Below are 57671 nucleotides of genomic sequence, written 5' to 3'. Positions count from 1 at the left end.
TTTCATTATTGACCCTTAAATACCTCTATAAACCTGTGCTTATCATCATCACCATGACATCGGCCATGGCCCTGTATGCGACGCTTAAATACAAGGTGATGTTCGATAGCGCCATGATAGAGAACATTTTTGAGACCAATAGCGCCGAAGCCCATTCTTACTTAAGCCTACCCTCCTTAGCTTATGTGGTGTTTTTCGGTATTTTGCCTTCACTGCTCATTGCTAAGGTGAGACTTAAGCCGGCTAAGTTTTGGTGGCATGCTATCTTAGGCCGTGGCCTACTTTTTTTGACGGGACTGATAATAGTGGGGTTAGTGGCGAGCTTTTTTTATAAAGATTATGCCTCTGTGGGCCGCAACAACAAATACCTGACTAAGATGATAATCCCTGCTCATATCGTGAGTTCAGTGAAATATGTAAAGCAGAAATATTTAACTGCGCCAATAAGCTATACCGCCTTAGGCGCAGATGCCGTGCTTGCAGCGTCACAATCAAGCAAGCCAAAATTAGTGGTATTGGTGGTGGGCGAAACCGCTAGGGCGCAGAACATGGCCTATAACGGTTATGGCCGTAACACTAACCCTTACACCCAAGCGTTAGGTTTGATTTCTTTCCAGGATGTGTCCTCTTGTGGCACCGCCACGGCGCATTCTTTGCCTTGTATGTTTTCAAATTTTAACAAAGACAGTTACCAAAGGGATCGCGCCGATGCCCAAGATAATGTCTTAGACATTATTGCTAAGACGGGCACTGAAACACTGTGGCTAGAAAACGATGGCGGTGATAAAGACGTGGCCAAGCGCCTGCCACAAATCACTGTAGACCCAAGTCAGCAAAACCCACTGTGCAATGGCGATACTTGTTACGACATGGCATTAGTGGAATTATTAAAGCAACAGCTGGTTGCTGATGGCAAAAATAAGCTCATCGCTATGCACACCATAGGCAGCCATGGCCCCACCTATTGGCAGCGCTACCCAGATGATATGGAGCGCTTTACTCCCGCTTGCCGCCAAAGTGATATCGAGAATTGCAGCGATGAAGCCATCACCAATGTGTATGACAACACCTTGGCCTACACAGATTTTGTGCTCGCCAATACCATAGCCGAGCTGAAAAAATACACTAAAGACTATGATGTGGCGCTGATGTATATCTCAGATCATGGCGAGTCCTTAGGTGAAAATGGCTTATACCTTCATGGCACGCCCTACAGTTTCGCCCCCAATGAGCAAACCAAGGTGCCTTGGTTCCTGTGGCTAGGTGAAGGCTATGCACAATCAAATGATATCGATGTGAGTTGTCTGAAAAATAAAGCCAATCGTGACAGCTTATCCCATGACAACCTGTTCCATAGCTTATTGGGTTTGGTTGGGGTGGATACTCAAGTAAAAAATCCCAGCTTAGATATATTTGCCAGCTGCAAAGCCGTTAACTAAGGTCACGAATTAGCGCCGTTAATCACTGCACTTAAACAATGCACTTAAACAATGCACTTAAGCAATTCACTTAAGCAATTCACTTAACAAAATTCATTTAATAAAGGAAAGCCCCATGGCGCCATCAGAAACTGTATTAGCAAAACGCACCGGCATTACTCGCATACTCTACACCTGTGTTCATAGTTTTAATGGCCTAAAATGGATGTTCAAAAATGAAGCGGCCTTCCAGCAGGAATTGGCCCTGTTTATCCCCTTGTCAATGCTGGCTTTCTATCTGGATATCAGCCTGAGCCATTCACTCATTTTGGTGGCCAGTTTGTTGTTTGTGTTATTTGCCGAGTTGGTGAATACTGCCATAGAAGTGGTGATAGACAGGATAAGCCTAGCGCGCCATCCCTTGTCTGGGCTTGCCAAAGACATAGGCTCGAGCCTGGTATTGATCAGCATGTTAATCGCGACCGCCATTTGGCTTGCCCTATTGGTTTAATTGGCTTCACCACGTGATGATTTCAGGGAATAAAAATGAAAGTATTGTTGATTGAAGATTCAGAACCCCTGCGCCGTGGACTCAAGGTCGGCCTAGATCACTTAGGTTACACCATAGATGAAACCGGCGATGGTGCCCATGGCCTGAGCATGGCGCTGACTAATCAGTATGATGTGATCATACTCGATTTGATGCTGCCCAGTGTCGATGGCATTAGCATTCTTAAAAGCATTCGTCAGCTGGGCAATCAAGCTAAGGTGATTATCCTCTCGGCCAAATCACAACCCGAAGACAGGGTGAATGGCCTACTGTCGGGTGCCGATGATTACCTAGGTAAACCCTTTTCATTCGACGAATTACACGCAAGATTAGTGGCGCTCACTCGCCGTGGCCAACTCAACCAGATAAACGCTAATCTCACCGTGGCTGAGTTTGAGCTAGATTCGAATAAAAAATCTGTGTTCTATCAAGGCCAAGCCATAGAGCTCACCAAGAACGAATACAAAATTTTAGAGTATTTGTTTAGCAATCAAGAACAAGTATTAAACCCAGAGCAAATCAGTGAGGCCGTGGTTGGCAGTTTCGATAGCCTGTCAAAAAACACCATAGAAGCGCATTTATCCTCCATACGTAAGAAGGCAAAATTACTGGGCGGCACATTACCCGTGAAAAACAAACGTGGTTTCGGTTACTATGTCGGCGATTGCTAATTTTCAGCCACATCAGAGCCGAGCCTAAACCCGATGACGATAAAATCCATTAAGCACACCTTAGTCAATACCATGACCTACGCCATCTCGGCCATAGTGGTTATCGTTTTCTTGGCCATAGACATCAATATCGATAACTGGATCGATAAAGAATTTGATGCTGCCCTAACTAACAAGGCCAACTACCTAAAAACTTTAGTTAAAGTCACTGACCCTCAGCTGTCGTTGGTGGAGTTTGATTTCGCCGATGAGTTTATGCCCGAGTTCTCACTGCCCTCTGATGGTGAGTATTTCCAGCTCTGGCAGGGAGAGAAAGAATTTGAACGCTCGGATTCTTTGCTCAAGTTTGAAAAGGCTAATCTTATCAAGCCACAACAAGCCTTAAACAGCAGCGAATTCTATGATGTCACCCTACCCGATGGCCGCAGCGGCCGCGCCATAGTGTCCACATTCACCCCCCAAATCCCCCTAGATGAAGATAGGCAGGCGCAACAGCTCATCACGCCCATGCAGCTGACCTTGGCCATCTCCAACGAAGAGCTGTCTAATATTTTGATCATTATCGATACCAGCATGGCACTTGGACTGGTGGCCATGATAGTGCTAATACGCTTATTAATGATGAAAGTGATTGATACCGGTCTCAGGCCATTGAACCAGCTTAACCAACAACTAAAATCGGCCAACATAAAGGATGACTTAAGCCCCTTTACTGTGGCTGACGATGAGTTTATTGAAATAGAGCCGATTAAAAATGAACTCAACCGCTTCACCCGGCTTAACCAACAGCATTTACTCAATGAGAAACGCATTACGGCGGATATCGCCCATGAACTCAAGACCCCAATATCGGAGCTGATAAACCTCACCGAAATGCATATTCGCTACCCAGACGATGTCCGCATCAGCGCCACCTATGGTCAAGATGTGCTCAGCATTAGCTTAAAGATGAAACATATCGTCAGTAACTTGTTGCTACTGCAGCAAGCCGCTGCGGGCAGCATACATATGGAGCGGGTTGAGATAAATCTGCCTGAAGCCATAGCGCAAATCATGAAAGAGCTGATAAATAAGCATCCCAAGGTGCACAGCCGTCTCAAGATAGACGATAAGCTCATGGGCATGAGCTGCTATCTGGACGCCTTCTCCATACATTGCATCTTGAGTAACTTGATTGATAACGCCTTGTTCTATAGCCCAGCCAACTCTGAGGTGGCTATTAGGCTCAAACCAGTGCAGCAACAAGGGCCTCTTCAAGGCGTATGCATAGAAATTGAAAACCAATTAGCCGCGAGCTTAAACGATGACGAACTCGAAAAACTCACCATGCCCTTGTATCAGGTTGAGACCTCACGTACTAACCCAGACAGGCACGGATTAGGGCTTAGCATAGTGGACAAGATAGCCAAGGCCAATGGCATGGACTTTAGCTTTCATAAAACCGCTGAAACCAGGCTAATGTTTAGCTTAATAATCCCAAACATTGCAGAAGCGGCTTCAACCCCCAGCCACTAGAAACTAGACGCAAGCCACTGGCTGAACAAAAAAATAGCCGTAAGCATCTACTTACGGCTACCTGCTAAGGTGAACGCTTAAGGGCTAAGCCCTAGGGCAAGAAAGGTTCACGGGTAAACTCATTATTGTCACAGGTAGGACAATCACTGATGATACTTGGAAATTCAATTTGCATCTCGTGTTGGCACTCAGTGCACACCATGCGTCCTTGACTGATAATTTCACCACTTTGATAACAACCATGATGCTTAAAATCTTGGCTTAACTCGTGCCACTCCACCTGACTTTTATCGGTAATTTCATTGAGCCAGTGCCACAAGGTGTTCTCTATGGCTATCATAGTTGGGCTATGACTTAGGCTCTCGGCGTTCTGTTCCTTCAAGTAATTGCCTATGTCACGTTTTAAAAATTCCTCCACTAAAGCAAGCTCAGACTCATCCGCTTGTGACTTAAGTTGCAAATACTGCTTACTTTTCAATATTGACTGGTACAAACTTTTGATTGTTAAGGTATTATTATCTTCAAAGCTATGTTTAACTTGTTCGATAAGTGTTTGATATAGTGCGAGTAACGCTAAACTTCTTCCACTCATAGTCAATACTCCTTAATAGGAACCTTTTTAATGCATCACTTCTAGTTTATTCTATGTGGATCTTAATCGCGCTTTTTAAGCGTTAAATTAAACTTAGACCAAACATAGATCTCATTCAGATCAAAAAATGGGCGGCATGGCCGGAAATAGATTAATGCAAGAGCTATATAATCCCTCAGAAATTGAAGCCTTAGTGCAAAAGCACTGGCAAGAACACAAAACATTTGAAGTCACTGAAGATGAAAGCAAAGAGAAGTTTTATTGTCTCTCTATGTTTCCTTATCCATCAGGTCGCCTTCACATGGGCCATGTCCGTAATTACACCATAGGCGATGTGGTTGCTCGTTACCAGCGTCTACAAGGTAAAAATGTGTTGCAACCCATAGGTTGGGACTCATTTGGTCTGCCTGCAGAAAACGCAGCAATCAATAACAAGACCTCGCCAGCCCCCTGGACTTACGAAAACATCGACTACATGAAGAACCAGCTTAAGCTGTTAGGCTTTGGTTATGATTGGAGCCGTGAAATCGCCACTTGTACTCCTGAATACTACCGTTGGGAGCAATGGTTCTTCACCAAGCTGTATGAAAAAGGCATGGTTTACAAGAAGACCTCATCGGTAAACTGGTGTCCAAATGATGAAACTGTACTGGCCAACGAGCAAGTACAAGACGGCTGCTGCTGGCGTTGTGACACCCCAGTAATCCAAAAAGAAATTCCGCAATGGTTCATTAAGATCACCGACTACGCCGAAGAATTGCTTAACGATATCGACACCTTAGACGGCTGGCCTGAGCAAGTTAAGGCCATGCAGCGTAACTGGATTGGTCGCAGCGAAGGCATAGAAATGACCTTTAAGGTCAAAGATAGCGAGCAAAGCTTCGACATCTACACCACGCGCCCCGATACTTTAATGGGCGTGACGTATGTGGCGATTGCTGCAGGTCACCCATTAGCCGAGCAAGCCGCTAGCACTAACCCTGCGTTAGCCGCCTTTATCGAAGAGTGTAAAAATGCCGATACCACGGAAGCCGCCATGGCCTCTATGGAGAAAAAAGGCGTGGCCACGGGTCTTGAAGCTGTGCACCCTATTTCTGGCAAATTAGTGCCAATTTGGGTCGCAAACTTTGTGCTGATGAATTATGGCACTGGCGCTGTAATGTCAGTCCCTGCGCACGATCAACGTGACTATGAATTTGCTAAGGCTTATGGCCTTGAAATGCAAGCCGTCATCAAGCCCGCTGATAGCGAAGTGGACATAAGCAAAGAAGCTTACACAGAAAAAGGCGTGCTATTTAACTCAGGCACCGCTTTCCCTGAGCTTGATGGCCTTGAGTTCCAAGCCGCTTTCGATGCCATTGACGCCCGCTTAACCGCCGAAGGCAAAGGCAAACGTCAAGTGAATTATCGTCTACGTGACTGGGGCGTTTCTCGTCAACGTTACTGGGGCGCGCCCATTCCTATGGTGACCCTGGCCGATGGCACTGTGATGCCCACTCCTGAAGATCAACTGCCAGTCATACTGCCAGAAGATGTCGTCATGGATGGCATTCAAAGCCCAATCAAGGCCGATAAAGCCTGGGCCGAGACCACGGTTGACGGCAAGCCAGCGTTTCGTGAAACCGATACCTTCGACACCTTCATGGAGTCATCTTGGTATTACGCCCGTTACTGTAGCCCCCATGCGGATGAGATGTTAGATCCCGCCAAGGCTAACTACTGGTTACCGGTAGATCAGTACATTGGCGGCATAGAACACGCTTGCATGCATTTGCTCTATTTCCGTTTCTTCCACAAGTTACTCCGTGATGCGGGACTTGTGAACTCAAACGAGCCAGCCAAGCGTCTATTGACCCAAGGCATGGTGCTTGCGGATGCGTATTACTACACCAATGACAAAGGTGCCCGCGTATGGGTATCACCATTGGAAGCCGAAGTTGTTGAAAAAGACGATAAAGGCCGCGTAGTCAAAGCGGTAGACAGCCAAGGCAATGAACTGGTTTATACAGGTATGAGCAAGATGTCTAAGTCGAAAAACAACGGCATAGACCCGCAAACCATGGTGGAGAAATACGGCGCCGATACCGTGCGTCTATTTATGATGTTCGCATCACCGCCTGAGCTTACCCTCGAATGGCAAGAGTCTGGCGTTGAAGGCGCTCACAGATTCATTAAGCGTCTGTGGAAACTTGCCAGTGACCATGTTGCCGCTGGTCCAACTGAAGCCTTGGATGTGAGCAAGTTAAGCTCATCGCAAAAAGCCCTGCGCCGTGAGCTGCATAAGACTATCGCTAAAGTCAGCGATGACATTGGCCGTCGTCAGATGTTCAACACCGCCGTTGCTGCTGTGATGGAGCTGATGAATCATTTATCAAAAGCACCGCAAGACAGCGCCCAAGACCGTGCTTTACTGGCTGAAGCCTTAAGCGCTGTGACCCGTTTGCTATACCCTATCATCCCGCACATGAGCTTTACCCTGTGGCATGAACTAGGCAATAGCAACAACATCGAAGACAGCCGCTGGCCAGACGTCGATGAAGCGGCGCTAGTGGAAGACAGCAAGCTGATTGTGGTGCAAGTGAACGGTAAAGTTCGCGCTAAAATCACAGTGGCTGCCGATGCGACGAAAGAAGCCGTTGAGCAGCTTGGCTTAGATGATGAACACGTGCAAAAACACCTTGAAGGCTTAACGGTTCGCAAAGTGATTTATGTACCTGGCAAACTGCTTAGCCTAGTCGCTAACTAGTCTGCAGGCCCTTGGTGAGCCAAGCTCATCAAGGGCCTCTCTTTTATCGCTAACACTCTATTTTAGAGATAAACACTCTATTTTAGAGATAAACATTTAGCGAGAAAAAGTTAGCCTTATAATTTACTATCACCACAGTTATCAATCACAAGGAGGCTAATTTCGTGATCCCTTTGAAATCCACAGGCCTAGCATTAATCGCAGCAGTGTTGCTGATGACCAGTGGCTGCGGCTTTAAATTGCAGCGCAGTTACTCCATTCCAGCATCCCTTGAACAGCTGCACCTTAGTAGTACCGATAAATACAGTGAGTTATCTCGTCTGGTTGCCGACCGCCTGCGGGTAAACCGCATCAGTTTAATTGATGCTGATGAAAAACAGCCGACCTTACGCTTGATATCAGACACCTTAGAGCGCAGCACTTTGTCACTTTACCCGACAGGTAATGTGGCCGAATATGAGCTGATTTATCATGTGCATTTCTCCGTTGCCTTCTACCAACAAGATCCCCAGGAATTTGATGTGGAGATCCGCCGCGACTACCAAGACGATCCTCGCACAGCGTTAGCTAAAAGCCGTGAAATGGAGTTATTAGTCAAAGAGATGCGCATCCAAGCGGCTGACAATATTATTCAAACTCTATCCTCCATCGAGGCGAACTAATACTGTGCGCCTGTTAACCAAAGTCCTTGCCCGCTGATGCGCGTCTATCCAGATAAACTCAGCCAATACTTAACCAAGCTTCCCGCGTGTTTTCTGCTGTTTGGTGACGACCCTTGGCTTGTGGATAATGCCAAGAGGCAAATCCTCAAAGCCGCTAAAAAACAAGGCTTTGAAGAGCGAGTGCAACTGGCTCAAGAGAACAACTTCAATTGGGATGAACTCCAGCAAGAGTGGCAATCCATGAGTTTGTTTGCCAGTCGGCGCATTATCGAGCTGCAGCTACCCAATGCCAAGCCCGGCACCGATGGCTCAGCCGCGCTGCAAAGCCTGATGCAATTTCCTAATCCTGATGTACTACTGATCCTTCACGGCCCTAAGCTTGCGAGCGAGCAGACCAATAATAAATGGTTTAAAAGTTTAGATGCCCATGGGGTTTATGTGCCTTGCATTACCCCCGAGGGTAAGCAGTTTTCTCGCTGGCTCGACGAGCGCATCAACTTGTATAAACTGCAGCTAGATCATGATGCCAAGGCCATGTTATTTAACTTGTTTGAAGGCAATTTGTTGGCCGCAGAGCAAGCCTTACAGCTGCTGCAATTACTCAGCCCTAACACCCTCATCCACAGCGATAAGCTCAGCGACTACTTTGAAGATCAGTCACATTTCAGTGTGTTCCAATTAATGGATGCACTGCTTAGCAATCATCAAAAACAAGCCCAGCACATGCTAGCCCAGCTCGCCAGCGAAGACACAGCGCTGCCCATCCTGCTGTGGGCACTGTTTAAAGAGCTCTCCACCTTACTGGCGCTTAAACAAGCGCAAGCACAAGGGGAGCAACTGAATGCGTTATGGTCAAAGCACCGCATTTGGGATAAGCGTAAACCCTTGTATCAACATGCTTTAAGTCACTTGTCTTTGGCTCAGATTGAACACATGCTGGCATTTGCTTCTAAGCTTGAAGTTAATCTCAAGCAACACGGCGATGACAACTGGGTTGGACTGAGCCACTTGTGTTTATTGTTTGATCCCGCCGCCCACAGCAAACTTGCCCATATTGAATTAGGCTAAGCCATGCGAATCGGTATTTTAGGTGGCACCTTCGACCCTATCCATTACGGCCATATTCGCCCCGCACTGGAAGTGAAAAACGCACTTAATCTAGACAGCATTTGGCTGATGCCCAATCACATTCCGCCCCATAAAGCCGGCCCTAAAACCGGCACCGCCCACAGGCTGGCTATGGTGCAGTTGGTGTGCAGCCAACACAATGAATTTGAACTTTGCGACATTGAAATAAACCGCGATACGCCGTCTTTCACCGTCACTAGCTTACAGCAGTTGACGCAGGCTTATCCCGAGCATGAGTTTTACTTCATCATGGGCATGGACTCATTTATCCAGCTGGACCGCTGGTATCAATGGCAAACCCTGTTTGAGCTGTGCCATATCGTCGTCTGTCAGCGCCCTGGTTGGCAACTCGAATACACCTCGCCCATGGCGACGCTAATGCAAATCAAGGTGCAACAGCAGGCAATTAAAGGTAACTCGATAAAGGAAACGAAGGTCGGTAGTATTTTCCCCGTCAACATCACAGCGCAAGATATTTCATCCACTGAGATAAGGGCTCAGATAAGCGCCCAGAGCATGAATAATCAGGCATTAAGCCCGCTGCTACCTGCCAACATTATCGATTACATCAAACAACATCAGCTGTACCGCTAAATCTGAGTAGTGAATGGTTAATGGTTAATGGTTAATGGTTAGTGGTTAATGGTTAATGGTTAGTGGTTAGTCAGGAAAAACCCGTTAGCCCATGGCGTTAACTTCAGCCTCTGTTAGTGCGCGCCACTGCCCTTGGGGCACATCCAAACTGATAGCGCCAATTTTCTCTCTATGCAGCGACACCACCTTATTCCCCACGGCGGCAAACATACGTTTTACTTGATGAAACTTTCCCTGAGTCAGAGTCAATAACACTTGGTTAGGCGAAATAACTTCAAGTTTGGCGGGCAAGGTAAGCTCGTGTTCCCCTTGCAATAAGATCCCCGCTAAAAACTTATCGGCAACCTCTGGCCCTAGGGGTTTAGCAAGCCCAACCCGGTACACTTTGCTGCAATCAGAGTTGGGACTTGTGATAGTAAATGACCAGCGACCATCATCGGTGGCGAGTAATAGCCCTGTGGTATCCGCATCCAATCGACCAACTAAATGCAGCTCACTGCTGTTATCTATGTTCAATACATCGAACACCGAGGGGTACTTTGTCGACTTGCTAGGTTCAGAGATATTGGCGCTTAAGCAATTGGCAGGTTTATGCAGTAAGAGGTAGCGAAAAGGCCTGGGGACAAGATGCTTACCATCGAGAATAATGTGATTATTTTCATGCACCTGCGCCGCTTCATCGACTATCGCCACCCCGTTGACCAGCACTCTTTCATGATGAATAACCTGAACCGCCTCTGTTCGAGACAAAGGGGTACTTTTGCAGACAAATTTATCTAAGCGCATAACAACAAATATCACTCATAAAAGGCATTAACTGCATTATCCGTTATCAAAAGCAATAAACAAGGCCAGTATATTATTACTATCGCTGTGTAGCAGTAATTTGTAGATAGCGCTGTTGAGATAACATTGTTGAGATAGCTTTGTTGAGAGATTTACATCGAGGCATAATGAAGGAGTGGATTGAAGATGACTGCCCAACGCTTTGTTCGGGCAGTGCTGTTCAGGCGGCTCTCTTCAGGCAGTGTGAAGACTTATATCTTTCTGGTTGTCTGCTTAAGCGTTTTGACTCACGCCGTGCTGGCCTGCACGCTGCCAACTTAAATCCATCAACTCTGCACCCGTTAAGCTAAACGCCTGACCAAAGCCTTTCACGTACAAGCCTTTATGAGGCACTAAGCGATATAAATTAAAATCAGCCAGCGCCGCTAAGTTTTCACTCATTTCACCAAAACGGGCCACCAGTGATGCAACCCCTTGGGTGAAATCTGCAGTGTCTCTACTGATAAGTTGCGCCTTAGCATCAAAAGTTAAGCGTTTACGGGCAAACACAGTTTTTGCGCTAGCTTCATCTTCGACTAACATCACGCTGACATCATCCTTGGCTTTTAAATTCATCCCATGGCGTGCCATATCACTGACCAAAATGTAAAAACCACGTTCATCAACAGCAAAAGGCGCATAACTCACGTTTGGCTTGCCGTCTGCATCATTAGTTGCAAGCTCTAACGTCAGCTTTTGTTGCTTAAACGCTTCAATTTCTGGCAATAATTTATCTGCTAATCTTCCATCTTTATTGGTTGTCATAGGGTAAACCTTGTACTGAATTAATCTTAAATGCTGGTGTTCAATGCTTGAGCTAAATGCTTGAGCTAGATGCCAATGCTTTCAACACCAGCGCCTTAAACTGTTCGACCTGGGAAGCAATAAGCACCCGCTGTTTATCTCGGCCTAAATACACTTTAAAGACCATCTCACCTTCTGCACCAAAGAAGTTAATTGAATAGCTTTCTTGGCCTCTAAAAGGTCGGCTGATTAAAGCGATATGGCCGATATTGTCCATCAAAAGATGACCGTGCAAGCCCTCGCCTTTGGTGTAAATATTATAATATCCATGGGCATACTTACCTTCTGGGAAGCTACCTTTAAATTCAAAAATACTGCCAGACACAGCAATTATGGTGGTCATATTGCCCCAGCTTGGCAGGCTGGCTAACAACTCGTCTTTATCGGTCAAGGCTAAAAAGCAGGCCTCTTCGCTGCTCATGGCTTTGACTACCGCAAGCTCACTCACCCCATGCTCTTTCGCCACTTGGGCTGGCATCATTTGTGGCGAATTGATTAAGGTATGCTGCAACTGTGTCAAGGTTAACGCATCTATGCTATCAAGATCCTTTGCCATTAATTCGCTCATATTTATTATCCTAAAAATGCCTCACACAGAATGTGAGGCAGGGTGATTACTCATTTAACTAATACCAGAGTAGGCGCTTAAAACTGGTAGCGGGCGGATAACTTCATGTTTCGCCCTTGTTCGAACAAGGTTTGCCACGCTTGCTTGTATTGCTCGTCACCGATGTTTTCAATAGCAAAATCAACACGAAGGCCGGCTAAATCACCCATTGATGGCTCCCATGCCACATAGACGTCCCACAATTTGTAGTCATCATATTGGGCCACGTTGTTATCAAGAGGCACATCCGTTTGGCTTGCGACATAGCTTAAGCGAGTCCCTAACTTAACATCGCCCTCCATGATGCCTTGAGATAAATCTAGGCTCAGCTTGTTGGCCGGAATATTCGCAATATATTCATTGGTATCAGCGTCTTTACCTTGAGTTTGACCGTAGTTGACGCTTAAACGCGTCTGGTTATAACGGTAGCGGCTGGAAATCTCAAAACCCGTTAATTCAGCTGAACTCACGTTATTCCACGAGGTAGTTTGCTCAAAACCTGGAATACCCATCAATGGATTGCTGACGCTCTGAACAATAAAGTCATCCACATCGTTACGGAACACACTTAAGGTCAGGTTTAGCTCGTCATCGGCGCCAGTAGCACTAAGCTCACTGAAGCTAAAATCGGCTTTAAGCTCCTTGTTTTTCGCTTTTTCCGCTTTCAAATCGGGATTAATAGCGAAGGTATTGCACATGCCGTTTGGCAAGAAGCGCGGAATAGGCGGGATACAGTAATGGCTGCCACTTGAGTACATTTCTTCTATGCTTGGGGCGCGAAATGCTTGATCGTAACGGGCACTCAAATTTAACCAAGGGGTACTCTGCCACACCAATGCCAATGATGGCGACACGGCGCTATCGTCAGTTTCTAACCCTAGGTTATTGCTCTGGTTGCTAAAGCTGTCATAACGTAGCGCAGGCTCTACCGATACTGTATCGCTTAGGCTAACTTTACCGACAACAAACACCCCTAAGGTACTGACTTCGCCATCAATATTGCCCGGACGCTGACCCGTTTGACCTTTATCGTCACGTACAGTTTCAATGGTGTCTTTATAACCATCTACGCCATAGACTAATTCGGTGCGGCCAAGGCCTGCGCCAAAAATTGACTTATTACTTAGACTTAATCCTAAGGTATTAAATTCTGTGGCATCTATCTGCCCCTTAGTGACCCTATTTTCATCATAATCTGTTTGGTTAACGTAAATTAATGCCTTAGCATCTAAATAAGCGTTATCACTTGGGTTAAGCTCGTAAACCAAGCTTAGGTTGTTGTCCGTGGTTTCGCGGCGCACTAATGGCACAGAGCGGCTGACTTCGGCACTTGGGTTACTTGGCACTAACTCATTGCTATTGTTACTTCTTAAAGACAGCTCCAAACGCTGAGCATCATCCAATTGCCAGCCTAACTTACCTAACGCGCTGTGACCTTGTGATGCGCTGTTATTTAAGCTCTCATCCTTGCCAATTTTGATATTATTGCTGTCAAGGTAGCTGCCATTGACAAGCCAATCAATGCTGTCCTGCACACCGTAAATGCTGCCACTGGTTTTAGTGCGCGAGCCATTGGTTTCATAGCCTTGCTTTAGATAGCCACCAAAATGCTCACCGTCCTCAAGAAAGTCTTGCGCCGACTTAGTGTATTGCGCCACCACACCGCCAATCGCACCACTGCCCCACAAGCTGCTTGAAGGCCCCTTTAGCACTTCAATGGACTTAAGCATTTCAGGATCGATGAAATAAGTCCCTCTGTGACCTGAACCCGCATTCTGGCGCGCATCATCCACAGTTTGCAACACGCGGTTACCGCTTAACCCACGAATTTCAACCCCTTGGGCCGATGGACGTGGACCATTAGTGACTGTGATATTGGCCTCATGCTTTAGCGCTTGGGCAGCCGATGATGGTTGTGACTCTTCAAGCTGGGCTGCTGAGATTTTAACAATGGCGCGGCTCGACTTAGCTAGGCTCTCATCGATACGAGTGGCATTGACCAGCACTTCTTCTAGCTCAGTGACAGCTTGATTGTTAGCGGCATAAGCGCCAACACTAGTAGCGTTGAAGATAGCAAAGGTCACGGCTATCACTAATGGTTTCTTGTTCATGATTTTCCCTTAAGATGCATTAATACCCAGCTTGGCTAACTATAGGCATTGGCGATAAATGCCTGTTAACGCGTATTTTGGCGGTACTCTATCTGAGAAAAACAAATAGATCAAATGAAAATCATTATCATTTGCGATCTTGTTTAGATTAATGTAATTTAGTCACTGCTGAGATCAAATGTGGATCTTAAGACTCTCTGAATTGCGACCGATAGAGGATAAATCTGTGACCCCTAAACGCTACATGCTGACTGCTGGCATCATTATTTCAGTGCAAATGGGTTTGCTTGCTGGTGTTTATGCCTATTCAGGCTCCCAAGCAAGCGATGCACTGCCAAGTAGCGCCAATCACAATAACCGTTCTGCACCCACTAAAAATAACGTCAGCCTAGCCTTAAGCTTTAGATCTCAAGCCACTGAGCCTGAAATCACAGCCAATAACAGCATCAAGACTGCGCACGATACCGTCACGACACCCGCGCTGGTAAGCAAACCTAAACCAATAAACAAGCCTAAGCCTGTCGCTAATTCAGAGCCAATAGCTAAAGTTAAGCCAGAAGTTAAGCCAGAGCCAAGCCAGACTGCCAGTAAAACTGACACATCAACAGAGATGCTCGCTCAAACAGCGTCTAATAGCAGTGCCCAACCACAGGCATTAGAAGCCGTAGAGCAAGTATCTGCGCCGGTAAATCATGCGGCAATGCAAAGTCAATTAAGCCTTGGAAAACCAAAATTTTCTGCGCCGCCAACTAAACCTAACTACCCGCGCCTTGCACGCAAACGCGGCTTGCAAGGCACCGCATTGGTGGAGGTGTTATTCGATAATCTAGGTAAGCAGATCGAGTTAAACCTAGTCGATAGCTCAGGTGCGGCCATCTTAGATAAAGCGGCATTAGATGCGGTAAAACTGTGGCAATTTTCACCTCCTAGCCCTCAAAGCGCCCTCGCTTATCGGGTGCAAGTGCCTGTGACTTTTACGCTGAATTAATTTAATTAACCTTTTGGACACCCTAAGATGTCGCTACATTTACTCCCTCAGCTTGAACAAGACTTAGGTCTGCTCACCTGGCCACTGCTAGTGTGCGCCTTTATCAGCTTGCTCATCTGCCTTGAACGCCTAGCGTTAGTGCTTAGCGAAAGCCTAAGCAAAAACCTTAAGCTGCATAAGCGTCGTAAACATTGCCTCGATGCACTCGATACTTTATTAGCTTCGCCTCGGGTGGTGGCGAATAAAGCTTGCGAATTAGATGGATCAGCCAGCCAAGCTCATGAGCCACAAATACAGCCGCTTATCGCCTTGCTTGAAAGTCAAAAAACCATGCTGGCTTCGGGCTGCTTAGCCTTATTACAGCAAGCTCAGCAAACCAAAAGTCTACGTGAAGAAGTGCTCGGCCTGTGGTTAGTGCAAAAACATCAACAGCTCCACGCTGGACTTAAATTGCTGCAAACATTAGGGGTGATTACTCCGCTATTAGGCTTGCTGGGCACTGTGCTTGGCCTTATCGCCATGTTCACTGAGCTAGGTCAATCCCAAGGGCCTGTGACGCCAGCCCAGTTAAGCCAAGGCTTAGGACTTGCCATGAATACCACAGCAGCAGGGCTATTAATTGCCGTGCCCAGTATCAGCGCCGCCCACCTGTTTGGCTTTTATGCCGACCATCACTTAAGCCATATTAGTCAGGTACTCAACCGTTTAAACCTCTGGCTTGAAGGGGTGAATACACAAGCCTTAGCACCGCTAACCCTAGCGCCGGAAAAGAATTCGCAAAGTGACCTCGACACCACTGCTAAGGCGAGCATGTCATCATGATCGGTCACCCCCACAAGAGCCTGAGGGCAAGCCAAGCCCAAGGGCTTGATCTCACAGCGCTTATCGACATTATTTTTATCGTGTTGGTGTTTTTATTACTCACAGCCAACAGTCGTTTGATGACCTTGCCCATTGACGTGCCCAAGGCTCAAAGCGATGAGGTTGCGCCACTGGGTGCACACACAAACCTGACCATAACCCTATTGCCTAAAGCGCCTCACTGGAGTTTAGAGGGGCAAGCGTTTGACAGCTGGGATGAGTTTGAAAGCGAGTTCATCAAGCAAATTAAGCTCACCCCAGACGCCAAAGTGATTGTCGCCGCAGATAAAAATGCCCCCGTGCAGCCTTTGATGACACTACTTGAATTATTACAACGCCTTAATATCGAAAACACCCAAATTTTAATGGAATCTTAATATGACATCTCAAACTATTTTTTGCAGAAAATTAACCTTTTCGGATAAAGCTTTCGCGATAAGAGCATTAATCATAACAATGGGCACGACAATCATATTTAGCGCCAGTTATGCTTTAGCAAATGTGACATCAGCTTCCGCTAAAAAACCGGTTAATCTCCCTGAAACCAAGCAAACCCGTCTTGTTAGCGCAGGCGCTGGAGTCACTGAACTCATACTCGCCCTAGGCGCCGCGCCGCAATTAGTGGGGATAGATTCCACCAGCCAAATACCAGCAAAACTTGCCCCTTCAATGACTCAAGTGCAGCGGCTTGGCTACCACAGAATGTTGTCAGCCGAAGGCATTATTGGCCTTAATCCTAGCCATGTGATTGGCTCTGAGGTCATGGGTCCAGAAAGCAGTTTACACTTACTGACTCAAGCAAATATTCACGTCATCAAGCTCAATAGCGCCACCACTGAGCAGCAATTAATGGACAACATTGACAGCTTAAGTGAGATTGTTGGCAAGCCAAGCTCGGCCCTTGAGCTTAAGCGCACACTCAAACAGCAGCTCGCTCAAATCGCGGATAAGCGTAGCCAACTGACGAGTAAACCTAAGGTGCTGTTTTTATTACTTCAAGAAGGAAGGCCCGCCAGAGTGGGCGGTAAAGATACCGCAGCAGATCTTATTATTACCCTTGCTGGCGGCGCCAATGCAGCAGACTTTGATAGCTACAAAAGCGTCTCTGGGGAAGGCATATTAGCCCTTAATCCTGAGGTAATTTTATTGTCCCATCGCAGTGAGCAAAGCATGCAGGCGACAGCAGCGCTGTTTGATGAGGTCACTAAACAAATTCCTTTAGTTGCACACACCAAAGCGGGCCAGCAGCAGGCTTTTATTAACTTGAAACCTGAAGCCTTGATTGGCGGCTTGGGCTTATCCGCCATTGATGCAGCTGACACTTTAGTGCAGCAGTTTTTAGTGACTCAAGAGATAAAATAGCCCCATGCACACATCCCCCATGATGCGCTGGCTATGGCCAAGCTTGCTGATGCTAGTCACCTTAGCCAGCATATTGTCTATCAGCATAGGGCCGTTCACCATAGGCCTTGGCAACACCTTAAGCGCTGTAATTAATTGGCTAACGCAGACAGAGCTGCAAACTATCGCGGCCCATGAGCAACTGATCATCAATAACGTCAGATTGCCGCGCACCTTGCTGGCATTGTGCGTGGGCGGCATTTTGGCCCAGTGCGGCGCTGTGATGCAGGGGTTATTTCGCAATCCCTTGGCAGATCCAGGGATCATCGGCGTCTCTTCTGGCGCCGCCTTAGGGGCGGCTTTGTGTATCGTGTTGCTGCCACATTTAGCCGGATTTTGGGTGCCTATCTGCGCTTTTGCAGGCGGCATGGTCACTACCTTAGCGGTTTATCGCCTCGCCAGTAGTCCTAATGGCACCTCAGTGGTGTTATTACTGCTGTCCGGCGTTGCTATTGCAGCCCTTGCTGGGGCTGGCATTGGCGTACTGACCTATTTAGCCAACGATATGGCGTTAAGGGATTTAACCCTATGGCAGATGGGCGCGATTGCCGGCGCCCAATGGCACTATGTGCTGCTGTGCGCTGTCACATTAGGCTTTATTAGCTGGCAATTTAATCGTGATGGCAAAGCCCTTAACGCACTATTACTGGGAGAGGCCGAAGCCAGATACTTAGGCATAGAAGTGGATAAACTTAAAATTCGCTTAATTACCCTTTGCGCCCTTGGGGTTGGCGTCAGTGTGGCCGCGACTGGCATTATTGGCTTTATCGGCTTAGTCGTACCCCATCTAGTGCGTATGCTTATAGGCCCAGATCACACCCGCTTGTTGCCCATTAGCGCGGTACTCGGGGCGGCATTGTTGGTATTAGCAGATATCGGTGCACGGGCCATCAGTCCACCCGCTGAGGTCCCCGTGGGGTTAGTGACAGCGTTAATTGGCGCGCCATTTTTTATCTTCTTGTTGTTACAACAGAAAAATAAGCTGTAGGTTATCAATGCTGAACATTAACCAGGTTAACATCAATTTAGGCCGTAAACCTTTACTTAAAAACATCTCCTTGGACATTCGCTCAGGGGAAGTCACCGCATTACTTGGCCCTAACGGCGCAGGAAAATCCAGCCTGCTAAAAGCCCTATGCCAAAGCCTTAAGACTGAGTCAGGCGAGATAAGTTTTTATCAGCAGCCCCTTGGCCAATGGCCCAAAGCCGAGCTAGCAAGATGCCTAGCGGTATTGCCACAATCCTCCAGCTTAAGCTTTGGTTTTACGGTTGAAGAAGTGGTGGCGCTGGGCTTATATCCGCTGACAATAAGTCAGCAAGCAGGCAAGGCGTTAGTCGCATCACAGCTGGCACGGTTAGACTTAAGCCCCCTTGCAAACCAAGCTTACCCCAGTCTTTCTGGCGGCGAAAAACAGCGGGTCCATTTGGCGCGCGTGCTCACCCAATTGGCCCAAGCACCGCGAGCACCGCTGCTATTGTTGGATGAACCCACCTCGGCGCTCGATCTTGCTCAGCAACATAAAGTGTTAACCCTCGCTCGAGAACTCGCCCACTCACAAGGTTATGGCGTAATCGTGGTCTTGCACGACCTTAATCAAGCCGCCCGTTACGCCGATAACATAGTGGTCATAAATAATGGCGAAATCGTTAAACAAGGCAGCCCGCAACAGGTACTCACCAAAGATACCCTAAGCCAAGTGTGGCACTACGACGCCCAGTTTATTCACACTCAAGACAGCGCCATGCCATTGATTGTGTAATGCCTTAGTCAATGGCCAAGCTCAAGGAGTCAACGTATCCCAATAGGGCGGCGCGCCATAATACCCTTCAATAAAATCAATAAAGCACCTGATCTTATTGGGCAGAAGTTTTCTATGGGCATACACGGCATATAAGCCTAAGGGCTCGGGTTCACATTCAGGTAATATCTCGATGAGTTTGCCTTGGCGAATAGCTTCGCTGGCGATAAATGTCGGTTGCAAGACCAATCCCGCGCCAGCTATGGCGGCTTCAACTAGTACATCGCCGTTATTGCTTTCTAATTTGCTGTTATGCTGATTGTTTTTCCCCCTAAGCCAATGATAGCGACTAGCCTTACCTTCCATTTCTATGTAACTGTAATGCAGGTACTTATGATCTTTTAGATCTTCGGCACAAGTTGGCGTCCCGTGCTTGTGAAGGTAGTCAGCTGAGGCGCATAACACTACACGTATGGGGGCGATATGCTTAGCAATCAGTGATGAGCTTTTAAGCTGACCTATGCGCAGTGCGACATCGAAACCTTCTTCGACAATATCGACTTTACGATCATTGAGTTGTAAATCCACATTGACTAAAGGATGAGCTATTTGAAAATCGGTGACTAACCTTCCCAGGTGCTTCAAAGCGAAGGATACCGGTGCGCTGATCCTTAATGTGCCTTTAGGCTGTTGCTGTAACCCGCCCAACTGGGCATCCATTTCATCTATGCTTAATAATATCTGCTGTGCATGTTGAAAATACTCCGTGCCCGCTTCGGTGAGACTGACTTTACGTGTGGTGCGATTGAGTAAACGCACACCCAGGCGCACCTCTAACTGAGACACGTACTTACTCACCAATTGGGGGGATAACTGCAAGTGGCTCGCCCCATGACTAAAGCTACCTTCTGTCACCACTGAGACAAATGCTCGCATAGCATCAATTCTATCCATTATCGACTCCGTGCTTATGTATTCCCTCAACAATTATCAACATTTTGTTGTTAATTATTCAATATTATCGATATTACTCTTTCAATGTATTGATAGTAAAGTGTGTTTATCCCAGCAAAGCGGGGCACAATAATCTCAACATACCCTATAGAGGAATAGACAATGAAAACATCATTAATACGCAAGATACTGACATCCAAGGCGGGAACGGCAGCCTTAATATTAAGAGCCCCTATTGGCATCATTCTGGCGGCCCACGGCGGACAAAAGTTGTTTGCCTGGTTTGGTGGTTACGGCTTAGAGGGCACCGCCCAGTGGATGAGCAGCATAGGCATGACGCCGGGTTACCTAATGGCCATACTGGCTGGTAGTGCCGAGTTCTTTGGTGGTTTAGCATTACTCTTAGGCTTACTGACACGACCTGCCGCTGTGATTGCCGCCTTCACCATGTTAGTGGCTATCGTCTCAGTACACTTAAGCAATGGACTCTTTATGGCGAACAATGGCTATGAATACGCGTTAACCTTGTTTGTGGCCTTAGTTGCCCTAACGGTGCAAGGGGGTGGTCGCTTAAGCCTTGATAATCTTCTTGTCAAAAAGCTAGCAGTCTAAGCACTATTAAGCTGGGTATTGCTACCTTCAAGGCACAAGCCCTTGAAGGAATTACCATGTCAGACTTTCTGATTAAGCATTTGATTAATAATTTATTTTAGTCGAGATCGGAATGAATATGAAAAACCTCAACATAGCGTTTATTTCCCATGGTGGCGGCCCTATGCCGCTGCTCAATGACCCAAGCCATGCCGAGCTTGTGAACTACTTAACAGGGCTTGCCAGTAAACTCGATAAACCCAGCGCGATTTTGCTTATCAGCGCACATTGGGAAGCAGCGGTGGCCACCATCACCGCCAGCCCCACACCTCAGATGATCTACGACTATCGGGGGTTTCCAGCAGCAGCCTATGAATTGCAATACCCAAGCCCTGGCTCGCCAATACTGGCAAAGAAAGTACAGCAGGCCTTAAAAGATGCTGGTATTGCAGTAAAGCTAGATAGTCAGCGTGGCTATGATCATGGTCTATATGTGCCTTTGACCTTAATGTATCCAAAGGCGGATATTCCCACCATTCAATTGTCATTAATCAATGATCTAGATCCTGAGCAGCACCTAGCAATAGGGCGCGCATTGCAGGCATTGAATGTTGATAACCTCTTAGTCATAGGTTCTGGGTTTTCTTTCCATAATATGGGAGAGTTTTTTGCCCCTAATACCCAAGAGCGTCAGCTGAAAAACCAAGAATTCGAACATTGGCTGCAGCATACGCTGAGTGACAAACAGCTAAATGAAACCGATCGCCATGACCTGCTGCAACATTGGGCTCACGCGCCACATGCTCGTTATTGCCATCCGAGGGAAGAACACCTTTTACCGCTGCATATTTGCTATGGCCTGGCAGGCAGAGCCAGTGATGAGCATCAAAGTCTTACGATTATGAACAAGCACTCGAGTTCATTTGTCTGGTACAAAAGCGAGCAAAGTTAAAAAGTAAGTACTTAACCTTATTGAACTTATTGGTTAATGACCAAACTTTCCATTGTAGATGGCATAAGATAGCGCCAAGAAAAAACAAATACTTGCTGGTATGTATAAGGCTTTAAAATTAAGGATGCTATAAAAATAGGCCCCAAATGTACCACCTAGAACAAAGCCAGTAATGATTAGCAAAAATAACAATACTTTTCTTGTGTCCAATGGCTCTCCTCTCAATTTGGCACCAAGCATAATGCCCAAATCAGTAAATATGCCAGTCACATGGGTTGTTCTAACAACCGCGCCACTATAAGTGGTGACAAGGGCATTTTGTAATCCACAAGCCGCGGAGGCTAAATAATGACCATATAATGCATCTTTTGCTAAAAAATAAACCGAACCTAAAAGAAAAATACCTTCTAACGAAAGAAGACTGCTGTAATTTCGCCCTAATTTTAATGCGCCACTACGTAAAAAATAACCTGAGATTGCGGCTCCGACCAGAAAACTAAGGATAACTATGGCCAAATGAAAAACATCAATCAAGGTTGAATTGACAATACTGGCTCCAAGAAGTGTAGTTATCCCAGATAAGTGGGAAATGGATTGATGTTTGAATCCAAGTAACCCAATGGAATTAACAAAGCCTGCAACCAAGGCAAGCACAAATGAACCATATTCGACCCAACGAGGTAATTTTGAAATCATGATCCTTCCCTATGCTTGCGACACGCTATCATTAGGTAAATGTCATCCTAATCTTAAGTTTATTGATAGAACTATCTGTCAATGGCATGACTTGATTATCGACACCCGCCACGCCACGCCAAAAATAAATAATTAAATAAAATTCAGCCACTTACAACAATTCTTTATTCTTATTCATTCTACTCATATACATTAGGCTGATGTAACTCCATGAATGTACCCGGCGAGGTTAAGGCCCTAAAACCAAATTTTTCATAGAGTCCATGCGCATCCCGTGTTGCCAAAGCCATACGGCGTAAACCTTGTAATTGAGGGTGTTTTAATACTTCTTCCATCAACCATTTACTGAGCCCTAATCCTCTGTGATCTTCTAGCACAAACACATCGGCAAGATAAGCAAAGGTCGCTGAGTCCGTCACCATGCGAGCAAAAGCCACTTGTTCACCGGCATGGGTAAAAATGCCAAAGCATAGTGAGTTGTTAATGGCCTTTTCCATGGTTGCTATGGGGATATGCTTAGCCCAATAAGAACTGGATAAATAACTATGAATGGTGACTAAATCCATGTCTTCTACATTACAACTCACTCTATAATTTGATATCAATTTATCCACTCCCGAATAAGGAAAGCTTGTTAGCAACCAACAGATTAAACAGCCTAATGTAGGCTAGGTACTTTATTTTATTACTGATTTAACCAGGCTTTTACTGGGATAATCCATTCTGGTATCGGCCGAAAAAATGCACCATGGCCTTGGCCGGTACTGATGGTAATTTCGTTAAAGCTTGTCACCTGGGGGCTTTGAACGATTAAGAACTGGCAAGAACCGACACTGTCTGAGGTTTCAAACATAGAATAAATCCTGCCATATAATCTTAACTCGGCGCCGTCTTTAATGTCTCTGGGGCAAGCCGCTAACAGCCCAAATCGCACCTTGGGAGACTTAAGGTAGTGTGATGCCCTAATTGTGATCACGCCGCCACGAGAGAAACCCAGCAGGGTGATATTCTCAGGCTTGACGCCTTTTTCTATCAGTAAATTCACATCTCTAACTAATTTCTTGGCAAACGCCTTCACCTCGGTATTCTTCGGCCTGTGGTAGGCAATCAAGTTATAGCCATCATCGGCTAGCGCTTGTTTAATTTTGGGGAATTCATACTTGCCAAATAGCGGGCTAATGGGCGTAGGGTCATCGCCTTCAACAATAAAACCATGGGAATAAAACACGTATTTTTCGCTGGCATTAACCTTAACTGGAAATTGCTCATAGATGTTGCCCGCAAAGCTAACTGGCGAGAAAAATAAACACAGGACGAGTATATATTTGATAGTAACTCCCTTAACGGCTAAACCGTTTAAACGCGATTTTCTAAATTTAAGTGACTGCTAAATTTAAGTGCCAGCAAATTTAAGTGGATACTAAATTTAAGTGAATACTGGGGATTTATTACTGCTACTGAAGAAAGAGTTCTTCTGTTTTTGCTTCGCAATATTCAACTGGCTTAGGTCGATTTTCTCTGTCTATAACCCAGCACTCATCATAAATTGAGCAATAACACAGTTCGATCCCAATCATTTCATCTGCAATAAGAATATCCTTTACCTTGTCACCTTGATATACCAGAGGCTGTATCGTCTGTTGTGAAGACAGAATGCGATTACCGACATGAGACTGTATTACCTTGTCAAATACATCAATGTCAGACCAGGACTTAATAAATGTTGAATCATAATTTACTTTCGCGTAATTAATCATTGCGGGTCCTGTGCCACTATTAGTCACATTATAACCAAAGGTTTCAGCACCAAAATTTCTAGATATTTCAATCCGTGGCCAAACTGACGCTCTTGAATAAGCCCTATCCACATAGGCTGAATATATTGAAGTAAAAGCTGTAACTAACCCTATCAGTAACGCTGATAAGGCGACGATCATCTCTGGATTCTTGTACCACTTAGTGCTGTTCATTACTGCGCAATCCTTTAGTATTAAATTAACGTCCTCGCCAAATCTCAGCTAATTGTCCATGTAAACCAATTTCACTTGTAGTCCCTAAGAGCTATAAACACACAACCTAAACTAACCTACTGTATTTTATTAAAAAATAAAATTCCCCGGCAATATTTTTTTTAATTAACCAAATGAAAAATTTGCGATTAAAAAATACATTGAAACCAACTAAATCCCAGATAAAGCCTGTGGTTCTTGCTCAAGGTGACTTTATGTTCACAATGAGAACACAGAAAGCCCAAGTACATTATGAGATGACAATGAGGGCATTAAACCGATGGTTCGATGCCATTGCCGACGATTGTCGGTTTCATCGGCTTCATAGATTTATTGCCTAGAGTACACTCTGTTATCCAATCGGCCTTGTAACTGCCGCTAACTTAAGTAAATACCCTTACGCTTAGGTTTCAATAATCGATTCCACTGAGACTAAAATCAAGCCTGATGCTTGGCGTCGGGTGCTGTGATATCAGCATTCACTTGCTCATCAGGGTTGTTAGAAATACTCTTGAGCATGTCTCTATTTTGAGTGGTGGGCGGCGCGAATAAAATTTTAAGCCGGCCAGTTAAGCTCAAGTTGGCACTAAAGGCTTCTGCAAACATGTCGCGCCATTCGCTAAAGGTCACCTTAATGGGGTTAAAGCTGTTCACTGGCTTAGTAATGCCATATTCCACGGTTTCGACTTCTTTCTCATAGGTGCCAAATAGGCGATCCCAAACGATCAAAATACCGGCATAATTCTTATCTATGTACTGCGGATTGCGGCCATGGTGTACCCTGTGGTGTGAAGGCGTATTGATCACCCACTCCAATGGTCCTAAAGATTTAACGGCCTGAGTGTGAACGAAGAACTGTAGGCCAAGGTTTAACAGCACCACAAATATCACCCAATTAGGATCGAACCCTATTACGACTAATGGCAACCAAAATACCCACATGCCAGCTAAGGGGTACATTAAGGATTGCCTAAATGCTGTGCTGAAATTCATGTTTTCTGAGCTGTGGTGCACCACGTGGGCGGCCCACATCCAACGAATTCTGTGGCTGGCGCGGTGGAACCAGTAATAACAAAAATCTTGCGCTACCATCAGGATTAAAAACGCCTGCCAATTCATTTCGATATCGAACAAGCGCCAATCAAATAAGCTTAGATAAACACTGGCAATCAGTAAGCCTGTGAGCAGATCCGCACCTTGATGCATGCCGGCTAACACAAAGTTACAGGCGACTTCCGCTGGGCGATATTTCGCGCTATTAGGCAGCTTGTTACCTCTGTCGCCCCAGAGCCACTCAAATAAGATGCACACAAAAAACAGTGGCGCCAACGCCAGCAGCAGTAATTCAGGGTGTTCGACCAAGGCCGAGAAGCTAAAATCCATTATCTAAATCCGTGGTTGTTAATGGTGATTGTTTATTGTTCTTAGTTTAAGGCAGTGCTGTGACTCATGAGCATCATCTTTTCTACTGCCAATGGCCTGACTACCATTTGGCAAAGTGATCTTCAGTTAGCCCCAGATGATTGCTTAGGTGATACTTCACCCCATTGCCATCTATGATATCGCCACTGAAATAGCCAATATTTTGCCTGAAATTGCTCTTAAGAAAGCCTAAGTTTATTTTCTCTTTTCGGCAATTAAGCGCCCTAAAGGTGAGGTCGACCCTGCCATCTAAGGTGTTTATCTGCCAATAATCTGGGCTAAGTTGCCGATTGAAATCAAAGTTAGCAGGCCCAAGGAAATGACGCTCGCCATTGATCCACATGACGTTCTCATTATTGCCCGTTTCATTGACTCCAGCAGCCAAATTAAGCCCAAGCTTTCCTTGAGGCAGCTGCGCATTGATGCTGGCCCAGCGCCAGCTGGTTTCACGGCGCATAAAGCCTGCTGAAAAATCGTAACTGGCTAAGGCTAGATTGAGCGGCTGCGGCTCATCCTTGATAGTTAATTTGCCGTGAACAGATAAGGCATTGTGTTTTTGGGTGTATGTCCAACCACTGTAGCCTGTGGGCGAGCACAAGCTCATGGGTAGACTCAATGGCGGCGGCGTCAGGCTCAACTCAGCTTGTATATCGACAGAGTCTATTCTTAACTGCCACACCCCTTCATGCAGAGTGAATTCGATTCGATTCTTAGCAAACTTTATCTTAGTGGAGCCAAATTTAGGGGAAGCTGCCATCTTGTAGCCCATGGAAAAAGGCTTTAAGCACTTTATCTCGGTCAGCTGGTTTTTTTCGATGTCATAAAGATAGCAAAAACTGCTACCTACATAGCGAATACCCGCGATTGCGACGCCAATAATATACCTAGGAGTGATAATGTTAACAAACTGGAACTGTTTGTAATCAAGATGCTTTTTAATCCAAGATGCACGCTTATCCATTTCATCAAAATAGATAAATTGCTTAACCCCTAAGGACTCAGGAATACCGTCAAACTGACCATAATGAGCCTGTCCTTCGGCATTAATAAGGTTAGCAGGAGCGAGTTGAGGCAACAGGGGCTGCATATAGGGTCCAAGTTAAGATGTAACAAGTTGGCAATAACTTAAAGTATTAGCCCTAAATGTCAATGAACTTATTGTGCTTTCCGCCCCTAAATAGCAGAGACACTTAGGAAAAAATATGATGAAAAACATTGATTAACAATATATGAATATATAAGTTCATCCTTTAAGTTTCGCAGTACACCCACAGATGAAAAGTCGTTAACCTTGATGGTCAAAACTGGCAAGATGGTGAATTTCTGGTATTCTGATGCCACAATTTTTGACTCAGTAGAACTTATGAAATCAATCACTTCGCTATTTATTGCCCTATTCTTATTGTCTGGCTGCGCCAGTAAAGCCCCCACTCATATCTCCCTTAACCCCACATTACCGCAAGTGAGCCAACAAACGGACTCAGTAGTTTCACTGATGTTAAATACTGTGGATGCCCGTAAAGATGCCGCTGTGGTACGCTTTATTGAAGAAGGGAAAATCATCCGCGCAGTATCCTTAGGCGAACCCATTGCCAAACAACTGAACCAACTCTATCGCCAAGGAATGACGCAATCTGGCTATCAAATTGATCCTGCCGCAACCAATTCGCTGCAATTCCAAGTCGCTCATGTTCAAACGGATGTTATAGATACCACTTTTGGTTATGACACTAAGACCCGCATCAGCATCACAGCACTGGCTAAGAATGCCCACAAAACCTTGACTAAGAATTATAATGTTCGTGGCACAAACGAAGGTGCTTTTAGTCCAGACTTTGCCACCTTAGAGCTTGAGTTTAACAAGCTACTGGCTGAATTAAATCAGCAGATCTTGAACGATCCTGAACTGCATCAGTTTTTACAACAATAACTTAAAGGATTCAGCCATGTACAAATGGATAAGCCTAGCAGTCGCGTTAGTACTCAGCTTCAGCGCACAGGCCATAGATATTCAACCAGACACCTTGTACCCTAAAGTCGAATTTGATACCAGCATGGGCAAAATTGTGGTCGAGCTAGATCGCACCCGCGCACCGATCACCGTTGATAATTTCCTTACCTATGTGGTCAAAGGCAGCTACAACAATACCTTGTTCCATAGAGTCATTGCCGATTTCGTGGTGCAAGGTGGCGGGATCACGCCAAAATTAGTCGAAATACCCGTGGCTGATTTTATTGTGAACGAGTCAGGTAATGGTTTATCTAACTCCTTAGGCACTATCGCTATGGCTCGTGATAACGAACCTCATTCAGCCAATAGCCAGTTCTACTTCAATGTGGCTGACAACAAGAAACTGGATCCATCAAAACGCCGTTGGGGTTACGCCGTTTTCGGTGAGGTGGTTGAAGGCATACAAATACTGGAAGCCATGGCCTTAGTGGAAACCCAACACAATACTAAGCTCAATTGGCCCGATGTTCCCGTGACGCCAATTATATTGAACAGCGCCAAATTGCTTCCGCGCCAGTAAGGTTTTTTTACTTATTAACCGTTAACCCACTGATGTTTATGGCTCAGCTAGCCCGTTATCGCGCGGGTTAGCTGAAACATTTTGCAAGCAAAAAGTCTTCCCCTTAAGTTTGTACTCACAATGAAGCACACTCACTTTTACTTGCAAACCTCAATGCCACAAAAATATTAATGAGAATGGTTTAACTTTTGTTGCATGCCAGTTCAATCTCAGCTAAATTAATTGAGTGTTCAATTTATGAGCTGACAAAAGCAGCGTGTTGTTACTTATCTATCTGTTATTTAAAGGCTTATAAATTTTTCTTTCCTTAGCTGTTATATTGAGTATTTATACCGATGAGCAGCTATACTCAGTTGTAGACGCGCTCTTTTTACGCTTCGATCCCCTAACCCACTTGGGTTAGAGCCTTGTTTAGTCATGCTAATTAGCTTGTGACCACAAGAAGAGAAGTAAGCGTTAAGATGCGTCGTTTTGAGTTTTACAGACCTTTACTATTGTTGATCCTAAAACAATAACAACTATCAAGGATGTAGACATGATAACGCCAAACGATTTTATCGAAACCAAGGCCCCCCAACTGGCTTACTACGGTAAAGCTTTTCTAGACAACCAGTTAGACTATGAAGAGGTCAAACTCTATATGTGGGATGTACTAGAAGAGTGGCAATGCGTTAACTATGCACATCAATCACAATTCACTGAGCTCACAGCCATTCAAACGAATACCGAAACCGACACAGAAAAAGTCTTTTGGCATCTATTACATTGTTTCGATACTTGGTCAGAAATGATGATACGTGGCAATCAATACCTCAGACAGCAAGTCAACGAGTGTTGTGATTACATCAATTTAGGCGGTGAAATGCCGTTAAATTGTGTCGGAGTACGCCCTTAAATCAGCTTGTACTATTGACGATCCCCTAGGATATGACGCTTTAGCGGCTCATATCCTTTTTATTATCCAAGAATTGGATAATAAAGATAATAACCGCAACTTAAGCTGTTTCAAGGCTTGAACCATTTCGCCAGCCCCCTTAAGCTAAGGGCCTTGTTACCTTAGCGCATCAGTCCCCTTCCGATATGACTCAATTTATTAGTGCCTCCATCGATGCCCTGCGTGTTTATTATCATAAACGTGTGCTTATCTTACTGTTACTTGGCTTCTCCGCTGGCTTACCGCTCATGCTGGTCTTTTCAACCTTGAGCTTTTGGCTGCGAGAAGCAGGCGTCGATAGGGCTGCTATCGGCTATTTCAGCTGGATTGCCTTAGCCTATGCCTTCAAATGGGTCTGGTCCCCCTTAGTAGACAGAATGTCCTTGCCTTTGCTCACCCGCTGGCTAGGCAGGCGCCGCGCTTGGATGCTGTTGGCGCAAATATTACTGGTACTGGCGATTTTGGGCATGTCGGTTAGCGATCCCTTAGAAGATTTAGACAAGCTCGTTCTGTTCGCCTTGATGCTGGCTTTCGCCTCGGCCACTCAAGATATTGTCATCGACGCGTTTAGAATCGAGTCTGCCCCAGAGAAAATGCAAGCCGCACTCGCCGCCGCTTATCAAGTGGGCTATCGCAGTGCCATGATAGTTGCCACCGCAGGTGCGCTCACCATAGCCGCTTGGGTGCAACCTGGCGATGACAGCTACAACCTTGAAGCCTGGCAGACAGCCTACACCATTATGGCGGCCTTAATGGGGGTTGGTATACTCACCACTCTTTTCAGCCGAGAACCTGTGGTGGATACCAAGGAAGCCGATGCCACTGAAGATGCCATGAGGCAAAGCTTAAGCGAAAATTACCCCAAACCTGTCGCGGCGGCAATGTCATGGGTTTACACTGCTAGCGTACTGCCATTTTTGGACTTTTTTAAACGCTACGGCAAGAGCGCCATACTGATTTTATTGCTGATTTCATGTTATCGCATTTCAGATATTGTCATGGGGATCATGGCTAATGTGTTTTATGTAGACATGGGATTTAGCAAGGAAGAAATCGCCTTTATCAGTAAAGTTTATGGGTTAATCATGACCTTAGTGGGCGCGGCATTTGGCGGGGTACTATTAGCTCGCTATGGCACCATAAAAATTCTTTTCCTAGGTGCCTTACTGGTGGCGCTAACCAATTTATTGTTCGCCTGGCAAGCTGTGGTCGGTTATGACGTGACTTTGCTAACCTTAGTGATTTCCATCGATAACTTCAGCGCAGGTATCGCCACCGCGGCCTTTATTGCTTACCTTTCAAGCCTGACAAGCTCGGGCTATAGCGCCACCCAGTACGCACTGCTTTCATCGATTATGTTGCTATTCCCTAAATTTATTGCAGGATTTTCAGGGGAATATGTGGATGCTTTTGGCTATGTAAACTTCTTTATCGCCGCCAGTATCATAGGCTTGCCCGTGTTAATCTTGATCGCCTTGTTGCAGCGAAAGAATGGCCAAATTGCCGCACTTGCAGCCAAGGAAGCAAAAGCTGACGTTGAGTAGTTGAGTAGTTGAGTAGTTGAGTAGTTGAGTAAAGCATAAAAAGAGCAAACCTAGGTTTGCTCTTTTTTAAACGCCGACAAATGTTCCAGCCCACTTTTAAAGTGGTGAGTGGACTATCAATCTCTAAAGTTATTAAACTGAAATGGCTGACCCAGTTCAGATTCTTTAGCAAGGCGCATCACGGCTTGTAAATCATCACGTTTCTTGCCGGTAACTCGCACTGTATCACCTTGGATTGCAGCCTGAACTTTAAGCTTGCTGTCTTTAATTTGCTTGACTAACTTCTTCGCCACTAGACTATCTATGCCTTGCTTGAAGCTCACTTTCAAAGAAAAGGTCTTGCCGCTGTGAATGGCTTTATCATCCACTTCCATGGAAGAGGGATCCACATCGCGCTTACTCAGTTGAATACGCAGGATATCCACCAATTGACGACACTGAAAATCATCTTCTGCCTTAAGTGTCACAATGAATTCCTTGTGCTCTATCTCGGCTTCTTTGCCCCTGAAATCGAAACGACTACTTAGCTCTCTGCGAGAGTTCTCGACCGCGTTACGTAATTCTTCTTCGTTGACTTCAGAAACGATATCCATAGATGGCATAGCTGTTGCTCCTTCGATATTTTTGTTCAAGTTTACCATCGTCACGAAAAAGTGGCAGCCTACCTTAAGAATAAAACAATATTTATCGGTATTTAGGTGACATTAGCCGATGGTTTTTCTATGATTGGCGCACACTTTATCCCTAACAGGCTGTTTAGATAGTTGACGTTATGACGTATAAATTATTTTTCAAGCTGGCATTAGCTGCTGCCGTCATCGTCATCAGTTATTTGGTCTTCTCAAAACCCACTTATTCTCAGTCTTTTGCTCACATGGATAAGGTCGGCCATTTTGGCAGTTTCTTTTCATTGGCCATGCTGACTCACTTAGCCTTCAGGCCGCGCTGGTTCACTATGGTGGGGATTTTAGCCTGTTATGCCATCCTAATTGAGGTGGTACAGTCTCATTTGCCTTACCGCAGTGCCTCCATGGGCGATGTGGCGGCGGATCTTGCAGGGGTTGCCGCCTTCTTCCTTATCAGTTGGCTCAGACACAGATACAAGGCAAGCATCAATAGTAAAGCCGCTAAATCCAAAGGCGCGGACAACTAAGGATGACCCCCTCTGCCGAGGACGTTCTCCAAAACACAGCGAATATCGCCGTACTCGGTGTCGGCGCTGTCGGCCAGCTAATTTGCCATCAATTAACAGCAAAAGCGGCCAAGGTACTGTTATTAACCCGTGACGTCAGTGGCCCGCAAACTCTGACATGCCAGCCCCTTATGGACGCAAGTGCAACAAGCTGCGTGCCTGATAGTGTTACACATCAATACCCAAGCCTAATCACGACTAATCTCACGGCTGAACACCTAGCTCATATTCGCCTCTTGATTGTCACCACTAAGGCTTATCAGGTGGTGGCGTTACTCACGCCATTACTGGCAAAGCTCAGAGCCGATTGTCACATTCTATTACTGCATAATGGCATGGGGCCTCACTTAGCATTAAGTGTTCTGCTTGCTCAACATCCTGCAATGGGGTTGAGTTTAGGCACCACATCACAAGGGGCGATGCGGCTATCACAATGGCAGATTAAGCATACAGGAACAGGGTTAACTCAGCTTGGACATGGCTTTGGCGCCGTTATTAACGACAATTATCGCGCCTTGCTGTTGGATGCCATTCCCGATAGCCATTGGCAAGATGACATTATCACTAGTCTATGGCAAAAGCTTGCCATCAATTGTGCCATCAATCCACTTACCGCCATCCATCAATGCCAAAATGGCGCGCTAGCTGCACCTCAACATCAAGACACCATAAGCCAGTTATTACTCGAGCTCATTCCTGTGGCTAAGGCCCAAGGGGTTAAGCTTGAGTTGGATAATCTGCTTGAAAAGGTTAATCAGGTTATTCATCTCACGGCGCAAAACTACTCTTCCATGTACCAAGACATTACTCATCATAGGCCTACGGAAATAGCACAAATCAATGGCTACGTGAGCCAATGTGCCCAAGAGTATGGCCTGAAAACGCCTTTGCACCACGCTATACTTGCCAGCATCAAATCACTTGAAGCTCAGGATTAAACGCTAAACTCTTTAAGCACTTAACTCTTCAAGTGCTAATAGGGCCTGCTCAGCCTTAGCACTTGGAACAAAAATATGATCGTGATAATAGGCGGCAATCACATTGGCGCTGATGCCTTTTGAAGTCAATTTAGTGGCAACAGCAGCCGTTAACCCCACCGCATCTAAGCTCGAATGCACGGTTAAGGTTATCCGTTTAAAACACTGCTCGAATGCTAAACCTGCTCCGCTAGCTGCAGATTTTGTGAGCACTAAGGTCAAACCTTCTTCCTCACTAAATGTTGCCAAGGGGGCCAAATGCACATAGGCTTCGAGCGTGCCATTCATGCTACAAAACACAAACTCATCCTGGCTAAGCTCAGGTTTCATCGAGGCCAATAATTGGGCTAATTCAGTAATACCACTCATGCTATTCCCCTAATACCTGTAACATTAATTAGCAATCACATTAAATAACAATCAAAGCATCTCACGCTTTTCAATTCAAACAAAAAATATCACAGCGCTTCAATATTTTAACTAACCTTAACTAAGTTCATATTCTTAAGGCTTAGTCATGTCTGAAAGTTTCTTGCTCAACCTTTGGATCTTGCTCTGCGCTTGCTTGGTATTGATTATGCAGGCAGGCTTTACCTGTTTCGAAAGCGGCAATGTACGCAACAAAAACAGTGTGAATGTTGCCCTTAAAAATGTCTCTGATTTTTGTGTCTGCGCAGTCTGCTATTGGGCCTTTGGCTATGCGCTCATGTACGGTAATTCTATCGACGGGATAGTAGGAGCTAATGGTTTCTTCTACTCCACTACAACCAACTCTCATGAAACCAGCTTTTTTCTATTTCAATTAATGTTTTGCTGTACATCAGCCACCATCATCTCAGGGGCCGTGGCCGAACGCATGCGCTTTACCGGTTATATCTTAGTCACCTTGTTAGCCGCTTCGCTTATCTACCCCCTCTTTGGCCACTGGGCCTGGGGAGGGCGAATTCTTGGCAGTGAAACTAGTACGCCGGGATGGTTAGAGCAATTAGGTTTCATCGATTTTGCTGGCGCCACTGTGGTGCATTCGGTCGGTGGTTGGATGGCGTTAGCGTGCGTCCTCATTATTGGTCCCCGCCTTGGACGATTTAATAACAAACACGGAGTTAATCAGATTTTTGGGGATAATTTACCCCTGACAGCCTTAGGCACTTTCTTGTTATTTCTCGGTTGGTTCGGTTTTAACGGTGGCAGTTACGGCAAAATTGATGACATGCTTTCCAGTGTATTTGTCAATACTGCCCTCGGGGGCACCTTCGGTGGTTTTGTGGTGCTGCTAATCTGTATTTGGCAACAGTCCTTATTGAGCATACGCTTTGTACTTAATGGCGTCTTGGCGGGTTTAGTTGCCATCACAGCCAGCGCCAACAGCATCAGCTCCATTGATGCCGCGACCATAGGGGGGATCTCGGGCGCCCTCAGTTTTTTCGCAACCATATTGCTAGAAAAATGCAAAATCGATGATGTCGTCAGTGTAGTGCCAGTGCATCTCATCGGGGGTATTTGGGGCACATTAGCCCTAGCTATCTTTGCCGATGGCCAATACTTTATTGCTGGTAACAGTCGTGTCGATCAATTTTTAATTCAGCTATTGGGCGTGGTGACCTGCGGGATATTTGCCTTTGGGTTACCTTATATGTTAATTCGATTATTAAACCGCGTTTATCCTTTAAGAGTCTCACCGCGAGTGGAAATACTCGGGCTAAATTTTGGCGAATTTGGCTTAAAAAGTGAAACCTTTAACTTTCTCAAACAAATGCGGAAAAATAAAAACAGTCACAAAAATAAGCAAGCTGTTTCGGTAGACTTTTTTTCCGATATAGGCCTGATTGAAGCCGAGTACAATGCCTTTTTAGAGGTCATCAATTTGCAACAAAGGCAGGCTGACATCAATAGCCATAGATTGTCTCGACTGGCGAAAACGGATCATTTGACACGTTTAAATAACCGCTTAGGATTCGATGAATGTTACGACAGTGAATGGCTCAGAATGCGGCGGGAGAAAAAGCCCTTTAGCTTGTTACTCATAGATATAGATCATTTCAAATTGTATAACGATCATTATGGCCACCCTAGAGGCGATCAATGCCTGCAACAAGTCGCATTAGTTCTAGCCTCAACCGCAAAGCGGCCAGCAGATTGCTGCGCTAGGGTCGGCGGCGAAGAATTTGCCATATTGCTGCCCGATACTGACAGCGAGGCAGGAGAAAAAATCGCCAATGACATTAATATTCGCCTTAAAGCACTGGAAATTCCTCATCTCAGTTCGCCCATCATGCCTTATGTCACCGTCAGTATCGGTATCGCCACTTTAACGCCAGAACGCTACGATAGTCTTGATCAGGCTTATCTCTACCAGTGCGCCGATGATGCTTTGTACAGCGCCAAGCAAGCGGGGCGAAATGGCGTTAAAGCAGTCATCATAGATGAAGCCCATGAGCAGACTAAAAAGTAAATACCCTCTATCTTAGCGCTTATGCATTTGGAGTAATTTTTTATTAGCAAACCAAAGAGTTAAATATTCAATGCATTCTACTAACTTGGCTGGGACAAAATGTCGCGCTGGATATAAGGCATAGAGCGTGAGCTTAGGTTTTTTTGCATCGGCTAATACTTCAACCACTTGGCCGCTGTCGATTGCCTGCTGACAGACAAAATCAGGAATAAAGCCGAGTCCAAGGCCCTTCTTAATCGACTCCATCATAAATAGGGTGCTATTCACCTGTAAATTGCCTTTCACTGCCACCCCATCTTCAATTGGCCAGATATTTTTTCCATGAAAATAGCTGTATACAAAACAGTTATGCGCTTGCAGATCTTCAGGTGAATCAATACTAGGGTGCTGTTTTAGGTAGTCAGGAGAGGCACAAACTCGATAGGTAAAAGCCGTTAGCGCTCTGCCCACATAATTAGAATCTATGGGGGTACTCGAGGCGCGAAAACCAAGATCAAACCCTTGCTCTACCAGATCAATGCTTTCATCCCCTAAGTGAATGTCGAGTTCTATCTCTGGGTGGGCCTGCATGAAATCGGCAAATAGGCTAGACAAGTCGGTAATGCCCAGGGCCATAGGGGCATTTATTTTAAGCTTTCCCCGTAAATTCAACTGCTGATCTTGGGCAAAGCTCTCGGCGTCAGCAAGTTTTGCCAGTATCTCTCTAGCACGCACTAAGTAACCTTCCCCCACAGGGGTTAATTGCACATTTCGGGTAGAACGATGCAATAAACGGGCGCCTAAGTCGGCCTCTAATCGGCTGATTTCCTTACTTACCATGGATTTAGAGCTATTGGTTTGCTCGGCGACGCGAGTAAAACTGCCTAAATCGGCTAAGCGGACAAAGAGTTGCATCCCACGTAGTTTATCCACCTCTATCTCCTCTTAAGAACCTATAAACAATGGTGGCCAATATGATTTGCCAATGCTTGGCATTTTGTGTTTTTCAACCCACACATTGTTTCCTAAATGGAAACACGACTTATTAATAAGCACTATATATGGAAACAAATATTAAGACTAACATTCTCTTATCGCACTAAGCACAGCTTAAATGCCGATTAACCTCACACTATTTTACCCTGTTGGAGAATGCCATGTACCAGCTCTACTATTTAAAAGACGCCTGCTCACTTGCCACCCATGTTGTTTTACTGGAATTGGGGCAAGAGATAAGCATTATAAACAAGCAAGAAAGTGAAGATTTTAATTCGCTTAACCCCACTGGGACTGTGCCTGTATTAGTCCATGACGCTAAGGTGATGACTGAAGGGGCAGCCATCATGCTGCATATTCTCAATACCCATAAAAGCCCGCTATTCCCTGAAGAGAAACATGCTCGTTTGCAGGCAGTACAAGACATAATGTTTGCCAATGCAACCATGCATCCAGCCTACTCTAAGCTGTTCTTTATCGCCCAGCACATCAGAGACCCAAAAGCCAAATTGATGGCGTTTACTGCCGCAGCCAATAGCATTAATCAATTATGGGCCGTGGTGGAACAGCAATTAGCAGACAAGCCTTTTCTAGGGGGAGATGCACCGTCAGCTGCGGATATTATGCTAAGTGTTTATTCCCGCTGGAGTGGCTCATTTCCCATCGATATCCTGTTTGGTGAGCGAACCCGCAGCATGCTAAGTGCCGTGCAAGCTATGCCAAGCTTTCAAACCGCCATCAAAGCCCAAGCAGCCTAAGCAGCCTAAGCTTTATTATCTGCCTAATAGCATGAGTTCGGGAGAAAAAGATGAAACAAACGACGAGTCAATGCAGCGATTTCTCCACCATCACTGCTGTCGTCCAAGGCTATTTCGAAGGCCTGTATCACGGTGATGTGGCTAAACTTAGCGGCCTATTTCACCAAGATGCCTGGCTAAAAGCACCTGGGGTTAGGCGCTCATTAGCTGAGTGGCTCTTAGACGTTGACCAGAGGCCCACGCCTTTCGAGCAAGGCAGCGCCTTTGCCTTTGAGATCTTAGCCATAGATCTAGTGCAAGATCAGGCCATGGTGAAAGTGAAATGCCCTTTGTTTGATTTTAACTATGTGGACTTTCTCGGGCTGTTAAAAGAGCAAGGCCAATGGCGAATCGTGAACAAGATGTATAGCGATATTGCGCAGACACGACAATAGCAGTCGATTTTACATTCACAAGCGAAATCAGAGGATAACATCATGCCATATATCAATGTAAAAATTACCGATGAAGGTGTCAGTAATGAACAAAAACAGGCCATTATCAGGGGCTGCACTGAGCTTATGGTGAAAGTGTTAAATAAAAACCCAGCCACGACTTTCGTTGTTATTGAGGAGGTCAGCACCGACAACTGGGGCATAGGGTTCGATCAAGTCACTGAACTGCGTAAGCGAGCATCACAAACGTAAACACCAGTAGTTGCTGTGAACCTTTGGCACCCGTGCCAGAGGTGCGCAATTGCGACTCAGATGCACAAGAGCGACACGAAAAAACAAGGAGCCGAGATCATGACCCTATTCCAACAACCGATATTTTATGGCTTATTGATGTGCGCTGCGGGCATAGGGATCCCTGTGATGGCAGCACTAAATGCAGGCTTAGGTACTAAATTAAACAGCCCAGCCTTAGCCACCAGCATATTGTTTATGGTCGGCGGTACGGTTTCGCTTATCTACCTATTAATTACCGGCATCCCAAGAGCCACCATTCAAGGCCCCATCCCAATATTGTTCTTTTCTGGTGGTCTGTTCGTTATATTTTATATTCTAAGCATTACTTGGGTTGGGCCTAAATTTGGCATAGGCAATGCGGTATGCCTAGTCTTGCTTGGCCAGTTAATCTCAACTTCTGTGATAGACCATTACGGCTTCTTCGGCGCGATACGCTATTCCATGTCTACCACTCGCCTCATCGGGCTTGGCTTGATGATATTGGGTGTATTCTTAACTGTGCGGCGTTTTTAAGGCGCTGTGAGTATCTCTTCTTTGCTTACTCTCAGTCAATTCAGTCATAGTCACTTCAGTCATAGTCACTTTGACCACAGTCTCTTTGTCCACAGTCGCTTCATCTATAGCAACAGCCCAGTGATGATAATCAACTAGCGTCTCACCGCTAGGGTCATCATCACGGGAGCATGATCTGTGCTCATATTGTCTCTTTCATAATCTGGGCGCACTAAGTGACGATCGAACGTTTGGTAATTGACCACTTCAGCAAGGCTCGCATTTTGACTGGCATCAAATTCACTGGACACTAGAATGTAGTCCAACACTGAACCTGTATTGCCAAAATAATGGGTCGATGCCCGCTGCCATGAGTCTAGCTTTAGGCTAGGGCTTATCTCTTGGTCTGCATCACTCGCACTAGATTCAAACTCATCTTGGAGCAGATTTTGATTCAGCTTAACGCTGTGACGATGCAAGTCATAGCTGTCGAACAGACAGAAATGGTTTAACGCCTGAGTCAATTGTGCTTCAAACATGGCCTTTAAGGCTTTATCTTCTATATCGGCGCGATAAATTTGTTTAGGGGTGACCTTAAACGCCTCCAATGCCGAGCTCGATAGGCTGTCGTTAAAGTCCCCCAGCAATATTACAGGTTGGGAGCTATTTTGCCGGCGCAACATAATTTGATGAAATAATAACGCGGCTTCTGTGGCCCTTTGTAAATTGGAGGCTACTCGTCCCAAGGCTTGGCGAGCCATCAGATCGGCGCCGCCATTCAAATCGGTTACCAGCTCACTTCCCTGACCGAGATCGCTGCGTTTGGATTTAAGGTGCACCACATACACGTCACAGAGGCCAATTTGTGGCAAGGCTAAGGTGGCGCGTAGGGGCTTTCGACTGAAACTAAAGTCGGCCAACACACCAATATGCTGGCACAGCTGCGGCGCGGGGGTGACTAACGCCATTTCCACTATGGGGAAGCGCGATGCCAAGGCAACCACAGGGCTTTTATAAACGTAGTCGCCAATCAGCTCAGCGGAGTCGAGCACAGCAAAATGAGGGTAGCCCAAAGAGGCCATTAAGGATTGCAATTCATCTGGACTGAAGACTTCTTGAAAGCCTACGACATCGGCTGGGTTTTCTTCAAAAAACGCCTTAAACCAAGCGAGCTTTTTAGCCCATTGATCTTGGCTATAGATGTTTTCAAAATCATAATAGGCATCGGGCGGTGCAATAAAATTAAACAGATTGATACTGGCAATACGGATTTGACTAGCCTCAAGGGATGACATATTTCTCTCTTATTTAAGACCTTCTTCATGACGGCAAGCTTAGGGTTAATTTGACGGCGTTTGGCCACTGTTTACCATTTTTCACCACTGTTTACCGCGATTTCCCCACTCTATAGTCACTATTTTCAAACTTATGAAATTGCCTCAACAAGAACATAGGCTAGGCATTCACAAATGGCTTTGCTAATCTGTAGCTATCATTATTCTAGCTCGAGATTAACCTTGATAGACGTTTTAAGCCTCAAAGGCATTATTTTTGATCTCGATGGCACCTTAGTGACCTCGAGCCTAGACTTCAGGCTCATCCGAGAAGAACTGAACTGCCCGCAGCAGCAAGACTTATTAGTGTTCGTGGCGCAGTTAACCTGCCCAAAAGCTCAAGTGCAAGCCAATAAAATTATTGCCCGCCACGAGTATCAAGATGCCCAAAGTGCAAAGCCTATGGCTGGCATGACACCCCTGTTTGATGCCCTAGAAAGCGCTAGGCTACCCAGCGCTATTGTCACCCGCAACAGTCAAGTCGCCAGCACAGTGAAAATCAGCAATACCCGTATTCCCGTTCAACTGGTGCTGACCCGTGAAGATTATCCACCAAAGCCTGCCCCCGATGCCTTACTTGCCATCGCCGAGCTGTGGCAGCTTGAGCCGGCCTCGCTCCTCTATGTGGGTGATTATCTTTATGATATTCAAGCGGCGCACAATGCAGGCATGCAAAGCTGCTTTATCAATCATGGTCACAGCAAAGACTATCAACACCAAGCGGATTTAGTGATAAGCCATTTGGCTGAGTTAACCGTCTTGCTCACTCAGGCTAGATAACGTAATCGCTAGCCATTTATGTGCCGTTAGTACTCCATTCAACACCCGTTGCACTTTGGGTTTAGCCTGCACGCAGGGATAAAATCGCTTTAAGATCCAGTGGTTTGTCATACTTTACAAATGCAGGATTTTTCTCTGTTATAGCTAGAATTGACATCCTATCGGCGAGTTCGTTGCCTTCTATGCCCACGTGGGCTGCCACATGTTCAAGCTTTAGCGTATCTTTGAGCTCGTCAAACACCCCATGAGCCAACTTGATGATGTCAAGATTAGCTATCTCGCCGCCTTTTCGGCTCCAGCCCTTGGCTTTCCAACCATAGGCCCATTCGCTGATGCACTTAATACTATATTGGGAATCACTAAAAATTTGCACCTTATGCCCGGCATCAAGCTTGGTTTTAGCGATCAATAAGGCTTGGTAAAGGGCGTTTAACTCTGCGGTATTGTTAGTGCCTTTTGGATGATAAAGCCCATACCAAAGCTCAGTGAGCTGCCCCTTATGATAAAGAGCCAGACCAGAGCCTGCTTCACCAGGATTAGGTTCACAACCACCATCGGTGTAAATCACGATATCAAGGCTTTCAAGCTCATTGTGTTTCGACTTAGCACTGCTTTGACTTGCTGACGGACTTGCAACAGTGCTTTTTGAAACACTACCTTTTGACACAGTGTTAGATCCGGTGCCAATACTGGCAGCGGCTGATTTGGCAAACGCCGCCTTCGCCTCAGCTTCTGTAGTGAATGACTTGTATTTGGCCTGAGGGAATTTATCTACAGAGCGTTTAGTCTCATCCCAACTGGTGAAAATGCCCGTGGTACGCCCAGACCAGACTACGTAATACTTCTTTGCCATGTCGCTTATCTCTTTATAACTGAATGGGTTAATACTGAATAAATTAATACAAAATGAATGAATACAAAGTAGTCAAGCCCAAAAGCACCAATGCCGACACTTATTCAACATAAGGTCGACATCGATTTTGACTTTGGCTGACCTTCAGTGAATTAAAATGCCCACTGAAAATATCAAGGAAGATTACAAATTCACTGAGCCTGAGATATCAGAATAATTTACGCTACCAGAGCCGGCATTCTTAACCGTTAGCCCTTGGGCGTGGGTGACATTAATGCTACCAGAGCCATCGTTAATCACCACCAATCCTTGAACCTGTTTCACATTGATAGAGCCAGAACCATCATCGATGGCCACATTACCGCCAATATTTTCAAGGTTGATGCTGCCCGAACCGTCTGTCAGGGCTAATGGGCCAGTGGTATCTTTAATCGTAATGGAGCCAGAACCATCCGTGATTGCCAGCTTCTTGCCGCCCTCAATTTGGATACTGCCAGAGCCATCTACCAGCTCGATATCTGCCATTACGCCGTTAATCTTAATAGAGCCTGAACCATCTTTAATGTCTAACATCATCATAGCAGGGACGTTAAGCACGAGATCAATATAGGGAGACTCATTGCTCATGCCGCTGTGTTGAATTTTAGCGATTAACTCGGCTCTTTGGCTGTGACTATCAAGGCTTAATTCAACCTTGCTGTCATCATAAGCATAAATGCTGGCCACCAGCTCAATCTCATTTAAGCCTTCAATCCCTTGGATTTCGAGCTTGCCCGCCCCGGTTTCGGCCTTTAAGCTGGTTAGCGAGCTGGCATTAAGTGAGAGTTTTTTCTCGCTCAAGATGAGTTCTGAATCATCGCCAAATAGAGAGAGGTGACTTTGCACCTCAAATGAAGGGCCGTAGATCACAACCCCAGTCAAAATAGCCACTGCCAATAATTTTGAACGTAAATTCATGAGATTATTCCTTTAATTACTTATCCCTTCTTAGGCGGGATTATTAAGTTTTGGGTTATTATCCTAACCTTAGTTACAGAGGCTAGGCCCGAATACTGACGCTTTATGCAAATATCCAGATGCATACATCAAGAGTCATTTTTCAACATACATTAATAGTAAAAGCACATATCAGGCCAAGTTCAACTAAATCACAAAGCATTGTATTTAAATGATAATAAAAAATGCACTTTACCTTAATCTCACCAATAGGCCTAACCTAACAAAAAATGGCCAAATTCGCCATGTTATAGACGCTTAATAAAAATCTAGTTTTAATCTGCCAATAGAATGGCATACTTAAGTTCTCATGCTTAACGCTCTGTAATAACCCAGCTATTGCTTTGAAATCATGCTAAAAGGATCTAGGCCTAACACTTATGCAAACTCTCTCTATCTTAGTCGGTTCAACCAATCCAGTTAAAATTAATGCCGCCAAAACAGCTATTGCGCAATACTTCCCCGAGACTATGATTCAATGTTCAGGTATGCACGCCCCCTCCTTAGTGCCAGAGCAGCCCATGACAGAAGCCCAAACCCGCTTAGGTGCGATTAATCGCGCCCTTTACTGCCAACAGCAAGCACAGGCCGACTTTTATGTGGCCATAGAGGGCGGTGTGGATAGCTTTGATTATGGTGCGGCGACATTTGCCTACATGGTTATTCTTCATCAGGATAAGCAAGCTATTGGCCGCAGTGCGCAGCTGCCTTTGCCTAATAAGGTCTATGAGGCCCTAGTCGCTGGCGAGGAACTAGGCCATGTGATGGACAGATTATTTAATACTAATAATATCAAGCAAAAAGGCGGCGCTATTGGATTATTAACCCAAGGACTTGCCAGTCGAGAAAGTAATTATACTCAGGCGTTAGTGCTCGCCATGGCGCCATTAATCAATCAGGATTTTTTCAATGACACGCTCTGAACAGGATAGCCAAAACTTTCATGCCCCTATCATCCGCAGTTTAAGCCCCTATGATGATGCTGCCATTGCCGAGGTTATCCGCCTTGTATCGGCGCAATATGGCTTGACCGCAGATAAGGGCTACGGCGTTGCCGACAAGACCTTAGACAGTTTAAGCACTGTCTACCAAGATGATAATGCCCACTATTGGGTTATCGAATACCAAGGTAAGGTGTGCGGCGGCGCTGGCATAGCGCCACTGGCAGGCCATCCACAGATATGTGAATTACAGAAAATGTATTTCACCCCTGCCATTCGCGGTCAGGGTATGGCGAAAGCCCTCTCGGCTCAGGCCATTGAATTTGCAAAAATGGCAGGGTATAGCAGCGTCTATCTTGAGACCACCGCGGTATTGGTCGAGGCGTTAGCGCTTTATGAGAAACTTGGCTTTACTCACTGTGAACACTTAGGGCAAACCGGTCACGATGCCTGTGAAATTGCCATGATACTGCATCTGTAGTGGCTATTTTTTAACCACGCATTCAGTGTTTATCTTTCTGCCGCTTTGCAACTTAACCAAAGCTTGCTAGCCTGAAGTTATCTCGATTCCATAGGAGAAATAAATGGAATATCAACGCATTGCCCATTCAAGCCTTGAAGTCAGTAAAATTTGCCTAGGTACCATGACCTGGGGAGAACAAAACACCCAAGCAGAAGCGTTCGCTCAACTGGATTACGCCATAGGTCAAGGCGTTAACTTTATCGATACCGCCGAAATGTACCCTGTGCCGCCCAAAGCCGATACCCAAGGAGAGACTGAGCGCATACTTGGGCGTTATCTCAAAGCACAAGGCAATCGAGATGAGCTGATTATCGCCACTAAAGTCGCCGCACCTGGGGGAAAGGGTGACTATATTCGCCCCAATATGGCACTGGATTGGCGCAACATACATCAAGCTGTGGATGATTCCCTCAACCGATTGCAAATCGACACCATAGACCTGTATCAGGTGCATTGGCCCGATCGTAACACTAACTTCTTCGGCGAAATGATGTATGAGCATCAAGCAGATGAACAATACACCCCCATCTTAGATACCTTAGAGGCGTTAAGTGAAATCGTTCGCCAAGGCAAGGTGCGTTACATAGGGATCTCTAACGAAACCCCCTGGGGGTTTATGAAGTATTTAAAGCTGGCTGAAAAGCACGATTTGCCGCGCATCGTCAGCGTGCAAAACCCCTACAACCTGCTCAATCGTAGCTATGAAATTGCCATGGCAGAGATAAGCCACAGGGAGGAAGTGCCATTATTGGCTTACTCGCCCCTGGCCTTTGGCGCGCTGACAGGCAAGTATGAAAAGGGCCAATGGCCCGAAGGGGCTCGTCTCACTGTATTTAAACGTTTCGCCCGTTACAACAGTACCCCTATGGCATTAGAGGCGACCCAAGCTTATGTGGATCTCGCGCGGGAGTTTGGCCTGTCACCGGCGCAAATGGCATTAGCCTTCGTTAATAGCCGTAAATTTGTCGCATCCAACATCATAGGGGCCACTGACTTGCATCAACTAAAAGAGAACATCGACAGTCATAAACTCAGCTTGTCTAACGAGCTAATCGCACGCATTAATGAGTTATCTAGCCTTTATCGCTTTCCCTGCCCTTAAGTTAATATCATTCACACAAACCTTGCATTGGGCATCCAGATAGCTGAAGATCTTGATGCCTTTTTTACTTTATCATGTAGACACACGCCTTTATGAACTCAGCATCGGATCCAGCAACCAACGCCAATATGATTAACTGGCATGAGGATATACGCAAGCAATTCCCCGCCCTGTCCCAGCGCTTGGAGAATACTAAGCTGTGCTACCTAGATACCGCAGCCACCAGCCAAAAACCGCAAATTGTCATAGATGCGATGCAGCACTTTTATCAGCAAGATAATGCCAATGTGCACAGGGCGGCTCATACTCTCTCAGCAAGGGCAACGACCCAGTACGAGGCGGTGCGTCACAAAGTAAGGCAATTTATAAAAGCGGCTCGATTTGATGAAATCATCTTCACCCATGGCACGACAGAGTCCATCAATATGGTGGCCTATGGGTTAAGCGCTTGTCTGGCAACTGGAGATATTATTCTCATCGACACCGCCGCTCATCACGCCAATATTGTCCCCTGGCAGGAATTGGCTAAGCGCACCGGCGCTGTTATCAAGCCAATTCCCTTGGACGAACACTGCCATATAGATATGGCCGCCTATAATGAATTATTGGCACTTAAGCCAAAAGTCGTTGCCCTATGCCATGTCTCCAATGCTTTAGGTACGCTTAACCCAGTAAAGGACTTAGTCACTAAGGCTAAACAGCAGGGCGCGCTCACCTTAGTGGATGGCGCTCAAGCCATCGCCCATATGACGGTAGATGTCAGTGATCTGGATTGTGATTTTTATGTTTTCTCAGGCCATAAAATGTATGGCCCCACTGGGGTCGGCATTTTATACGGCCGTTTTGAAGCATTAGATAGACTGCTCCCCATGATGACAGGCGGTGAAATGATAAAAACCGTTAGCTTCGATGCAACCCAGTTCGGTGATTTGCCCAACAGATTAGAAGCAGGCACACCGCCCATCGCCGAAGTCATAGGTTTGGGGGCTGCTATCGATTTCATCGAAGGCTTGCCCCGCGAGCGAGTGCAAATTCATGAGCAGCAGTTGCTACAATATCTGCAACAACAGCTACTGCAATTAGGCGATATTTCCCTCTACGGTGTGCAGACTGACAATAATACCAATGTGGGTGCAGTGGCCTTTAATCTTGCTAATGAGCACCATCAGGATGTGGGGATTTTACTAGACCAACAAGGGGTTGCAGTGCGCTGTGGCCATCACTGCGCCATGCCCTTGATGCACAGCTTAAGCCTTCAGGGTTGCTGTCGAGCCTCCATTGGGGTTTATACTCATCAAGGGGACATAGACCAATTTATTGCCGCACTTAAAGAAGTTAAAGCCTTGTTGCTCTAAGCTTCGGTTAACCTAGAATAAGTTAATGTGAGCCGAAACCTAAGTTAACGTTTGACGATTTTATCTGGAATTACCATCAATGAGTAACCTAAATGTTCAAGACTGTGATAGCTTATTCAATGAGTTACCGCAAGAAATCGGCCAAGGCATTAGCCTTATAAAGTCCGCCAGCAATTGGCAAGAGAAATACCGCCAGTTAATGCTACTAGGCAAACATTTGACCGCCCTGCCCTTAGCACTGCGCCAAGAAAGCGCCCAAGTGAAAGGTTGTGAGAGTCAAGCCTGGCTTTATCATCTAGAGCGGCAAGGGCAACATTTTTTCTTGGCAGATAGCGACGCCCGTATTGTTAAGGGTTTAATCGCATTACTGTTAGCGGAAAATCAAGGAAAAACACAATTACAGATCCAAGCATTTGATCTTGAAAAGTATTTTAATGAATTAGGATTAAGTGGCCAATTGAGCCCCTCCAGAACCAATGGCTTAACAGCATTAGCCCGTGAGATAAAAGCCTTAGCCTCTTAACCATCACAAGGAACGCCATGATAAATTCTCAGTACAATCCCACTCGCCGAACCCTATTAAAAGGCCTTGGTGCAGCCAGTTTACTGAGTCCTTTGGCATCACTCCCAAGCTGGGCCGCCAGTCAGCGCCTTTATGTGGATGGATTATCCTTTCTACCGAGCGATCTCGGTGACGTACGCGCCTCAAAGCTCGATGCCTTCATCGCCGACATTTCGGCCATAGAAACCCTCACTCAAGCCGATGGCACATTAAATTACAAACGCACCTTCGATGCTTGCATCAAGAGTATCAAGCAGGCCGCTGACACAGTCAAAGATAACCCTGAAGTCTATTTGCAGGGCTTAACCGGTACCGACATAGCCAAAGCCAAACAAGCGTCCCGTACCGCAGTGTATTTTCAAATACAAGGGGCAGACTGCGTCGAACAAGACATAGCTAATGTGAATAGTTCAGCAAACTGGCAACACCTCAGCACCCTGCACCAGCAAGGTCTTAGGGTACTGCAACTGACCCATCATTATGGCAATCAATTTGCTGGTGGCGCACTGGATAATGACGGTACTCAAAGCTTAGATCTGCCACTCACTCCTGCGGGTCATCAGCTGATTGAAGCATTAAATCATCACAATATATTGATAGATGTGAGTCATTCAAGCCCACAAACCGCCTTAGATACGGCCAAAGCTAGCCAATCGCCCATAGTGCAGAGCCACGGCGCGGCGCGAAAGTTTGTCAACCATGCCCGCTGCTCACCAGATGAAGTGATACGTGCCATCGGCGATAGCGGCGGCGTGTTTGGTGTCTTTATGATGAGCTTTTGGCTCACCACCAAGGCCAATCCCAGTATTGATGATTATATTCGTCAGTTAGAGCACATCAACCGAGTGGGCGGCGTAGATTGCGTCGCCATCGCCAATGACTTTTCACTTAGAGGCCAGGAAAATTTACTCGCGCTCAATAATGACAATTCCCAAGGCGTGAAAGAATATTTAGATTGGTGGGACAGCTTAAGAGCAAAAAATGTTCTAGGTTTTGAGGTCGAACCTCAACATGTGGTCATTCCTGAACTTAATCATATTGATCGCATGAGCCGTATCGACGATGCCCTCGCCAAAGCCAGATTTAAATCCACCGACAGAGACAGGTTCATGGGTGGTAACTGGCAAAGGGTATTAAAGACAGTACTGCTTTAAGTGAGGGCGAGCCTAACTTTTAGCCATAGAGTTTAGACATCTTAGCCATAAAACTACTGAACCATTAGAATATATTCAAGCATAGCGAGTCTAAATATCTCGAATGCACTAGTGGATAAATGCTTGTAAAACGTTCACTTTTATTGCTATCTTAAGATGAATTGTCGAATAAGAGCTAAGTCATGGATAATCTTATAATTACGCCCAATTATGTCACTGAATTTAATTGTGTGGGTCCTGCATGCGAAGACAGTTGTTGTAAGAATTGGACCGTGTACTTCGATAAAAAAAGTTATAAACATACAATCAGCAATCCCGCTTTTGCTGATTTAGCCAAAATCGCCTTTGTGGAAATTAAAGAAAGTAAAGAGAACTGGGCTTCGATTAAACTCGATGAACAAGGTGCCTGCCCTTTTCTCACCCAAGAAGAACTCTGTAAAATACACCAAGTGGGTGGTGAAGCCGCTCTGAGCTATACCTGTAAAACCTATCCCAAAAAAGATACCTTAGTAGGTAAAGATAAATATCAAAGTTTAAGCTTGTCTTGCCCAGAAGCCGCGAGATTGGTGTTATTTGATCCTAATGCCTTTCAATTTCAATCCCATAACGGTGGCAATAAGAAACCCGCTAAACCTAGCCCTGTCTGGCTCGAAAAAAGTTATCAATACAGTTTAGATTTATTGATCAACGCCAACCTTGACTGGGAGCTAGCACTGTTAGCCATTGGCTTGTTGATAAAAACAGCAGAAGATGCCAGTCAATATCAAATACCCATTGAAGAACTCGATAAGCGTCACGATCAACTCAAGCGCTTTGCGGAATCAGGATTAATGGCGCAACAATTTGAAAAAACGCCCTATGCGAGTCAACTTCAAGCTAATTTATTTGTCACCATACATTCTGAGTTATGCAAAATTAACCCGAGAAGTGGGAAAGCTAGATTTGGGGAATTAAACCTAGCCATTGAGCAAGCCTGCAATGAAGATAATCACTACTCTATTGACCTAATAAACCAAGCTTGGAACCAGGTCGCGCAACCTGCTTTGAAGGAAAACCCTGACGTGTTTGAGCGCTATATTTTGTATTACTTGTTCCATAATCACTTCCCTGGCCCTGTAACACAAACCCCGAGCCAATCCTTCATCCTATTGGCGATCGACTGTTTTATGATCCGTTGCTATTTATCGGCCATGGCACTAAAAAATAATGGTATAAATCAAAGAGAAATCATATTGTGCTTTCAAGTTTATCAAGTTATTCGTCAGCATAGGTCATCGTTTGTAGCACGTCTCGAAGAATTAGTGGAAGAATGTGGCTTGAATTCTATTTCTGCCGTGATGACGTTACTCAAAACCAATTAACCTTAAAGCAAACAGCAACACTTTTGCCAATTATGCTATACGGCTTCTAAATGTTCGATCATTAACTGCAGGTTTTGCTTGCCACGAAATTCGTTAACATCCAACTTGTAAGCGACCCTTACGTGGCGCACGCTGGCATCTGGCCAAGCCTGCAAATCGACATTAAAGGCAATAGCATCGAGCATTAAGCTGGCACACTGAGTTTCCAGCAGCATTTTAAGGTGTTTTTCACCAACTAATCTCTGTTGCACTAAGGTGAACACCCCATCAAACACTGGCTCTTCGAAATGCTGCCCCCAGGGGCCTGCATTTCTTAATAACATCGCCGTTTCAAGGGACATATGTTCGATGGCAAGCTCACCGTCTGACAAGACTTCACCTGTGAGTTGTTCTTTGGTCAATAAACCTCTAATGGCTTCATCGAAGGCTAGTTCAAATTGATCAAAATGATCCGCTGCCAACGTCAAGCCTGCTGCCATGGCATGACCACCAAATTTCAAGATCATGCCGGGGTGCTGAGTGTTTATTTGCTCCAATAGGTCACGCATATGCAAGCCCTTAATGGAGCGAGCCGAGCCTTTAATGCTCCCGTCACCGGCATCGGCAAACGCGATCACAGGCCTGTGATATCTGTCTTTAATTCGCGACGCTAAAATCCCTATCACCCCTTGGTGCCAATCGGCTTGAAAGAGCGCTATGCCCCAAGGCAATTGAGTTTCATCTAGGGTGATGGAGGCTAAGGTTTTAAGGGCTTCTTGCTGCATGTCAGCTTCAAGCTCACGGCGCTCTGTATTTAACCCATCAAGCTGTGCTGCCATGCGTCTGGCTAGGTTGATATCCTCACACAATAAGGTTTCGACCCCTAATGCCATTTCATCTAAACGGCCAGCGGCATTGAGCCTTGGCCCAACGGCAAAGCCAAAGTCGGCAGCAACGATCCGCTCAGGCGTGCGTTTTGCCACTTCAAGCAAAGCTGTGATCCCCACTCGGCAACGCCCGCTTCTGACTCTTTGCAGTCCTGCCTGCACCATGATGCGATTATTTCTATCAAAAGCCACCACGTCCGCCACGGTTCCTAAGGCGACGATGTCCAATAGCTCGGCTAAATTTGGCTCAGGCAGCGCTTGATTCTGGTACCAATCCCTTGACCTTAACTCTTGGCGCAGCGCCGACATCAAGTAGAATGCCACCCCAACCCCAGCGATGGCTTTACTGGAAAATTCACAGCCCGCTTGGTTGGGATTGACTATGGCATCGGCATCGGGAATAGTTTTGCCCGGTAAATGATGGTCTGTGACCACGACCTGCATGCCTAAGGCTTTAGCGGCGGCGACCCCCTCTATGGAAGAAATGCCATTATCGACGGTTATCAATAATTGCGCCTCTTTACGATAAGCCAAAGCCACAATTTCAGGGCTCAACCCATAACCGTAATCGAATCGATTCGGGATTAAATAATCTACTTTTTTAGCCCCCATCATCCGCAGCGCCAACATACACACACAGGTTGACGTCGCGCCATCGGCATCAAAGTCACCGACAATTAAAATCGACTTATTGTCCATGATTGCATCGGCCACTATGCTCGCCGCTGCGGCTAATCCTTTCATGCTCTTGGGGTGCAAAAGCTGATTTAATGCCAGTGTACAGTCATCAAAGGCCGCACCACGTTTAGCAAAAATTTGCTGAAGCAATGGATGCATGTCAGCAGGAAGATGGCTTATATCAAGCATTGGACGACGGACTATAGAATGGGACACTCACACCACCTTGAAACTGGCAATAACAAAAAGGTGAGCCTAAGCCCACCTTTAAAGGGAAACATTAATGATATAAAGGCTTATAGTTTAGCTTCTAAGGTGCGCAACAAGTCCTTTGGCTCTTGATAGCCAGGGATTAAGGTGCCATCTTTTAAAATCAGCGCTGGGGTGCCACTTACCCCAAACGCCATACCTAAACGGTATTGCTTTTCGATATCAATAGCACAAGTTGATGCTTTAACATTTTCTCCACTTTTGGCATCTGTCATCGCCTGCAGTGGGTCTTTTGCACACCATACCGCTTGCATTTCATCGGCATTAGCAGAAGGAATACCCGAACGAGGGAAAGCTAAGTAGCGGATAGTAATGCCTAAATCATTATAACCTTGCATCTGGCTGTGAAGCTTACGGCAATAGCCACAATCCACATCGGTAAATACCGTGACGACGTGTTTCTCATTCTTAGCCTTGTACACTAGCATATCTTTTTCAAACGGCTTTAACATTGACACCCGCGGTCCAAGTAAAGCAGCTTCCGTGAGATTTTTCATGCCATTATCAAGATCATACAAATTACCGTGGAATACCTTGCTAGCATCTTTAGTTACATAAATGACCCCTCTGTCGGTCAATACTTGGTATAAACCTTCGATGGGAGAGTCCTGAAATAGGCTGATATTAACGCCTAAAGTATCTTGAAGCTTTTGCTTGATCTTGGCTTCAGCACTGCTGTCCGTTGCTGTGGCCGACATCGCCATAGGCACAAGCGCCAAGCCTGCAATCAGAGAAAAAATTTGAGCTATTTTCATTTAACATCCTAATTTGGTTGAGTCATCTACACAGTCACATGCTATGAGGGCTTATTCAACAGACCCGCTATTTACCGCAAAAGTTACAGCGAATAGGCAAATATTGCAACATATCCACAGTTAGAAAATGTAACTACCCCTCACCTAGCTAACAGGAAACTCAGCTCAAGCAATCCAGAACCAACTCACTGGAACTAACCTCTAGGGTGATGTTGTCTGTGTAAGTCTTGTAAGCGCGCCTTAGCCACATGGGTGTAAATTTGCGTGGTCGACAAGTCACTGTGGCCTAAAAGTAGCTGTACCACCCTTAAATCTGCGCCATGGTTAAGAAGATGAGTCGCAAATGCATGACGCAGGGTGTGGGGTGAAAGCTCAGTGGCAATACTCGCCCGCAGGGCATAATGCTTAATACGATGCCAGAAGGTTTGCCGCGTCATCATGGTGCCGCGTTTGGAGGGAAACAACACCTCACTTTGCTTGCCTTTGAGTAACTCACTGCGGGCTAAACTCAAGTAAGTGTCAACTTCTGCCACCGCCAATTCCCCAAGTGGCACTAGTCGCTCTTTTCCACCTTTACCTGTAATACGCACTAGACCTTGGCGCAGGCTTATCTGATCCATGGTCAAACTCACTAATTCTGTCACCCTAAGGCCTGTGGCATATAAGAGTTCAAGCATGGCTTTATCCCGTATTTCTATGGGGTCATCAGCTGCTGGCTCTGACAAGAGTGCATCGACCTCGGCCTCACTTAGCGCCGCAGGCAGCCCCCGGCTCAGCTTAGGTGAAGCCAATTTGGCACAAGGATCAATAGCAATGCGTTTAAGCGATAACCAATAAGCGTAGAAACGCCTTAAGCTACTCATCAGTCTGGCGCTACTGCTTTTAGCAAAACCTTGCTCTTGCCGCCAAGCAAGGTATTGGCGAACAGTTTCTTGGCTGGCATCTAATAAGTTGAGTTGTTGAGCTGCAAGGTAGCGCTGAAAATGGCGTAAATCTGTGCCGTAGGAGGCAAGCGTATTATTGCTTAAGCCTTTTGAGGACCAAAGTGCATCTAAGAAAACATCAATGATGGGGTCGGCTGTTACTGAACTCTTATTCACAAGCAAAACTCTTATTCACAGGCGAAGTGTTAATGACGGGCTTTCAACGAACAGACTGTGGTTATGGTCTGAAAGATACATATTCTAGATTAACACAACCTAAGCCGTTAAGGCTTAACGGCTTAGGTTATAGCTATCGGCAATAGTGAGTTTACTCGTTAGCTTTGGGCAACTTGCGCCGTTTTAGGCATAAATAAGCAAGCCACTATGGTGATAAATGTAGGTGGTAGCCACGCCATACCTTCAGCATGTAACGGCATAAAATCGAGTATGCTCATGTCGATGCCTGCCGCTTGCAGGCCATCGAATATACCGAAGAAAAGCGCCACACTTAACACTAGCCTGTGGGCAAACACAGGGTGATTAAATCGATTGGTCAATAACGTCACCATCACCAATGCAATAGCCACGGGATATATGGTCATCAACACAGGAATACTGATGCGAATAAGCTCACTTAAGCCCACATTGGCCACCACAGCGCAGGTCACGCTAAAAAATACCGCCAGTAAACGGTAAGACAATGCTGGGATCAACTCGTTGAAATATTCAGAACACGCAGTCACAAGTCCAACCGCCGTGGTCAAACAGGCCAAAGTCACCACTAAGGACAACATAAAGGTACCTGTCACGCCAAATTCATGGTTAACAAAGTTTGTCAGGATTTGACCGCCGTTGGCAGCGCCTTCGGCCAAAGTGCCCGCGGTTGCGCCAAGATAAAACAGTGACACATAGACGAAGGCCAAGCCGGCAGCGGCAATCAGCGCGGCTCTGATCAAATACTTGGTTTGATCTTTAGCGTTTTCTACGCCTTTTTTACGTAGCAAGTCGATGATAAGAATACCAAACATCAAGGATGCTAAGGTATCCATGGTGTTATAACCTTCCAAGATGCCTTTGGTCAGCGGACTATTTTGGTACGCCCCCACAGCGGCGCCCACATCAGCACCAGGAAGTAAAATGACTGACACAGCTAAACCCATTAACAGCACAATCAAAATCGGTGTGAGTACCTTACCCACGCTATCGAGTAAGTTGCCAGGGAACAAGGCCAATAACATGGTGATGATAAAAAACACTGTGGTGTAGATAAGTTGCGGTAAATTGAATTCAGTACCAGCGATCAAGGTGGTGAGTTCTGGATTATCAATAAAGGGTCTAGCGCCAATTTCAAAGGCCACTAAGCTAGTGCGAGGCGCTGCGAACGCGGGACCAATAATGACATAAATGGTAATGGCTAAGGCGGTTGCCGCAAAGGTTGGCAATAATGCCATTACCTTACCGTTAGATTTAGCAATGGCAATAAGTCCCAAGAGCGGTAAGCCAACGGCAGTAATGAGGAAGCCCATCATGGCTGGCAGCATGTTTTCACCGGCCAACATGCCAGCGAAAGGTGGGAAAATAATGTTACCTGCACCCAAGAAAAAAGCGAAGGTCATAAAACCTAAGCCAATAGTGTCAGTGACACTCATTTTATTATTCTGCACTGTAGTTCCTTGTTAATGAATTGTATTTATTGCTTCTTTGAGCACTTTTTATTCTTAGCGAAAACCACAGAGTAAGGCTGATTTTTACTCAGGGTTGACGGGGATAATCTTAAAATCGAGTTAACTTGTTAATATTTTGTATCCCTTGGATTCACGTTAAGTCATTCAGACTAAATAATCCAGAGGGGTTTGGCTAACACAGTCTAGGTGTGTAAACTTTTCGATACTCTAAACGAAATAACAATATGTCTCAGACTAAGCCCGAAAACAAATTAAGTTAAGCCTTATCTTGCTGATAACGTTTTAAACGCTTAAAAAAACTTCAATGTCATTCTAAAATCATCAAGCATCACTAATCGCGGCTTGTTTTGTGAGCAAAAATATCATCTAACTAACAAAAGCTACGCATCGAAACAAGCCAGCCTCCATGTTTAGCCTCTTGGCAGGAAACCCGATACAATATAGGCCGTTTCATTCACTATTTTGATATCAGTATGGCATTCACCTTTAAGCAGTTTCATATCGATGATGGCCAATGCGCCATGGCCGTCAGCACGGATGGTGTCTTACTGGGCGCCTATGCCCCCTTAACCCAAGCAAAATCTGTGCTAGATATTGGCGCGGGCAGTGGTTTGTTGAGCCTAATGGCTGCACAAAGAACCCAAGCAGATTGTCAGATTGTCGCCATAGAGCTAGATCAAAACGCCGCCAATGCCTGCCAAAACAATGTCAACAATAGTCCTTGGAGCAAGCGCATCAAGGTGGTTAATAGCTCAATTCAGGCCTATTGCGATGACCTAGCCTCATTGAGCTCGCAGGTAGATAACCAAACCGCGGCTATCACTCCCACGAGCAAGTTTGATTACATCATCAGCAACCCGCCATTTTTCGAAAACGGCCCAAGCTCGCAATCGCCCGAAAGAGCCGCGGCGCGCCATACTCACAACTTGCCCTTTAGCGCACTCTTTAATGCCATAAAAAGCTTATTATCCCCCCTAGGCTTGAGCACGATTATCTTGCCGGTTCAAAGCTTAGAAAGTGCCACATTGGCCTACCAAGAGGCAGGACTTAAGCTGAGTTGCCAGCGTTTTATTGCTAGCGTTCAAGGCAAAAGCCCTTATCGAGTGATCTTATGCTTACAACACTTAAGTGCTGGTGACATACTCTTAGCCTTAGGAGCTGGGAAATCGCTAAACCCACTCAGTGAAACAAGCTTGTTCATCCGAGATAACCAAGGGCAATTCGGCCCTGAGATGGCAAGCCTGTGCAAAGACTTCTATTTGAAACTCTAGTCTGAGTGCCATCTCCTCTATTCCATGGAGTGCTTAGAGCAAGAATCTACTCTCACTAAGCTTCACCTTAGGTAAATTCACACCCATTCAAGGTTAACTCACTTACCTGGATAGGTATTATCCTAGTGCGGTTTTTAATCTTGGGCTATAATGCACGGCTACCATGAGATAAGCCCATAAATTCCAGCGACACTAAGAGACACTAAGCGAATGCTATTTGAAGATTTCCACCTCGATCACAGTCTACTCGACTCACTCAAGGCCATGGGGCATAACACCCCGACCACTATTCAGCAACAAACCATACCTTTGGCCATGGAGCAGGAGGATATTCTTGCTAAAGCCCCGACTGGAACCGGAAAAACTGCCAGCTTTCTCTTGCCTGCGTTGCAACACCTTATCGATTTCCCGAGACGTTTCGACGGCCAAGCTAGGGTGTTGGTCCTAACTCCTACCCGTGAATTAGCCAGTCAAATTCATCGCTACGCCTGCCATTTGGCAACCGATTTGGGCTTAGACATCAGTATTGTCACAGGTGGCGTCCCTTATGGTCCTCAGGAAGAAGCCTTAGCGGGCAATGTCGATATCATGATCGCCACACCCGGCCGTTTGATGGAATACCTGGATAAGAACAAATTTGATGCGACCGAAGTCGAGATCATGGTCATAGATGAAGCCGATCGCATGTTAGACATGGGTTTCTCCTCTGTGGTGAAAACCATAGCTATCGAGGCTCAAGGTTGTAAGCAAAAAATGCTTTTCTCTGCCACTTTAGAGGGCGGCGGTGTACAACGTTTCGCCCGTGAGTTATTGGACGATCCTGTCACTGTCGATGTGGAAGCTCCTCGCAGCGAAAAAGCCAAAATCCACCAATGGATCCACTTGGCTGATGATCAAACCCATAAGTTTGCTCTGTTATGCAACTTATTACGCCAAGAATCGGTTAAGCGCACCATAGTATTCGTCAAGACTCGCGAAGTGGTGGCAAGCCTTGAAGGGCTGCTGCTTAAAGAAGGTATTTCTTGTGCCTTTATGCGCGGTGACATGGAACAGAAAAAACGCTTCCAAGCCTTAGGCCGCTTTACTAAAGGCGAAGTGGATATTTTGCTCGCCACAGATGTAGCCGCCCGTGGCATAGACATTGACGATATCACTCATGTGATCAACTACGACATGCCCCGCTCAGCCGATGCTTATGTGCATCGCATAGGCCGTACTGGCCGCGCTGGCGCCAAAGGCACCGCCATCTCGTTAGTTGAAGCTCATGATATGCGTATCGTCAGCAAGATTGAGCGTTATATTGAACAGCCGCTAAAGCGTCGCGTGATCGAAGAGCTGCGTCCGAACAATAAAGAAGCTAAAGTACCCGGCAAGAAAAAGGCCAATGCAAAAGATGCAAAACCTTCTTCGAAGAAATATAAGAAGCCAAAAAAGAAATCATCATAGCCTCAATGGTTAGCTCAGAAATCCACACAACGCGCCCTTAGGGCGCGTTTTTACTTCTATCGTTCTTATGGATCATGTTCGAAATGCCCGACTCAATTGGCTAACGTCGACATTGAACTTCAACCTGACAAGAATATTCTCCCTTTCTTAGTGCAAAGGAATATTCAGAATACTTCCACATAGCGCTTCTTTAGCTACTCATTTCCATTCATGCTAATATTGGCTTTTGTCGTCGAGCTCAAGAAAATCTACTGCATGTTTAATAATGAAAACGGTGTTAGCACCTCACGCTTTGTTTCTCTGTCCGCACAAAACGTGCAATGGTCTCATCAACAAGTATTGGCATTATTGAGCCAAATATTTTTATTATTGATTTCCATGCTGATCATAACCAGTG

Annotated in this window: 60 protein-coding genes (2 of these 60 running past the window's edge); 38 read left to right on the top strand and 22 right to left on the bottom strand. The window is 45.8% G+C overall.

The window, feature by feature from the left end; all coding sequences use genetic code 11:
- The 4 genes from SDEN_RS04150 to SDEN_RS04135 form a co-directional block, all read left to right on the top strand.
- A protein-coding gene (locus SDEN_RS04150; protein WP_011495257.1) for a phosphoethanolamine transferase crosses the window boundary here: on the top strand, nucleotides 1-1439 show its 3' portion. It extends 157 nt beyond the left edge of the window; the window shows 1439 of its 1596 coding nt (coding positions 158-1596); its start codon lies beyond the left edge, outside the window; its stop codon occupies nucleotides 1437-1439.
- 115 nt (nucleotides 1440-1554) lie between these two features.
- Complete coding sequence (locus tag SDEN_RS04145; protein ID WP_011495256.1) at nucleotides 1555-1929, top strand: diacylglycerol kinase; 375 nt, start codon at nucleotides 1555-1557, stop codon at nucleotides 1927-1929.
- A 35-nt stretch (nucleotides 1930-1964) separates the two neighbouring features.
- The gene (locus SDEN_RS04140; protein WP_011495255.1) at nucleotides 1965-2639 is read left to right on the top strand and encodes a response regulator transcription factor; all 675 of its coding nucleotides are present in this window, start codon (nucleotides 1965-1967) and stop codon (nucleotides 2637-2639) included.
- A gap of 33 nt (nucleotides 2640-2672) precedes the next feature.
- Nucleotides 2673-4154, top strand: a complete 1482-nt coding sequence (locus SDEN_RS04135; protein WP_011495254.1) for a sensor histidine kinase — start codon at nucleotides 2673-2675, stop codon at nucleotides 4152-4154.
- 91 nt (nucleotides 4155-4245) lie between these two features.
- Here the strand turns inward: SDEN_RS04135 and SDEN_RS04130 are convergent, their stop codons facing one another.
- On the bottom strand, nucleotides 4246-4746 hold the full coding sequence (locus SDEN_RS04130) for a zinc ribbon-containing protein (RefSeq protein WP_011495253.1): 501 nt from the start codon (nucleotides 4744-4746) through the stop codon (nucleotides 4246-4248).
- 154 nt (nucleotides 4747-4900) lie between these two features.
- Here SDEN_RS04130 and leuS point away from each other — a divergent pair, with 154 nt between their 5' ends.
- The 4 genes from leuS (at nucleotide 4901) to nadD (ending at nucleotide 9876) form a co-directional block, all read left to right on the top strand.
- Complete coding sequence (leuS, locus tag SDEN_RS04125) at nucleotides 4901-7492, top strand: leucine--tRNA ligase (protein WP_041406041.1); 2592 nt, start codon at nucleotides 4901-4903, stop codon at nucleotides 7490-7492.
- Nucleotides 7493-7659: 167 nt separating this feature from the next.
- Nucleotides 7660-8154, top strand: coding sequence for an LPS assembly lipoprotein LptE (gene lptE, locus SDEN_RS04120; RefSeq protein ID WP_041406040.1), 495 nt, complete (start codon nucleotides 7660-7662; stop codon nucleotides 8152-8154).
- Between the two features lie 36 nt (nucleotides 8155-8190).
- Entirely contained in the window at nucleotides 8191-9222 is a 1032-nt protein-coding gene (gene holA / locus SDEN_RS04115; protein WP_011495250.1) for a DNA polymerase III subunit delta, read from the top strand.
- 3 nt (nucleotides 9223-9225) lie between these two features.
- A complete protein-coding gene (nadD, locus tag SDEN_RS04110) occupies nucleotides 9226-9876 on the top strand; it encodes a nicotinate-nucleotide adenylyltransferase (protein WP_011495249.1) in 651 nt (216 codons plus the stop codon).
- 84 nt (nucleotides 9877-9960) lie between these two features.
- Here nadD and SDEN_RS04105 read toward each other — a convergent pair whose 3' ends face one another.
- The 4 genes from SDEN_RS04105 to SDEN_RS04090 all read right to left on the bottom strand — a co-directional run bounded on the left by SDEN_RS04105 (nucleotide 9961) and on the right by SDEN_RS04090 (nucleotide 14223).
- Nucleotides 9961-10662 (bottom strand): pseudouridine synthase, encoded by a 702-nt coding sequence (locus SDEN_RS04105; protein WP_011495248.1) that lies wholly within the window; start codon nucleotides 10660-10662, stop codon nucleotides 9961-9963.
- Nucleotides 10663-10935: 273 nt separating this feature from the next.
- Nucleotides 10936-11466, bottom strand: coding sequence for a heme utilization protein HutZ (gene hutZ / locus SDEN_RS04100; RefSeq protein ID WP_011495247.1), 531 nt, complete (start codon nucleotides 11464-11466; stop codon nucleotides 10936-10938).
- Nucleotides 11467-11518: 52 nt separating this feature from the next.
- Nucleotides 11519-12073, bottom strand: coding sequence for a heme utilization cystosolic carrier protein HutX (gene hutX / locus SDEN_RS04095; protein ID WP_011495246.1), 555 nt, complete (start codon nucleotides 12071-12073; stop codon nucleotides 11519-11521).
- A 77-nt stretch (nucleotides 12074-12150) separates the two neighbouring features.
- Nucleotides 12151-14223, bottom strand: coding sequence for a TonB-dependent hemoglobin/transferrin/lactoferrin family receptor (locus tag SDEN_RS04090; RefSeq protein ID WP_011495245.1), 2073 nt, complete (start codon nucleotides 14221-14223; stop codon nucleotides 12151-12153).
- A gap of 226 nt (nucleotides 14224-14449) precedes the next feature.
- Here SDEN_RS04090 and SDEN_RS04085 point away from each other — a divergent pair, with 226 nt between their 5' ends.
- From SDEN_RS04085 to SDEN_RS04060, 6 genes are all read left to right on the top strand, one after another.
- On the top strand, nucleotides 14450-15211 hold the full coding sequence (locus tag SDEN_RS04085) for an energy transducer TonB (RefSeq protein WP_041405663.1): 762 nt from the start codon (nucleotides 14450-14452) through the stop codon (nucleotides 15209-15211).
- 27 nt (nucleotides 15212-15238) lie between these two features.
- A complete protein-coding gene (locus SDEN_RS04080; RefSeq protein ID WP_011495243.1) occupies nucleotides 15239-16033 on the top strand; it encodes a MotA/TolQ/ExbB proton channel family protein in 795 nt (264 codons plus the stop codon).
- Entirely contained in the window at nucleotides 16030-16449 is a 420-nt protein-coding gene (locus SDEN_RS04075) for an ExbD/TolR family protein (protein WP_011495242.1), read from the top strand. Before SDEN_RS04080 ends, SDEN_RS04075 begins: the two co-directional genes overlap by 4 nt.
- Nucleotides 16450-16573: 124 nt before the next feature.
- Nucleotides 16574-17434 carry a heme/hemin ABC transporter substrate-binding protein gene (locus SDEN_RS04070; RefSeq protein ID WP_232279925.1) on the top strand — a complete coding sequence of 287 codons (861 nt, stop codon included), beginning with the start codon at nucleotides 16574-16576 and terminating at the stop codon, nucleotides 17432-17434.
- A 4-nt stretch (nucleotides 17435-17438) separates the two neighbouring features.
- A complete protein-coding gene (locus tag SDEN_RS04065) occupies nucleotides 17439-18461 on the top strand; it encodes a FecCD family ABC transporter permease (RefSeq protein WP_011495240.1) in 1023 nt (340 codons plus the stop codon).
- 7 nt (nucleotides 18462-18468) lie between these two features.
- A complete protein-coding gene (locus SDEN_RS04060; RefSeq protein ID WP_011495239.1) occupies nucleotides 18469-19233 on the top strand; it encodes a heme ABC transporter ATP-binding protein in 765 nt (254 codons plus the stop codon).
- Nucleotides 19234-19254: 21 nt separating this feature from the next.
- Here the strand turns inward: SDEN_RS04060 and SDEN_RS04055 are convergent, their stop codons facing one another.
- Complete coding sequence (locus tag SDEN_RS04055; protein ID WP_011495238.1) at nucleotides 19255-20166, bottom strand: LysR family transcriptional regulator; 912 nt, start codon at nucleotides 20164-20166, stop codon at nucleotides 19255-19257.
- Nucleotides 20167-20328: 162 nt separating this feature from the next.
- Here SDEN_RS04055 and SDEN_RS04050 point away from each other — a divergent pair, with 162 nt between their 5' ends.
- The gene (locus tag SDEN_RS04050; protein WP_011495237.1) at nucleotides 20329-20778 is read left to right on the top strand and encodes a DoxX family protein; all 450 of its coding nucleotides are present in this window, start codon (nucleotides 20329-20331) and stop codon (nucleotides 20776-20778) included.
- A gap of 112 nt (nucleotides 20779-20890) precedes the next feature.
- Nucleotides 20891-21709, top strand: a complete 819-nt coding sequence (locus SDEN_RS04045) for a DODA-type extradiol aromatic ring-opening family dioxygenase (RefSeq protein ID WP_011495236.1) — start codon at nucleotides 20891-20893, stop codon at nucleotides 21707-21709.
- Nucleotides 21710-21742: 33 nt separating this feature from the next.
- On the opposite strand, the gene SDEN_RS04040 is transcribed toward SDEN_RS04045, so the two are convergent.
- The 6 genes from SDEN_RS04040 to SDEN_RS04015 all read right to left on the bottom strand — a co-directional run bounded on the left by SDEN_RS04040 (nucleotide 21743) and on the right by SDEN_RS04015 (nucleotide 26923).
- Nucleotides 21743-22405 carry a YoaK family protein gene (locus SDEN_RS04040; RefSeq protein WP_011495235.1) on the bottom strand — a complete coding sequence of 221 codons (663 nt, stop codon included), beginning with the start codon at nucleotides 22403-22405 and terminating at the stop codon, nucleotides 21743-21745.
- A gap of 179 nt (nucleotides 22406-22584) precedes the next feature.
- Nucleotides 22585-22971 carry a GNAT family N-acetyltransferase gene (locus SDEN_RS04035; RefSeq protein WP_157599825.1) on the bottom strand — a complete coding sequence of 129 codons (387 nt, stop codon included), beginning with the start codon at nucleotides 22969-22971 and terminating at the stop codon, nucleotides 22585-22587.
- 119 nt (nucleotides 22972-23090) lie between these two features.
- Nucleotides 23091-23633 (bottom strand): alpha/beta hydrolase, encoded by a 543-nt coding sequence (locus SDEN_RS04030; RefSeq protein ID WP_011495233.1) that lies wholly within the window; start codon nucleotides 23631-23633, stop codon nucleotides 23091-23093.
- A gap of 226 nt (nucleotides 23634-23859) precedes the next feature.
- Entirely contained in the window at nucleotides 23860-24375 is a 516-nt protein-coding gene (locus SDEN_RS04025) for a hypothetical protein (protein ID WP_011495232.1), read from the bottom strand.
- Between the two features lie 477 nt (nucleotides 24376-24852).
- A complete protein-coding gene (locus SDEN_RS04020) occupies nucleotides 24853-25797 on the bottom strand; it encodes a sterol desaturase family protein (protein ID WP_011495231.1) in 945 nt (314 codons plus the stop codon).
- A gap of 100 nt (nucleotides 25798-25897) precedes the next feature.
- Complete coding sequence (locus SDEN_RS04015) at nucleotides 25898-26923, bottom strand: DUF2804 domain-containing protein (RefSeq protein ID WP_011495230.1); 1026 nt, start codon at nucleotides 26921-26923, stop codon at nucleotides 25898-25900.
- Nucleotides 26924-27199: 276 nt separating this feature from the next.
- Between SDEN_RS04015 and SDEN_RS04010 the strand changes: the two genes are divergently transcribed.
- From SDEN_RS04010 to SDEN_RS03995, 4 genes are all read left to right on the top strand, one after another.
- Nucleotides 27200-27766 (top strand): YajG family lipoprotein, encoded by a 567-nt coding sequence (locus SDEN_RS04010; RefSeq protein WP_041406035.1) that lies wholly within the window; start codon nucleotides 27200-27202, stop codon nucleotides 27764-27766.
- 16 nt (nucleotides 27767-27782) lie between these two features.
- The gene (locus SDEN_RS04005) at nucleotides 27783-28367 is read left to right on the top strand and encodes a peptidylprolyl isomerase (RefSeq protein WP_011495228.1); all 585 of its coding nucleotides are present in this window, start codon (nucleotides 27783-27785) and stop codon (nucleotides 28365-28367) included.
- Between the two features lie 538 nt (nucleotides 28368-28905).
- Nucleotides 28906-29262, top strand: coding sequence for an oxidase UstYa family protein (locus SDEN_RS04000; protein ID WP_041406034.1), 357 nt, complete (start codon nucleotides 28906-28908; stop codon nucleotides 29260-29262).
- A gap of 185 nt (nucleotides 29263-29447) precedes the next feature.
- A complete protein-coding gene (locus SDEN_RS03995) occupies nucleotides 29448-30845 on the top strand; it encodes an AmpG family muropeptide MFS transporter (protein WP_011495226.1) in 1398 nt (465 codons plus the stop codon).
- Nucleotides 30846-30961: 116 nt separating this feature from the next.
- Here SDEN_RS03995 and SDEN_RS03990 read toward each other — a convergent pair whose 3' ends face one another.
- Complete coding sequence (locus tag SDEN_RS03990) at nucleotides 30962-31447, bottom strand: YajQ family cyclic di-GMP-binding protein (protein WP_011495225.1); 486 nt, start codon at nucleotides 31445-31447, stop codon at nucleotides 30962-30964.
- Nucleotides 31448-31617: 170 nt separating this feature from the next.
- Between SDEN_RS03990 and SDEN_RS03985 the strand changes: the two genes are divergently transcribed.
- Both SDEN_RS03985 and SDEN_RS03980 read left to right on the top strand, forming a co-directional pair.
- Nucleotides 31618-31998, top strand: coding sequence for a VanZ family protein (locus SDEN_RS03985; RefSeq protein WP_011495224.1), 381 nt, complete (start codon nucleotides 31618-31620; stop codon nucleotides 31996-31998).
- Nucleotides 31999-32000: 2 nt separating this feature from the next.
- A complete protein-coding gene (locus tag SDEN_RS03980) occupies nucleotides 32001-32975 on the top strand; it encodes a ketopantoate reductase family protein (protein WP_011495223.1) in 975 nt (324 codons plus the stop codon).
- Nucleotides 32976-32987: 12 nt separating this feature from the next.
- Here SDEN_RS03980 and SDEN_RS03975 read toward each other — a convergent pair whose 3' ends face one another.
- A complete protein-coding gene (locus tag SDEN_RS03975) occupies nucleotides 32988-33383 on the bottom strand; it encodes an ACT domain-containing protein (RefSeq protein ID WP_011495222.1) in 396 nt (131 codons plus the stop codon).
- Between the two features lie 148 nt (nucleotides 33384-33531).
- On the opposite strand from SDEN_RS03975, the gene amt reads away from it, so the two are divergent.
- Entirely contained in the window at nucleotides 33532-35466 is a 1935-nt protein-coding gene (gene amt / locus SDEN_RS03970) for an ammonium transporter (RefSeq protein ID WP_011495221.1), read from the top strand.
- 12 nt (nucleotides 35467-35478) lie between these two features.
- On the opposite strand, the gene SDEN_RS03965 is transcribed toward amt, so the two are convergent.
- Nucleotides 35479-36378 (bottom strand): LysR family transcriptional regulator, encoded by a 900-nt coding sequence (locus SDEN_RS03965; RefSeq protein ID WP_011495220.1) that lies wholly within the window; start codon nucleotides 36376-36378, stop codon nucleotides 35479-35481.
- Nucleotides 36379-36602: 224 nt separating this feature from the next.
- Here SDEN_RS03965 and SDEN_RS03960 point away from each other — a divergent pair, with 224 nt between their 5' ends.
- From SDEN_RS03960 to SDEN_RS03945, 4 genes are all read left to right on the top strand, one after another.
- Nucleotides 36603-37199, top strand: coding sequence for a glutathione S-transferase family protein (locus SDEN_RS03960; protein WP_011495219.1), 597 nt, complete (start codon nucleotides 36603-36605; stop codon nucleotides 37197-37199).
- A 50-nt stretch (nucleotides 37200-37249) separates the two neighbouring features.
- Entirely contained in the window at nucleotides 37250-37633 is a 384-nt protein-coding gene (locus SDEN_RS03955) for a nuclear transport factor 2 family protein (protein ID WP_011495218.1), read from the top strand.
- A 42-nt stretch (nucleotides 37634-37675) separates the two neighbouring features.
- Nucleotides 37676-37885, top strand: coding sequence for a tautomerase family protein (locus tag SDEN_RS03950; RefSeq protein WP_011495217.1), 210 nt, complete (start codon nucleotides 37676-37678; stop codon nucleotides 37883-37885).
- A gap of 99 nt (nucleotides 37886-37984) precedes the next feature.
- Entirely contained in the window at nucleotides 37985-38440 is a 456-nt protein-coding gene (locus SDEN_RS03945) for a DMT family transporter (RefSeq protein ID WP_011495216.1), read from the top strand.
- A gap of 134 nt (nucleotides 38441-38574) precedes the next feature.
- Here the strand turns inward: SDEN_RS03945 and SDEN_RS03940 are convergent, their stop codons facing one another.
- Nucleotides 38575-39714 carry an endonuclease/exonuclease/phosphatase family protein gene (locus SDEN_RS03940; protein WP_011495215.1) on the bottom strand — a complete coding sequence of 380 codons (1140 nt, stop codon included), beginning with the start codon at nucleotides 39712-39714 and terminating at the stop codon, nucleotides 38575-38577.
- Nucleotides 39715-39936: 222 nt separating this feature from the next.
- Here SDEN_RS03940 and SDEN_RS03935 point away from each other — a divergent pair, with 222 nt between their 5' ends.
- A complete protein-coding gene (locus SDEN_RS03935; protein WP_041406032.1) occupies nucleotides 39937-40533 on the top strand; it encodes an HAD family hydrolase in 597 nt (198 codons plus the stop codon).
- A gap of 61 nt (nucleotides 40534-40594) precedes the next feature.
- On the opposite strand, the gene SDEN_RS03930 is transcribed toward SDEN_RS03935, so the two are convergent.
- Both SDEN_RS03930 and SDEN_RS03925 read right to left on the bottom strand, forming a co-directional pair.
- A complete protein-coding gene (locus SDEN_RS03930; protein WP_011495213.1) occupies nucleotides 40595-41386 on the bottom strand; it encodes a ribonuclease H family protein in 792 nt (263 codons plus the stop codon).
- Between the two features lie 183 nt (nucleotides 41387-41569).
- Complete coding sequence (locus SDEN_RS03925; protein WP_011495212.1) at nucleotides 41570-42343, bottom strand: hypothetical protein; 774 nt, start codon at nucleotides 42341-42343, stop codon at nucleotides 41570-41572.
- A gap of 419 nt (nucleotides 42344-42762) precedes the next feature.
- Here SDEN_RS03925 and yjjX point away from each other — a divergent pair, with 419 nt between their 5' ends.
- From yjjX to fliB, 7 genes are all read left to right on the top strand, one after another.
- On the top strand, nucleotides 42763-43305 hold the full coding sequence (gene yjjX, locus SDEN_RS03920; RefSeq protein WP_011495211.1) for an inosine/xanthosine triphosphatase: 543 nt from the start codon (nucleotides 42763-42765) through the stop codon (nucleotides 43303-43305).
- Complete coding sequence (locus SDEN_RS03915; protein WP_011495210.1) at nucleotides 43292-43804, top strand: GNAT family N-acetyltransferase; 513 nt, start codon at nucleotides 43292-43294, stop codon at nucleotides 43802-43804. The genes yjjX and SDEN_RS03915 overlap by 14 nt, the downstream gene beginning before the upstream one ends.
- 103 nt (nucleotides 43805-43907) lie before the next feature.
- The gene (locus SDEN_RS03910) at nucleotides 43908-44948 is read left to right on the top strand and encodes an NADP(H)-dependent aldo-keto reductase (RefSeq protein ID WP_011495209.1); all 1041 of its coding nucleotides are present in this window, start codon (nucleotides 43908-43910) and stop codon (nucleotides 44946-44948) included.
- A 92-nt stretch (nucleotides 44949-45040) separates the two neighbouring features.
- A complete protein-coding gene (locus tag SDEN_RS03905) occupies nucleotides 45041-46303 on the top strand; it encodes a cysteine desulfurase (RefSeq protein ID WP_011495208.1) in 1263 nt (420 codons plus the stop codon).
- Between the two features lie 79 nt (nucleotides 46304-46382).
- Nucleotides 46383-46826, top strand: coding sequence for a SufE family protein (locus SDEN_RS03900; RefSeq protein ID WP_011495207.1), 444 nt, complete (start codon nucleotides 46383-46385; stop codon nucleotides 46824-46826).
- A 17-nt stretch (nucleotides 46827-46843) separates the two neighbouring features.
- Nucleotides 46844-48019 carry a membrane dipeptidase gene (locus SDEN_RS03895; protein WP_011495206.1) on the top strand — a complete coding sequence of 392 codons (1176 nt, stop codon included), beginning with the start codon at nucleotides 46844-46846 and terminating at the stop codon, nucleotides 48017-48019.
- A gap of 182 nt (nucleotides 48020-48201) precedes the next feature.
- Entirely contained in the window at nucleotides 48202-49380 is a 1179-nt protein-coding gene (gene fliB / locus SDEN_RS03890; protein WP_011495205.1) for a flagellin lysine-N-methylase, read from the top strand.
- Nucleotides 49381-49415: 35 nt separating this feature from the next.
- Here fliB and recJ read toward each other — a convergent pair whose 3' ends face one another.
- From recJ to brnQ, 4 genes are all read right to left on the bottom strand, one after another.
- On the bottom strand, nucleotides 49416-51140 hold the full coding sequence (recJ, locus tag SDEN_RS03885) for a single-stranded-DNA-specific exonuclease RecJ (RefSeq protein ID WP_011495204.1): 1725 nt from the start codon (nucleotides 51138-51140) through the stop codon (nucleotides 49416-49418).
- Nucleotides 51141-51220: 80 nt separating this feature from the next.
- Entirely contained in the window at nucleotides 51221-51949 is a 729-nt protein-coding gene (gene dsbC, locus SDEN_RS03880) for a bifunctional protein-disulfide isomerase/oxidoreductase DsbC (RefSeq protein WP_011495203.1), read from the bottom strand.
- Nucleotides 51950-52143: 194 nt separating this feature from the next.
- A complete protein-coding gene (gene xerD, locus SDEN_RS03875) occupies nucleotides 52144-53055 on the bottom strand; it encodes a site-specific tyrosine recombinase XerD (RefSeq protein ID WP_011495202.1) in 912 nt (303 codons plus the stop codon).
- Nucleotides 53056-53207: 152 nt separating this feature from the next.
- Nucleotides 53208-54521, bottom strand: a complete 1314-nt coding sequence (gene brnQ / locus SDEN_RS03870; protein WP_041406030.1) for a branched-chain amino acid transport system II carrier protein — start codon at nucleotides 54519-54521, stop codon at nucleotides 53208-53210.
- 509 nt (nucleotides 54522-55030) lie between these two features.
- On the opposite strand from brnQ, the gene SDEN_RS03865 reads away from it, so the two are divergent.
- From SDEN_RS03865 to SDEN_RS03855, 3 genes are all read left to right on the top strand, one after another.
- Nucleotides 55031-55828 carry a tRNA1(Val) (adenine(37)-N6)-methyltransferase gene (locus tag SDEN_RS03865; RefSeq protein ID WP_011495200.1) on the top strand — a complete coding sequence of 266 codons (798 nt, stop codon included), beginning with the start codon at nucleotides 55031-55033 and terminating at the stop codon, nucleotides 55826-55828.
- 210 nt (nucleotides 55829-56038) lie between these two features.
- Nucleotides 56039-57274 carry an ATP-dependent RNA helicase SrmB gene (srmB, locus tag SDEN_RS03860; protein WP_011495199.1) on the top strand — a complete coding sequence of 412 codons (1236 nt, stop codon included), beginning with the start codon at nucleotides 56039-56041 and terminating at the stop codon, nucleotides 57272-57274.
- 255 nt (nucleotides 57275-57529) lie between these two features.
- Nucleotides 57530-57671, top strand: the start of a protein-coding gene (locus SDEN_RS03855) for a PAS domain-containing protein (RefSeq protein WP_041405660.1). The gene runs 2105 nt beyond the window's last position; only the first 142 of its 2247 coding nucleotides appear in the window; it begins with the start codon at nucleotides 57530-57532; its stop codon lies beyond the right edge, outside the window.

Origin of the sequence: Shewanella denitrificans OS217 (assembly GCF_000013765.1) — a bacterium.
Classification (GTDB): domain Bacteria; phylum Pseudomonadota; class Gammaproteobacteria; order Enterobacterales; family Shewanellaceae; genus Shewanella; species Shewanella denitrificans.
This window is presented reverse-complemented; position numbering and strand designations above follow the sequence as displayed.

Bases quoted from the DNA above. Each gene is read 5' to 3' on its own strand.
- SDEN_RS04145 (WP_011495256.1), top strand. From the start codon at position 1,555: ATGGCGCCATCAGAAACTGTATTAGCAAAACGCACCGGCATTACTCGC.
- SDEN_RS04140 (WP_011495255.1), top strand. From the start codon at position 1,965: ATGAAAGTATTGTTGATTGAAGATTCAGAACCCCTGCGCCGTGGACTC.
- SDEN_RS04135 (WP_011495254.1), top strand. From the start codon at position 2,673: ATGACGATAAAATCCATTAAGCACACCTTAGTCAATACCATGACCTAC.
- SDEN_RS04130 (WP_011495253.1), bottom strand. From the start codon at position 4,746: ATGAGTGGAAGAAGTTTAGCGTTACTCGCACTATATCAAACACTTATC.
- leuS (WP_041406041.1), top strand. From the start codon at position 4,901: ATGCAAGAGCTATATAATCCCTCAGAAATTGAAGCCTTAGTGCAAAAG.
- holA (WP_011495250.1), top strand. From the start codon at position 8,191: ATGCGCGTCTATCCAGATAAACTCAGCCAATACTTAACCAAGCTTCCC.
- nadD (WP_011495249.1), top strand. From the start codon at position 9,226: ATGCGAATCGGTATTTTAGGTGGCACCTTCGACCCTATCCATTACGGC.
- SDEN_RS04105 (WP_011495248.1), bottom strand. From the start codon at position 10,662: ATGCGCTTAGATAAATTTGTCTGCAAAAGTACCCCTTTGTCTCGAACA.
- hutZ (WP_011495247.1), bottom strand. From the start codon at position 11,466: ATGACAACCAATAAAGATGGAAGATTAGCAGATAAATTATTGCCAGAA.
- hutX (WP_011495246.1), bottom strand. From the start codon at position 12,073: ATGAGCGAATTAATGGCAAAGGATCTTGATAGCATAGATGCGTTAACC.
- SDEN_RS04090 (WP_011495245.1), bottom strand. From the start codon at position 14,223: ATGAACAAGAAACCATTAGTGATAGCCGTGACCTTTGCTATCTTCAAC.
- SDEN_RS04080 (WP_011495243.1), top strand. From the start codon at position 15,239: ATGTCGCTACATTTACTCCCTCAGCTTGAACAAGACTTAGGTCTGCTC.
- SDEN_RS04075 (WP_011495242.1), top strand. From the start codon at position 16,030: ATGATCGGTCACCCCCACAAGAGCCTGAGGGCAAGCCAAGCCCAAGGG.
- SDEN_RS04065 (WP_011495240.1), top strand. From the start codon at position 17,439: ATGCACACATCCCCCATGATGCGCTGGCTATGGCCAAGCTTGCTGATG.
- SDEN_RS04060 (WP_011495239.1), top strand. From the start codon at position 18,469: ATGCTGAACATTAACCAGGTTAACATCAATTTAGGCCGTAAACCTTTA.
- SDEN_RS04055 (WP_011495238.1), bottom strand. From the start codon at position 20,166: ATGGATAGAATTGATGCTATGCGAGCATTTGTCTCAGTGGTGACAGAA.
- SDEN_RS04050 (WP_011495237.1), top strand. From the start codon at position 20,329: ATGAAAACATCATTAATACGCAAGATACTGACATCCAAGGCGGGAACG.
- SDEN_RS04045 (WP_011495236.1), top strand. From the start codon at position 20,891: ATGAATATGAAAAACCTCAACATAGCGTTTATTTCCCATGGTGGCGGC.
- SDEN_RS04040 (WP_011495235.1), bottom strand. From the start codon at position 22,405: ATGATTTCAAAATTACCTCGTTGGGTCGAATATGGTTCATTTGTGCTT.
- SDEN_RS04035 (WP_157599825.1), bottom strand. From the start codon at position 22,971: ATGGATTTAGTCACCATTCATAGTTATTTATCCAGTTCTTATTGGGCT.
- SDEN_RS04025 (WP_011495232.1), bottom strand. From the start codon at position 24,375: ATGAACAGCACTAAGTGGTACAAGAATCCAGAGATGATCGTCGCCTTA.
- SDEN_RS04020 (WP_011495231.1), bottom strand. From the start codon at position 25,797: ATGGATTTTAGCTTCTCGGCCTTGGTCGAACACCCTGAATTACTGCTG.
- SDEN_RS04015 (WP_011495230.1), bottom strand. From the start codon at position 26,923: ATGCAGCCCCTGTTGCCTCAACTCGCTCCTGCTAACCTTATTAATGCC.
- SDEN_RS04010 (WP_041406035.1), top strand. From the start codon at position 27,200: ATGAAATCAATCACTTCGCTATTTATTGCCCTATTCTTATTGTCTGGC.
- SDEN_RS04005 (WP_011495228.1), top strand. From the start codon at position 27,783: ATGTACAAATGGATAAGCCTAGCAGTCGCGTTAGTACTCAGCTTCAGC.
- SDEN_RS03995 (WP_011495226.1), top strand. From the start codon at position 29,448: ATGACTCAATTTATTAGTGCCTCCATCGATGCCCTGCGTGTTTATTAT.
- SDEN_RS03990 (WP_011495225.1), bottom strand. From the start codon at position 31,447: ATGCCATCTATGGATATCGTTTCTGAAGTCAACGAAGAAGAATTACGT.
- SDEN_RS03985 (WP_011495224.1), top strand. From the start codon at position 31,618: ATGACGTATAAATTATTTTTCAAGCTGGCATTAGCTGCTGCCGTCATC.
- SDEN_RS03980 (WP_011495223.1), top strand. From the start codon at position 32,001: ATGACCCCCTCTGCCGAGGACGTTCTCCAAAACACAGCGAATATCGCC.
- SDEN_RS03975 (WP_011495222.1), bottom strand. From the start codon at position 33,383: ATGAGTGGTATTACTGAATTAGCCCAATTATTGGCCTCGATGAAACCT.
- amt (WP_011495221.1), top strand. From the start codon at position 33,532: ATGTCTGAAAGTTTCTTGCTCAACCTTTGGATCTTGCTCTGCGCTTGC.
- SDEN_RS03960 (WP_011495219.1), top strand. From the start codon at position 36,603: ATGTACCAGCTCTACTATTTAAAAGACGCCTGCTCACTTGCCACCCAT.
- SDEN_RS03955 (WP_011495218.1), top strand. From the start codon at position 37,250: ATGAAACAAACGACGAGTCAATGCAGCGATTTCTCCACCATCACTGCT.
- SDEN_RS03950 (WP_011495217.1), top strand. From the start codon at position 37,676: ATGCCATATATCAATGTAAAAATTACCGATGAAGGTGTCAGTAATGAA.
- SDEN_RS03945 (WP_011495216.1), top strand. From the start codon at position 37,985: ATGACCCTATTCCAACAACCGATATTTTATGGCTTATTGATGTGCGCT.
- SDEN_RS03940 (WP_011495215.1), bottom strand. From the start codon at position 39,714: ATGTCATCCCTTGAGGCTAGTCAAATCCGTATTGCCAGTATCAATCTG.
- SDEN_RS03930 (WP_011495213.1), bottom strand. From the start codon at position 41,386: ATGGCAAAGAAGTATTACGTAGTCTGGTCTGGGCGTACCACGGGCATT.
- SDEN_RS03925 (WP_011495212.1), bottom strand. From the start codon at position 42,343: ATGAATTTACGTTCAAAATTATTGGCAGTGGCTATTTTGACTGGGGTT.
- yjjX (WP_011495211.1), top strand. From the start codon at position 42,763: ATGCAAACTCTCTCTATCTTAGTCGGTTCAACCAATCCAGTTAAAATT.
- SDEN_RS03915 (WP_011495210.1), top strand. From the start codon at position 43,292: ATGACACGCTCTGAACAGGATAGCCAAAACTTTCATGCCCCTATCATC.
- SDEN_RS03910 (WP_011495209.1), top strand. From the start codon at position 43,908: ATGGAATATCAACGCATTGCCCATTCAAGCCTTGAAGTCAGTAAAATT.
- SDEN_RS03905 (WP_011495208.1), top strand. From the start codon at position 45,041: ATGAACTCAGCATCGGATCCAGCAACCAACGCCAATATGATTAACTGG.
- SDEN_RS03900 (WP_011495207.1), top strand. From the start codon at position 46,383: ATGAGTAACCTAAATGTTCAAGACTGTGATAGCTTATTCAATGAGTTA.
- SDEN_RS03895 (WP_011495206.1), top strand. From the start codon at position 46,844: ATGATAAATTCTCAGTACAATCCCACTCGCCGAACCCTATTAAAAGGC.
- fliB (WP_011495205.1), top strand. From the start codon at position 48,202: ATGGATAATCTTATAATTACGCCCAATTATGTCACTGAATTTAATTGT.
- dsbC (WP_011495203.1), bottom strand. From the start codon at position 51,949: ATGAAAATAGCTCAAATTTTTTCTCTGATTGCAGGCTTGGCGCTTGTG.
- brnQ (WP_041406030.1), bottom strand. From the start codon at position 54,521: ATGAGTGTCACTGACACTATTGGCTTAGGTTTTATGACCTTCGCTTTT.
- SDEN_RS03865 (WP_011495200.1), top strand. From the start codon at position 55,031: ATGGCATTCACCTTTAAGCAGTTTCATATCGATGATGGCCAATGCGCC.
- srmB (WP_011495199.1), top strand. From the start codon at position 56,039: ATGCTATTTGAAGATTTCCACCTCGATCACAGTCTACTCGACTCACTC.